This window comes from Microbacterium sp. BH-3-3-3 (genome assembly GCF_007679045.1).
Lineage (GTDB): Bacteria > Actinomycetota > Actinomycetes > Actinomycetales > Microbacteriaceae > Microbacterium > Microbacterium algihabitans.
On record NZ_VEFS01000007.1, the window covers coordinates 115,344 to 170,363 of the forward strand.

61 protein-coding genes and 1 tRNA gene (2 of these 62 running past the window's edge) are annotated in these 55,020 nt (G+C 70.7%); 24 read left to right on the forward strand and 38 right to left on the reverse strand.

Translation table 11 applies throughout. The features are described 5' to 3' along the window. A protein-coding gene (locus tag FS769_RS16160; RefSeq protein ID WP_144835215.1) for an MDR family MFS transporter crosses the window boundary here: on the forward strand, positions 1-453 show its final stretch. It extends 1,041 nt beyond the left edge of the window; the window shows 453 of its 1,494 coding nt (coding positions 1,042-1,494); the start codon falls outside the window, past its left edge; the stop codon is at positions 451-453. 277 nt (positions 454-730) lie between these two features. Here the strand turns inward: FS769_RS16160 and FS769_RS16920 are convergent, their stop codons facing one another. Continuing rightward, entirely contained in the window at positions 731-868 is a 138-nt protein-coding gene (locus FS769_RS16920) for a hypothetical protein (RefSeq protein ID WP_186325600.1), read from the reverse strand. A gap of 146 nt (positions 869-1,014) precedes the next feature. Between FS769_RS16920 and FS769_RS16165 the strand changes: the two genes are divergently transcribed. Next, positions 1,015-1,563 carry a type 1 glutamine amidotransferase domain-containing protein gene (locus FS769_RS16165; RefSeq protein WP_144835217.1) on the forward strand — a complete coding sequence of 183 codons (549 nt, stop codon included), beginning with the start codon at positions 1,015-1,017 and terminating at the stop codon, positions 1,561-1,563. Positions 1,564-1,794: 231 nt separating this feature from the next. Here FS769_RS16165 and FS769_RS16170 read toward each other — a convergent pair whose 3' ends face one another. Together FS769_RS16170 and FS769_RS16175 are read right to left on the reverse strand one after the other, a co-directional pair. Next, positions 1,795-2,610, reverse strand: coding sequence for a DNA-formamidopyrimidine glycosylase family protein (locus FS769_RS16170; RefSeq protein WP_144835220.1), 816 nt, complete (start codon positions 2,608-2,610; stop codon positions 1,795-1,797). 13 nt (positions 2,611-2,623) lie between these two features. Beyond that, complete coding sequence (locus FS769_RS16175; protein ID WP_144835222.1) at positions 2,624-4,039, reverse strand: flotillin family protein; 1,416 nt, start codon at positions 4,037-4,039, stop codon at positions 2,624-2,626. Between the two features lie 173 nt (positions 4,040-4,212). Here FS769_RS16175 and FS769_RS16180 point away from each other — a divergent pair, with 173 nt between their 5' ends. Continuing rightward, positions 4,213-4,623 (forward strand): glucose-6-phosphate dehydrogenase, encoded by a 411-nt coding sequence (locus FS769_RS16180; RefSeq protein WP_144835224.1) that lies wholly within the window; start codon positions 4,213-4,215, stop codon positions 4,621-4,623. 58 nt (positions 4,624-4,681) lie between these two features. On the opposite strand, the gene FS769_RS16185 is transcribed toward FS769_RS16180, so the two are convergent. Then, positions 4,682-5,650 carry an aldose 1-epimerase family protein gene (locus tag FS769_RS16185; RefSeq protein WP_144835226.1) on the reverse strand — a complete coding sequence of 323 codons (969 nt, stop codon included), beginning with the start codon at positions 5,648-5,650 and terminating at the stop codon, positions 4,682-4,684. A 141-nt stretch (positions 5,651-5,791) separates the two neighbouring features. Further along, positions 5,792-5,962, reverse strand: a complete 171-nt coding sequence (locus FS769_RS16190) for a CsbD family protein (protein ID WP_074697048.1) — start codon at positions 5,960-5,962, stop codon at positions 5,792-5,794. A gap of 172 nt (positions 5,963-6,134) precedes the next feature. On the opposite strand from FS769_RS16190, the gene FS769_RS16195 reads away from it, so the two are divergent. Next, complete coding sequence (locus FS769_RS16195) at positions 6,135-7,451, forward strand: D-alanyl-D-alanine carboxypeptidase (protein ID WP_144835228.1); 1,317 nt, start codon at positions 6,135-6,137, stop codon at positions 7,449-7,451. Positions 7,452-7,476: 25 nt separating this feature from the next. Here the strand turns inward: FS769_RS16195 and FS769_RS16200 are convergent, their stop codons facing one another. After that, positions 7,477-8,187, reverse strand: coding sequence for a hypothetical protein (locus FS769_RS16200; protein ID WP_144835229.1), 711 nt, complete (start codon positions 8,185-8,187; stop codon positions 7,477-7,479). Continuing rightward, positions 8,171-8,704 (reverse strand): RNA polymerase sigma factor, encoded by a 534-nt coding sequence (locus FS769_RS16205; RefSeq protein ID WP_144835231.1) that lies wholly within the window; start codon positions 8,702-8,704, stop codon positions 8,171-8,173. Before FS769_RS16205 ends, FS769_RS16200 begins: the two co-directional genes overlap by 17 nt. 212 nt (positions 8,705-8,916) lie before the next feature. On the opposite strand from FS769_RS16205, the gene FS769_RS16210 reads away from it, so the two are divergent. Together FS769_RS16210 and FS769_RS16215 are read left to right on the forward strand one after the other, a co-directional pair. Beyond that, positions 8,917-9,627 (forward strand): CHRD domain-containing protein, encoded by a 711-nt coding sequence (locus FS769_RS16210; RefSeq protein WP_144835233.1) that lies wholly within the window; start codon positions 8,917-8,919, stop codon positions 9,625-9,627. A 239-nt stretch (positions 9,628-9,866) separates the two neighbouring features. After that, positions 9,867-10,289 (forward strand): class F sortase, encoded by a 423-nt coding sequence (locus FS769_RS16215; protein WP_260979794.1) that lies wholly within the window; start codon positions 9,867-9,869, stop codon positions 10,287-10,289. A 7-nt stretch (positions 10,290-10,296) separates the two neighbouring features. Here FS769_RS16215 and FS769_RS16220 read toward each other — a convergent pair whose 3' ends face one another. Genes FS769_RS16220 through FS769_RS16230 form a run of 3 tightly spaced genes read right to left on the reverse strand, consistent with a single transcriptional unit; the run spans position 10,297 to position 12,785 of the window. After that, positions 10,297-10,911, reverse strand: a complete 615-nt coding sequence (locus FS769_RS16220; protein WP_144835236.1) for a response regulator transcription factor — start codon at positions 10,909-10,911, stop codon at positions 10,297-10,299. After that, complete coding sequence (locus FS769_RS16225; protein ID WP_144835238.1) at positions 10,908-12,296, reverse strand: sensor histidine kinase; 1,389 nt, start codon at positions 12,294-12,296, stop codon at positions 10,908-10,910. Before FS769_RS16225 ends, FS769_RS16220 begins: the two co-directional genes overlap by 4 nt. Continuing rightward, the gene (locus tag FS769_RS16230; RefSeq protein ID WP_144835240.1) at positions 12,297-12,785 is read right to left on the reverse strand and encodes a hypothetical protein; all 489 of its coding nucleotides are present in this window, start codon (positions 12,783-12,785) and stop codon (positions 12,297-12,299) included. A 171-nt stretch (positions 12,786-12,956) separates the two neighbouring features. On the opposite strand from FS769_RS16230, the gene FS769_RS16235 reads away from it, so the two are divergent. Next, positions 12,957-13,826 (forward strand): hypothetical protein, encoded by an 870-nt coding sequence (locus FS769_RS16235; protein ID WP_144835242.1) that lies wholly within the window; start codon positions 12,957-12,959, stop codon positions 13,824-13,826. 119 nt (positions 13,827-13,945) lie between these two features. Here the strand turns inward: FS769_RS16235 and FS769_RS16240 are convergent, their stop codons facing one another. Continuing rightward, positions 13,946-14,677, reverse strand: coding sequence for a hypothetical protein (locus tag FS769_RS16240; protein ID WP_144835244.1), 732 nt, complete (start codon positions 14,675-14,677; stop codon positions 13,946-13,948). A gap of 166 nt (positions 14,678-14,843) precedes the next feature. On the opposite strand from FS769_RS16240, the gene FS769_RS16245 reads away from it, so the two are divergent. Continuing rightward, positions 14,844-15,092, forward strand: a complete 249-nt coding sequence (locus FS769_RS16245; protein ID WP_144835245.1) for a type II toxin-antitoxin system Phd/YefM family antitoxin — start codon at positions 14,844-14,846, stop codon at positions 15,090-15,092. Beyond that, entirely contained in the window at positions 15,089-15,355 is a 267-nt protein-coding gene (locus FS769_RS16250; RefSeq protein ID WP_144835247.1) for a Txe/YoeB family addiction module toxin, read from the forward strand. Before FS769_RS16245 ends, FS769_RS16250 begins: the two co-directional genes overlap by 4 nt. On the opposite strand, the gene FS769_RS16255 is transcribed toward FS769_RS16250, so the two are convergent. Genes FS769_RS16255 through FS769_RS16270 form a run of 4 tightly spaced genes read right to left on the reverse strand, consistent with a single transcriptional unit; the run spans position 15,349 to position 17,813 of the window. Next, positions 15,349-15,561 (reverse strand): hypothetical protein, encoded by a 213-nt coding sequence (locus FS769_RS16255; RefSeq protein WP_144835249.1) that lies wholly within the window; start codon positions 15,559-15,561, stop codon positions 15,349-15,351. The two genes, FS769_RS16250 and FS769_RS16255, sit on opposite strands and share 7 nt — an antisense overlap. A gap of 4 nt (positions 15,562-15,565) precedes the next feature. Beyond that, positions 15,566-15,928: a hypothetical protein gene (locus tag FS769_RS16260; protein WP_144835251.1), complete on the reverse strand. Its 363-nt coding sequence runs from the start codon at positions 15,926-15,928 to the stop codon at positions 15,566-15,568. A 22-nt stretch (positions 15,929-15,950) separates the two neighbouring features. Then, positions 15,951-17,024 carry a redox-regulated ATPase YchF gene (gene ychF, locus FS769_RS16265; RefSeq protein ID WP_144835253.1) on the reverse strand — a complete coding sequence of 358 codons (1,074 nt, stop codon included), beginning with the start codon at positions 17,022-17,024 and terminating at the stop codon, positions 15,951-15,953. 39 nt (positions 17,025-17,063) lie between these two features. Continuing rightward, positions 17,064-17,813 carry a class I SAM-dependent methyltransferase gene (locus tag FS769_RS16270; RefSeq protein WP_144835255.1) on the reverse strand — a complete coding sequence of 250 codons (750 nt, stop codon included), beginning with the start codon at positions 17,811-17,813 and terminating at the stop codon, positions 17,064-17,066. A gap of 119 nt (positions 17,814-17,932) precedes the next feature. Here FS769_RS16270 and FS769_RS16275 point away from each other — a divergent pair, with 119 nt between their 5' ends. After that, complete coding sequence (locus tag FS769_RS16275) at positions 17,933-18,526, forward strand: 3'-5' exonuclease (protein ID WP_144835257.1); 594 nt, start codon at positions 17,933-17,935, stop codon at positions 18,524-18,526. Between the two features lie 54 nt (positions 18,527-18,580). Next, complete coding sequence (locus FS769_RS16280; RefSeq protein ID WP_144835259.1) at positions 18,581-19,909, forward strand: DNA recombination protein RmuC; 1,329 nt, start codon at positions 18,581-18,583, stop codon at positions 19,907-19,909. Positions 19,910-20,489: 580 nt separating this feature from the next. Here the strand turns inward: FS769_RS16280 and glpX are convergent. Continuing rightward, complete coding sequence (gene glpX, locus FS769_RS16290) at positions 20,490-21,479, reverse strand: class II fructose-bisphosphatase (RefSeq protein ID WP_144835263.1); 990 nt, start codon at positions 21,477-21,479, stop codon at positions 20,490-20,492. A 179-nt stretch (positions 21,480-21,658) separates the two neighbouring features. On the opposite strand from glpX, the gene fbaA reads away from it, so the two are divergent. Continuing rightward, positions 21,659-22,687 (forward strand): class II fructose-bisphosphate aldolase, encoded by a 1,029-nt coding sequence (gene fbaA / locus FS769_RS16295; protein WP_144835265.1) that lies wholly within the window; start codon positions 21,659-21,661, stop codon positions 22,685-22,687. Between the two features lie 290 nt (positions 22,688-22,977). On the opposite strand, the gene FS769_RS16300 is transcribed toward fbaA, so the two are convergent. From FS769_RS16300 to FS769_RS16320, 5 genes are all read right to left on the reverse strand, one after another. After that, positions 22,978-23,523, reverse strand: a complete 546-nt coding sequence (locus FS769_RS16300; protein WP_144835267.1) for an MOSC domain-containing protein — start codon at positions 23,521-23,523, stop codon at positions 22,978-22,980. A gap of 62 nt (positions 23,524-23,585) precedes the next feature. After that, the gene (locus FS769_RS16305) at positions 23,586-24,290 is read right to left on the reverse strand and encodes a zf-HC2 domain-containing protein (protein WP_144835269.1); all 705 of its coding nucleotides are present in this window, start codon (positions 24,288-24,290) and stop codon (positions 23,586-23,588) included. Next, the gene (locus FS769_RS16310; RefSeq protein ID WP_144835271.1) at positions 24,287-24,790 is read right to left on the reverse strand and encodes a sigma-70 family RNA polymerase sigma factor; all 504 of its coding nucleotides are present in this window, start codon (positions 24,788-24,790) and stop codon (positions 24,287-24,289) included. Before FS769_RS16310 ends, FS769_RS16305 begins: the two co-directional genes overlap by 4 nt. Positions 24,791-24,845: 55 nt before the next feature. After that, positions 24,846-25,448 carry a DUF6264 family protein gene (locus FS769_RS16315; protein ID WP_144835273.1) on the reverse strand — a complete coding sequence of 201 codons (603 nt, stop codon included), beginning with the start codon at positions 25,446-25,448 and terminating at the stop codon, positions 24,846-24,848. Beyond that, positions 25,445-26,506: a 4-hydroxy-3-methylbut-2-enyl diphosphate reductase gene (locus FS769_RS16320; RefSeq protein ID WP_186325601.1), complete on the reverse strand. Its 1,062-nt coding sequence runs from the start codon at positions 26,504-26,506 to the stop codon at positions 25,445-25,447. The genes FS769_RS16315 and FS769_RS16320 overlap by 4 nt, the downstream gene beginning before the upstream one ends. A gap of 140 nt (positions 26,507-26,646) precedes the next feature. Here FS769_RS16320 and xseA point away from each other — a divergent pair, with 140 nt between their 5' ends. From xseA to FS769_RS16355, 7 genes are read left to right on the forward strand one after another with little or no spacing between them, the layout of a single operon-like run. Beyond that, entirely contained in the window at positions 26,647-28,035 is a 1,389-nt protein-coding gene (gene xseA / locus FS769_RS16325; protein WP_144835275.1) for an exodeoxyribonuclease VII large subunit, read from the forward strand. A gap of 10 nt (positions 28,036-28,045) precedes the next feature. Then, a complete protein-coding gene (locus FS769_RS16330) occupies positions 28,046-28,273 on the forward strand; it encodes an exodeoxyribonuclease VII small subunit (protein WP_144835277.1) in 228 nt (75 codons plus the stop codon). After that, on the forward strand, positions 28,273-28,905 hold the full coding sequence (locus FS769_RS16335; protein ID WP_144835279.1) for a DUF4245 family protein: 633 nt from the start codon (positions 28,273-28,275) through the stop codon (positions 28,903-28,905). Before FS769_RS16330 ends, FS769_RS16335 begins: the two co-directional genes overlap by 1 nt. Then, positions 28,902-29,558, forward strand: a complete 657-nt coding sequence (locus tag FS769_RS16340; RefSeq protein WP_396652427.1) for a carbonic anhydrase — start codon at positions 28,902-28,904, stop codon at positions 29,556-29,558. Before FS769_RS16335 ends, FS769_RS16340 begins: the two co-directional genes overlap by 4 nt. Before the next feature lie 32 nt (positions 29,559-29,590). Continuing rightward, a complete protein-coding gene (locus tag FS769_RS16345) occupies positions 29,591-30,985 on the forward strand; it encodes an aspartate ammonia-lyase (RefSeq protein ID WP_144835281.1) in 1,395 nt (464 codons plus the stop codon). 46 nt (positions 30,986-31,031) lie between these two features. Next, complete coding sequence (locus FS769_RS16350) at positions 31,032-32,447, forward strand: HAMP domain-containing sensor histidine kinase (protein ID WP_144835283.1); 1,416 nt, start codon at positions 31,032-31,034, stop codon at positions 32,445-32,447. Then, a complete protein-coding gene (locus FS769_RS16355; RefSeq protein WP_144835285.1) occupies positions 32,444-33,100 on the forward strand; it encodes a response regulator transcription factor in 657 nt (218 codons plus the stop codon). The genes FS769_RS16350 and FS769_RS16355 overlap by 4 nt, the downstream gene beginning before the upstream one ends. Before the next feature lie 352 nt (positions 33,101-33,452). Here FS769_RS16355 and FS769_RS16360 read toward each other — a convergent pair whose 3' ends face one another. Together FS769_RS16360 and FS769_RS16365 are read right to left on the reverse strand one after the other, a co-directional pair. After that, the gene (locus FS769_RS16360) at positions 33,453-34,814 is read right to left on the reverse strand and encodes a PhoH family protein (protein WP_144835287.1); all 1,362 of its coding nucleotides are present in this window, start codon (positions 34,812-34,814) and stop codon (positions 33,453-33,455) included. 263 nt (positions 34,815-35,077) lie between these two features. After that, the gene (locus FS769_RS16365; protein WP_144835289.1) at positions 35,078-35,860 is read right to left on the reverse strand and encodes an isoprenyl transferase; all 783 of its coding nucleotides are present in this window, start codon (positions 35,858-35,860) and stop codon (positions 35,078-35,080) included. A gap of 153 nt (positions 35,861-36,013) precedes the next feature. Between FS769_RS16365 and FS769_RS16370 the strand changes: the two genes are divergently transcribed. After that, positions 36,014-36,706, forward strand: coding sequence for a hemolysin III family protein (locus tag FS769_RS16370; RefSeq protein WP_144835351.1), 693 nt, complete (start codon positions 36,014-36,016; stop codon positions 36,704-36,706). 110 nt (positions 36,707-36,816) lie between these two features. Here FS769_RS16370 and FS769_RS16375 read toward each other — a convergent pair whose 3' ends face one another. Next, on the reverse strand, positions 36,817-37,092 hold the full coding sequence (locus FS769_RS16375; protein ID WP_144835291.1) for a hypothetical protein: 276 nt from the start codon (positions 37,090-37,092) through the stop codon (positions 36,817-36,819). Positions 37,093-37,155: 63 nt separating this feature from the next. Here FS769_RS16375 and FS769_RS16380 point away from each other — a divergent pair, with 63 nt between their 5' ends. Together FS769_RS16380 and greA are read left to right on the forward strand one after the other, a co-directional pair. Continuing rightward, positions 37,156-37,551: a DUF4307 domain-containing protein gene (locus FS769_RS16380; protein ID WP_144835297.1), complete on the forward strand. Its 396-nt coding sequence runs from the start codon at positions 37,156-37,158 to the stop codon at positions 37,549-37,551. 106 nt (positions 37,552-37,657) lie between these two features. Next, the gene (gene greA, locus FS769_RS16385) at positions 37,658-38,149 is read left to right on the forward strand and encodes a transcription elongation factor GreA (RefSeq protein WP_144835299.1); all 492 of its coding nucleotides are present in this window, start codon (positions 37,658-37,660) and stop codon (positions 38,147-38,149) included. A 253-nt stretch (positions 38,150-38,402) separates the two neighbouring features. Here the strand turns inward: greA and ilvA are convergent, their stop codons facing one another. Both ilvA and FS769_RS16395 read right to left on the reverse strand, forming a co-directional pair. Beyond that, on the reverse strand, positions 38,403-39,632 hold the full coding sequence (gene ilvA, locus FS769_RS16390) for a threonine ammonia-lyase (RefSeq protein WP_144835301.1): 1,230 nt from the start codon (positions 39,630-39,632) through the stop codon (positions 38,403-38,405). Then, positions 39,629-40,819, reverse strand: coding sequence for an AI-2E family transporter (locus tag FS769_RS16395; RefSeq protein WP_144835302.1), 1,191 nt, complete (start codon positions 40,817-40,819; stop codon positions 39,629-39,631). The genes ilvA and FS769_RS16395 overlap by 4 nt, the downstream gene beginning before the upstream one ends. A 71-nt stretch (positions 40,820-40,890) precedes the next feature. Between FS769_RS16395 and FS769_RS16400 the strand changes: the two genes are divergently transcribed. Then, positions 40,891-42,132 (forward strand): winged helix-turn-helix domain-containing protein, encoded by a 1,242-nt coding sequence (locus FS769_RS16400; protein WP_144835304.1) that lies wholly within the window; start codon positions 40,891-40,893, stop codon positions 42,130-42,132. Between the two features lie 39 nt (positions 42,133-42,171). Here the strand turns inward: FS769_RS16400 and FS769_RS16405 are convergent, their stop codons facing one another. The 11 genes from FS769_RS16405 to FS769_RS16455 form a co-directional block, all read right to left on the reverse strand. Next, a complete protein-coding gene (locus FS769_RS16405) occupies positions 42,172-42,741 on the reverse strand; it encodes a LemA family protein (RefSeq protein ID WP_144835306.1) in 570 nt (189 codons plus the stop codon). A gap of 113 nt (positions 42,742-42,854) precedes the next feature. Next, positions 42,855-42,927 (reverse strand) — tRNA-Leu (locus FS769_RS16410). 412 nt (positions 42,928-43,339) lie between these two features. Continuing rightward, entirely contained in the window at positions 43,340-44,740 is a 1,401-nt protein-coding gene (locus FS769_RS16415; protein ID WP_144835307.1) for an NAD(P)/FAD-dependent oxidoreductase, read from the reverse strand. Positions 44,741-44,748: 8 nt separating this feature from the next. Then, positions 44,749-46,071, reverse strand: a complete 1,323-nt coding sequence (locus tag FS769_RS16420; protein WP_144835309.1) for a S8 family serine peptidase — start codon at positions 46,069-46,071, stop codon at positions 44,749-44,751. After that, complete coding sequence (locus FS769_RS16425) at positions 46,068-46,586, reverse strand: DUF501 domain-containing protein (protein ID WP_144835311.1); 519 nt, start codon at positions 46,584-46,586, stop codon at positions 46,068-46,070. Before FS769_RS16425 ends, FS769_RS16420 begins: the two co-directional genes overlap by 4 nt. Before the next feature lie 51 nt (positions 46,587-46,637). Further along, positions 46,638-47,288: a septum formation initiator family protein gene (locus FS769_RS16430; protein WP_260979795.1), complete on the reverse strand. Its 651-nt coding sequence runs from the start codon at positions 47,286-47,288 to the stop codon at positions 46,638-46,640. A gap of 165 nt (positions 47,289-47,453) precedes the next feature. Beyond that, positions 47,454-48,734 (reverse strand): phosphopyruvate hydratase, encoded by a 1,281-nt coding sequence (gene eno / locus FS769_RS16435; RefSeq protein ID WP_144835313.1) that lies wholly within the window; start codon positions 48,732-48,734, stop codon positions 47,454-47,456. A gap of 164 nt (positions 48,735-48,898) precedes the next feature. Next, positions 48,899-49,588: an O-methyltransferase gene (locus FS769_RS16440; protein WP_144835315.1), complete on the reverse strand. Its 690-nt coding sequence runs from the start codon at positions 49,586-49,588 to the stop codon at positions 48,899-48,901. Between the two features lie 31 nt (positions 49,589-49,619). Beyond that, positions 49,620-50,411, reverse strand: coding sequence for a cytochrome c oxidase assembly protein (locus tag FS769_RS16445; protein ID WP_260979796.1), 792 nt, complete (start codon positions 50,409-50,411; stop codon positions 49,620-49,622). A gap of 195 nt (positions 50,412-50,606) precedes the next feature. Further along, complete coding sequence (locus FS769_RS16450) at positions 50,607-51,449, reverse strand: SGNH/GDSL hydrolase family protein (protein WP_144835317.1); 843 nt, start codon at positions 51,447-51,449, stop codon at positions 50,607-50,609. Positions 51,450-51,577: 128 nt separating this feature from the next. Beyond that, the gene (locus tag FS769_RS16455) at positions 51,578-53,017 is read right to left on the reverse strand and encodes an MFS transporter (protein ID WP_144835319.1); all 1,440 of its coding nucleotides are present in this window, start codon (positions 53,015-53,017) and stop codon (positions 51,578-51,580) included. Positions 53,018-53,143: 126 nt separating this feature from the next. Between FS769_RS16455 and FS769_RS16460 the strand changes: the two genes are divergently transcribed. Next, positions 53,144-54,001, forward strand: a complete 858-nt coding sequence (locus FS769_RS16460; RefSeq protein ID WP_144835320.1) for a helix-turn-helix transcriptional regulator — start codon at positions 53,144-53,146, stop codon at positions 53,999-54,001. A gap of 267 nt (positions 54,002-54,268) precedes the next feature. On the opposite strand, the gene hisS is transcribed toward FS769_RS16460, so the two are convergent. Continuing rightward, positions 54,269-55,020, reverse strand: partial view of a histidine--tRNA ligase gene (hisS, locus tag FS769_RS16465; RefSeq protein WP_222123944.1) — the 3' portion only. The gene runs 496 nt beyond the window's last position; only the last 752 of its 1,248 coding nucleotides appear in the window; the start codon falls outside the window, past its right edge — the gene reads right to left on this strand; it ends in the stop codon at positions 54,269-54,271.

Below are 55,020 nucleotides of genomic sequence, written 5' to 3' on the forward strand. Positions count from 1 at the left end.
TTCGGGCCGACCCCCCTCGTCATCCCCGGAATGGTCATCGCGGCCGCGGTGTTGTGGACGATGGCACTCACCTTCGACCAGAGCACTCCCATCTGGTGGATCGTCACCGTGTACCTCGGGCTGAATCTCGGACTGGGCCTCGTCTTCACCCCGCTGATGACCTCGGCGCTGGGCTCACTCCCCCGCCGGCTCTACTCGCACGGCAGTGCCGTGGTGGGCACCGCTCAGCAGGTCGCAGGAGCCGCAGGCACCGCTGGCTTCGTCGCGATCATGACCGTGTTCTCGAGCACCGCCCTCGCCGGCGGCGCCGATCAGCCCGGCGCCGTCGCGTCGGGTGTGCACGTGTCGTTCCTCGTCGGCGCGGTCATCGCGACCGCAGCGGTCGTCCTCGCGTGCTTCGTCCGCAAGCCCGCGGAGGCGGAGGAAGCAGACGCTCCGGTCATCGCGCACTGAGGCGGAACCGTGGCCGAGGCGGAAGAGGCCGGTGAGCGGCTCAGCGCGCAGGGAAGCGGAGCCAGACCGGGCCAGCGCGCTGCTCACCTCGCACTGATGCGCATACGCGGCGGGCACAGACCCGTCTCGATGTCACCCCTGGGATGCGGAAGCGGCGCCGCCAGTACGACGAAAGTGACGCGGGTCGACTAAGGCGTCGCCGCGCGCACGCGAAAGCCGCACCGTCCGCACGAGGGAGCGCGACCCTCCGCGGCTCCGCCGGCGCGTCAGCGCCGGATCAGATCGAGCAGGAACCGCCGCCGCAGCACTGCGAAGCGGAGGGCTTGTCGTCGTCGGTCTCGACAGCGGGTGCACTCAGCAGCGTGATGAGCGGCTTGGATGCGAGGGCCGTGTCGGACGTAGGTTCACCGGACATGCGCTCGATCCTACGCCTGCGCGAGAGCGCAAGGGCCGCCGCGCGGGACTACCGCCGCCCCGCGGCATCCGCAACCCCCGTCTCGCCCACGGCGGCCGTTCCTAGCGTGGGATCACCCCCGATCGACAACAAGAGAGGCGTTCGACATGACCGATCTGAGCGGAAAGCGCATCGCGTTCCTGGCCACCGACGGATTCGAAGACAGCGAGCTCACCAGCCCGTGGGAGGCCGTGACCTCCGCCGGCGCGGAGGCCGTGCTCGTCTCGCCGAACGACGGCAGCATCAGCGGCGAGAAGGGTCACGAGCAGAAGGTCGACCTCTCGGTCTCCGGTGCCTCTGCGGGCGACTTCGATGCCCTCGTGCTCCCCGGCGGCGTGCAGAACGCCGACGACATCCGCATCGTGAAGGACGCCGTGTCGTTCACCCGCGGCTTCTTCGACCAGCACAAGCCGGTCGCCGTCATCTGCCACGGCGGATGGATCCTCACCGAGGCCGACGTGCTGAAGGGCCGCACGCTCACCAGCTACCCGACGCTGCAGACCGACCTGCGCAATGCCGGCGCCACGTGGGTCGACGAAGAGGTGCACGTCGACCAGGGCCTGGTCTCGAGCCGCAACCCCGACGACCTGCCCGCGTTCAACGCGAAGCTCGTCGAAGAGGTCGCCGAGGGGAAGCACTCCGGCCAGACGGCCTGAGCTCCCCCGTTGACGAGGGCCCCGGACTCCGGTCCGGGGCCCTCGCTCGCGTGAGGGGTCAAAAAGTGTCGCCGAGGAGTGCGCCAGGCGACACCTTTCGACCCCTCATGCGCGGGAAGACGGGCAGGCGGGGGGGGAGGCGTGCGCCAGGCGACAGTTGTCGACCCCGTCACGCGCGGGAAGACAGGCAGGCGGGGCCGAGGCACGCGCCAGGCGACAGTTCTCCACCCCTCACGCCGAGGAGGACTGGCACGCGGGGCACCACTGCCCGCCGCCCTTGGTGCCGGGGATGTCCTCGACCACGCCGGCGCACCCGGGGCACGGCTCGCCCGTGCGCCCGTGCACCTGCATCGCGGCAACCTTCGCGGCCTTCTGCTCGGCGATCGGCACTCCTCGTCGCGCGAGCACGGCCGCGGTCAGGGTGTCGTGAAGGGCTGCGTGCAGCCGGGTGATCTCGTCGGCGCTCAGGCTCGCCGCATGCGCCGTCGGGTCCAGCCGCGCCGCGAACATGATCTCGTCGGAGTACGCGTTGCCGATCCCGGCCAGCGTCTCCTGCTCCTGCAGCAGGGCCTTCAGCTGCTTGCGCCGACCGCCGAGCGCGGTCACGAGCATCTCGCGCGAGAACGCCGGGTCCGCGGCATCCGGACCCAGCTTCGCCACCGCGGGCACCTCATCGGCGGCGTCCGCCACGTGAAGCTGCACCGAGAGCCACTCGCCCGCGTCGGTGATGCCCAGGATGCCGTGATCGAACGCGACCCGCGCGATCACCGCGGCCGCGGACTCGACCTCTGCGACCCCCGCGTCCTGCCAGGTCGCCCATCCCGCCCGGCCGAAGCCGAGCGCGAGGTGCACCCCGTCGAGGTCGAGGTCGATGTGCTTGCCGAACCGCGTGACCGCGGTCACGCGCCGGCCGATCAGTTCGTCGAGGGGACGGGCACGCGTCTTGCGCGCCCGCCCTTCGACGAGGTCGACCCCGACGACCTCGTGACCGCGGAGGCGCTCGCGCAGGAACAGCGCGAGCGCCTCGACCTCGGGTGCCTCAGGCATGTCGGCGCTGCTCTCAGGCTCCGGGCTCGGATGCCGTGGGGGCGGTCGACGGCGCCGGAGACGCGGGCGTGGTGCCGGTGGCGGCGGGCCGCTGCGTCGACTCGGCGAAGGCGTCGGCCATCGCGCGGCCCTGGATGATCTGCGTCAGGTCGATGCCGGTGGCGGCCTTCACGGCCTCGAAGGACGAACGCAGGCCCGTCGCCGACTCGGTCGCGAGGTGACCGCTGGCCCCCTCGCCGCCGAGCACGGTGATGTTCCCGACGCGGTCGTAGCCCTTGGCGAACTCCGCCATCATCGGCACCAGCGACTCGAGGGCGCGCTGGGCCAGCAGGGCCTCCTGGTTGTGCGAGAGGGCCTCGGCCTCGGCGCGGATCGCCTCGGCACGGGCCTCACCGGCGAGGCGCACCGACTGCGCGTCGGCTTCGGCGCGCACGCGCACGGCGGCGGCTTCCTGCTCGGCGATCTGCGCGCGGGCCTGGGCGGCCTTGATCTGCGCGTACGAGTCGGCGTCGGCGTCCTTCTGGCGCTGGTACAGGTCGGCGTCGGCGACGCGGTTGACCTCGGACTCGAGGCGCGCCTGCGTGTTCTGGGCCTCCTGCTCGAGCACCGCCTGACGGCGCTCGGCGCGGGCGAGGGCTTCGGCCTGCTCGGCCTCGGCGTTGGCGCGGCCGACCTCGGCCTTGGCCGCGGCGCTGTTCTTGTCGAGCTTGGTCTGCTCGATCAGGTTGGCCTCGTCGGTGGCGATCTGGCGGGCGCGGATCTCGCGCACGGCGTTGATGCGGGCGACCTCGGCCTCGCGCTTCACGCGCTCGACCTCGGTGGCGCCGAGCGCCGAGATGTAGCCGTTGCTGTCGGTGACGCCCTGGATCTGGAACGAGTCGAGGATGAGGCCCTGCGACGACAGGTCGCCCTTGATGCCCTCGGCGATCTGGTCCGACAGGCGCTGACGATCGCGCATCAGCTCCTCGACGGTCAGCGTCGCGACGACGCCGCGCAGCGCACCCTCGAGCTGCTCGGTCGTGAACTGCTCGATCGCCTTGTCCTGCGAGGCGAAACGCTCGGCCGCGCGACGCACCTGTTCCGGGTCGGACCCGATCTTCACCAGGGCCACACCGCTGACGTTGACCGTGACGCCGTTCGACGACTGCGCGGTGGGCTCCATCTTGATCTGACGGGCCCGCAGCGAGATCATCTCGCCGCGCTGGGTGAGCGGGTTGACGATCGCTCCCCCGCCGGTGATCACCGTGATGCGCGACGACTCACCGTCGGCGCCCTTCTGCCGCTTTCCGACGATGACCAGGGCTTCGTCGGCCTTGGCGACGCGGTACCAGCCGCGGACGACGAGGGCCAGGACCAGGATCACGACGATCGCGACCACCACGACGACGACGGCGATCAGTCCGACTGCTCCGAGAGCGGCGAGTTCCATGCTTCTCCTTCGACGGGTGCCGCCGACGGCAGCACGGGGGAATTGCCTCCAACCTATCCGGGGGGCTCCGGCCGCTGTCCACCCCATCCGCGCACGATCGCGTCCCCCGACGGGCGGCCGGGAGCGTACCGTTGAAGGTGAGGCGGCCCGAACCGCCCGAAGAAGGGTCCCCCATGAAGATCGTCTCGTCGCAGGACTGGCGCGATGCCATCCGCTTCGATGTCCCCGTGCTGGTCGCCGACGTCGTTCCGGGCGAAGCCACCCGCTGCGTCGCGTGCGGTGCCGACGGCCCCCTGTACGACCGCACCGAGCTGTGGGCGGTGAAGCATCAGCACCCCAAGCACCACGGCGGCTTCGTCCGCTTCTACTGTGAGGCGCACAAGCCGGCCGCTCCCCCGCCGCCGCCCGCGCCGACCATCGAGGCCCGACGCGCGCGTGCCGCGTCCGCCCCGAAGGAGCGTCGCACCCCGAGCTCGAAGCCGATGCTGATCACCGACCGCCCGACGCGCACGATGTGCCCCGACTGCTTCGTCGAGGTCTCGGTCGGCGGCGACTGCGGCATGTGCGGCGCCCAGGTCGTCTGACCGCCTGAACGACAGAACCGCCTCGGATCACTCCGGGGCGGTTCTGTCGTTCGTGGGCTCAGCGGGCCGAGATGGTCCAGCCGGCCTCGTGCGAGGCACCGGGGTCGAGCGAGACGACGCCCGTGGCGAAGTCGTAGGCGTCGTCGTTGAACGCATCGGGCGCGCACGTCATCGGTTCCACGGCGAGACCGGCGCGGTGTCCGGGCGTGCCGGGACCGGCCGGGAGGTCGGCGGTGTGGATCTGCACCCACGGGCAGTCCGTGCCCCAGTTCATGGCCACGCCCGTGCCCGACGGGTCGGTGAGCGTGACGGTCGTGCGGGCGCCGGCATCCGGGATCAGGCCCGTGTAGGCGTGGTCGATCTCGACGGCGCCGAGCACTCGCGGTTCGCGGAAGTCGAATCGCTCGGCGTCGGAGGTGACGGATGCCAGGGCCACCGGCGCCAGACGGTCGGGCGTCACCTCGAGCACGGTGTCGGCCGGCAGACCGAGCGTCCACTCGTCGAGGGTCGCCGGTCCCGCGACGAGGTATGGGTGCGGTCCGGTGCCCCACGGGGCGGGGGTGTCCGACAGGTTCGTGGCTCGCACGGTCTGCGTCAGGCCGTCGGCATCCAGCGAGAACGTCGTCGACACGACGACCCACCACGGGTAGCCGGCCTGCGCGGTGATCGTGGCGACGAGGGTGACGGAGTCATCGGTCGCCTCACGCACGTTCCAGTCGACCCACGACAGCAGTCCGTGCAGGGCGTGGCCGCGGTTCGGCTCGGTGAGGGGCAGCTGGTGCTCGACGCCGTCGAAGTGGTGGATGCCGTCGACCACGCGGTTCGGCCACGGCGCGAGCGTCGTGCCGCGGTAGGCGGGACGCAGTTCGTCGGCGGCGAAGGGAACGACCAGGTCGCGCCCCTCGAAGGTGAGGGAGCGGAGGGAAGCGCCCACGCTCGCGATCGCGGCTTCGTAGCCGTGGGCGCGGAGGACGACGGGGGTGCCCGAGACGAGCGTGGGCGTCTCGATGGGAACGACAGCGGTCATATCGCCATTATCCCGGTCGGTCCCGCTGCGGCCCGCCACGCGGCCACGCCGTGGCGGGAGCCGACATCGTCGGCGCGATATCGTCCGAAAAGACGAAGTGCCCCCATCCGCGAGGGATGAGGGCACTTCGGGGAGGGCGACTTACTTGAAGGCGTCCTTGACGTTCTCACCGGCCTGCTTGGCGTGGGCCTTGGTCTGGTCAGCCTGACCTTCGGCCTCGAGGCGCTCGTTGTCCGTCGCCTTGCCAGTGGCTTCCTTCGCCTTGCCAGCGATGTTTTCCGCGGCGTTCTTGATCTTGTCGTCGAGTCCCATGTCGGCTCCTCCCTGTGGTCTTCGGGAATCTCCCGATGTGCGTACACAGTAAGTCGCCGACCTTCACCCGCGAGGGGGGCTTGATATTCATCTCGCCGTGAGGCACTGCGGCGGGTTAGGTTCAGAGAATGCACCGGGGGGAAGCAGCCATCACGATCGTCCGTGACCGCTCATGACCACGTCTCACACGCTCTCGGATTTCGCCGACCTCCTCGATGACGCTTCCCCGGAGCCGACGCCTCCCGGCCCCGCGGGCAAGATCGTCGCCCTGTCATTCCTCGGGGTGATCCTGCTGCTCCTCGCCGGCTCCGGCGGGTACGTGTGGTGGGCGTCGACGGCGGCGCTGCCCGCTCCCACCGTCACCTCGCAGGCTCCCGCGGTGACCCCCGGGGCAGCCGCGTCCGTGCCCATGCCCGCGGCCGGTGCCGCTCTGCTGCGGGTCGAGGGCGGCGACGCCTTCCTCGGGCCCGACGCCGCGAACGTCTTCGCCTCGACCGGTGGCGACGACTCCCGCTCCATCGCCAGCGTCGCGAAGCTGATCACGGCGCTGGTCGTGCTCGATGCGCACCCGCTCGCGAGCGCTGTCGACCCCGGTCCCACGATCTCGTTCACCAAGGCCGACACCGATCTGTACGACCGGTTCTACGTGCAAGACGCCGTCGTCGCCCGCATGCCCGACGGCACGCGCATGTCGCAGCACGACGCGCTGGCGACGATGCTGCTCCCCTCGGCCGCCAACTACGCCGTCGCCCTCGCGCGGTGGGGCTTCGGCTCGGAGGGCGCCTACGTGCAGGCCGCCCGCACGTGGTTGAGCGCGAACGGGTTGACCAACACCCGCATCGTGGATGCCACGGGGCTCGACTCCCGCAACACCAGCACGCCGAGCGATCTGCTCGCCCTCGCGCGTCTCGCCGCGGCGAATCCCGCCGTCGCCGCCATCGCCGCCACCGGCTCGATCGACGTGCCCGGTCCCGGATACGTCACCAACACCAACGACCTGCTGGGCACCCTCGGAATCACGGGGCTCAAGACCGGCAACCTCGGCGACGGCTCGTTCAATCTGCTCTTCACCTCCCGCCTCGACGTCGGCGTCGGCACGCCCCTGCAGATCACCGGCGTGCGCATGGGCGGCGAGACGCACGACAGCACCGACGACGACGTCCGACGCATGCTGCAGGGGGTCGCGGACGGGTTCCACGACGTCACCGTCGGCACGGTCGGCGACACCATCGGCTCGATCTCGACGCCGTGGGGAGCGAAGGCCTCGCTCGTGCTCGCCCAGACGAGCGAGGTGCGCACGTGGTCGGACACCCCGATCGCGGTCGACCTGAAGACCACGACACCGCAGAACTACGCCGACGGCGAGGTCGTGGGCAGCGTCTCGTGGACCGCCGGACCCCGATCGATCTCGTCGAGCGTGAAGATCTCGGGCGCGATCGAGGAGCCGACGCTGTGGTGGCGCCTCACCCACCCCGGAGAGCTGGGCTGAGGCGCACGACCCGCGACATCACGGGTCAGACGGCGGGAAGTTCCGCGTGCGCGATGACCGCGTCGCCCGTGTCGCGGAGTTCCATCCGCGCCGCGTCGCCGCGGAGCACCGCCGCATTCATGCGGCACACGATGGGCACGTCCGAACCGAGCACCTCTCCGGCGCTGAACTCCGTGCCGTCGACGCCCACGAACACCAGTTCGTAGGTCGCTCCGACGTCGAGTCCGGACGCCTCGAGGTACGCCTCGGTGCCCCACGTGTGCGCCACGACCTCCGCCGAGACGTCGACGCCGCCGACGTCGTCGCTCACCGCGATCTGCTCGACAGCCCCCAGGGTCCCGGGCGGACCGGACGGCACTGTCGAGGTGAACGCACCGGCTCCGCTGACCCCGATGACCACCCCGACGACGAGACACGCCGCGGCGGTCAGCGGCGTGACCCATCGCCGGCGTCGGCGTGCCGCCGCGGCATCCGGAACGAAGTCGACCTCGGGCGAGACCTCGCCGTCGACCGCACCCTGGATCCCCTCCCACAGGTCGTCGGCGTCGCGCGGAGCCGTCCAGGTGAGATCGCCCTGACGCAGGCGCCCGGCGAGCGCCTGCAGCGAGGCGTATTCCTCCGCGCGAGCAGGATCGGCTCGGCGGAGATCGTCGAACTCGGCGCTCTGCGCCGCGGTCAGCTCGCCAGCGAGCGCGGCCGCGGCCAGTTCGGCCCAGCGGTCATCGGGAGTGCGCATCGGGCTCCTCCATCTCTTCGAGGTGCGTCCTGAGGGCGCGGAGTGCGTGGAACGTACGGGTGCGCCAGGTCGCGACGGGCACGCCCGTGGCATCCGAGAGCTCCTGATAGGTGCGACCGTGCAGGTGGACGGCGACGACGGCGGTGCGGTGCGCCTCCGTGAGGACCGACAGCGCCTCCAGCATGCGCAGACGCTCGAGGGGATCGATCGCCTCCGCCGCGCGGCTCTCGAGCTCGGCGTGATCGCCGATCAGCGGGAGGCGGGCGCGAGCGCGGAGCGCATCGACGATGACGTTGCGCGCGATCGCGAACAACCAGGTGCGCTCGGAGGCGCCCTGGGCGTCGAACCGATCGCGCGCTCGCCACGCGCGGAGAAATGTCTCCTGCACGCAGTCCTCCGCAAGCGGACGGTCTCGGAGGGCGTTGACGGCGAAGCCGAGCAGGGCGTTGGCGTTGTCGTCGAAGGCCCGGCGCAGGTCGAATCCCGCTCCCGCCGGACGTGGCCGAGATGCGTGCATGCGCCTCTCCCTGCTTCGCCCGGTCGACCCCGTCATGCGCGCAGCCCCTTCGAGATTAACGGTCGCCGAAGCGGCGGCCCTGTGAGGTATACGTCGGCGCGGCGGCCCGCGTTCATCGCCGGACGAATTCTCGGCCCCGATGAACGCCGAAGCACTCGCGGTCGTACACCTCTGCCACCGGACGTTCCGCGTCCCGATCGAAAGGCACGACGATGACGAAGAAGACGTACGCCCGCCCACTGACGATCGGCGCCCTGGCCGGTGTCGCTCTGCTGGCCGTCGGTTCCCCCGCGTTCGCCGAGACGGAGGTGTCGGAACCGGCCGAATTCACGAGTGCGTTCACGGTCATGGCGACCCCCGATCAGGTGATCAACAACGACGGGGTCGCCGCACCGGGGCAGAGCGGCGCGACCGGCACCTTCACGTTCCGCATCAATTCGGACGAGGAGATCATCTGCTACGACATCCGCCTCGAGGGCGTCAGCGGCGACTACCAGAGCCCCGCCAAGACGGCGACGCACATCCACGAAGCCGCCGTCGGCAAGCCCGGCCCGCCGCGAATCGCCTTCCCGAATCCGGAGCCGGTCGGCGACGGACCGCGCACCTCGTCGGGATGCCTGCAGGGGCCCTTCACCACCGGTGTCGTCACGAACGGCGCCGACACCGGCACGGGCTTCTCGCTCAAGCAGATCGAAGCGAATCCCGCCGGGTTCACGGGCGATTCGCACACGGTCGACTTCGCAGCCGGAGTGGTCCGCGGCCAGCTGACGTCGATCCCCGTCGGCGGAGTCGACACCGGGGCCGGAGGCGCTGCGGCGACCGACGCCAGCGGTTGGGGCATCGCGGCCGCCGCCGGCGGACTCGGCCTCGTCGCCGCATCCGTCTTCGTCGTCCAGCGTCGACGCGCGGCCGACGCGAAGTGACCGACGCACGGCGCGGCGCGCGGCGGATCGCCCGGACAGGGCGGACGCTGCGTGCCGCGTGCGTGCTCGCTCTCGTCGGCGTGCTGGCCTGCGCGGGATGCACCGCCGCATCCCCGGCAGCCGCCCCGGCATCTCCCGCATCCATCGTCCCACCGGTGTCCCCCGCCCCACCGGCGTCCACGCCCGAAGCCGCAGCGGCCGCACCCGCGGCTCCGGCTCCCCCTGCGCCCTCCCGCGTCGTGATCCCAGCGCTCTCCCTCGACGAAGAGCTGATCGACCTCGGGATCGCCGCGGACGGGAGCATGGAGGTCCCGGCCGACTACGACGAGGTGGGATGGTTCACCAGCGGCGGACGTCCCGGCGGAACCGGCCCGACCGTCATCGCCGCCCACGTCGACTCGCCCACCGGTCCTGCGGTGTTCGTGGACCTCGAGAACGTGGTCGTGGGCGACGTCATCGAGGTATACGACGACGACGGCGGCACCGCCCACGCCTACCGCGTCACCGAAACGGCCGACTACCCCAAGTCGGCTTTCCCCACCGCCCGTGTCTTCGGCGCCACCGCGAAAGACGAGCTGAGGCTCATCACCTGCGGCGGGGTGTTCGATCGCGATGCGGGTTCGTACGTCGACAACCGGGTGGTCTACGCCGAGCGCGCGTGATCGTCGCTCACGACCTCAGGTGATCCCGCGCCCACAGAGCGGCGCTCGTGCGGTCGGCGACGCCGATGTGCCGGAAGACGTTGCCCAGATGCGCCTTCACGGTCCGCTCCGAGATGCCGAGCGCCGTGGCCACCTGCTTGTTCGCGAGGCCGTTCGCGACGAGCCGCAGCACCTCCTCCTCGCGCGCGCTGAGGCCGTTGCCCGGTGTTGCGGCATCCGGAAGCAGAGCGCCGGCGACGCGGGCGTCGAGCGGCGTGTGGCCCTCCGCGACGGATCGCACGGCGGAGCGCAGGTCGGCGGGTTCGGCGTCCTTGAGTTGGTAGCCCGTGGCCCCGGCGGTGATCGCCCGACGCACCTGGTCGCGGTCGCCGAACGAGGTCAGCACGAGCACGCGGATGCTGGGATGCTCCGCCCGCACGGCACGCGTCGCCGCGATCCCGTCCATGACCGGCATCGACACGTCCATGACGACGACGTCGACCTCGGTCGTGCCGACGAGCGCGACGGCCTCCGCGCCGTTCGCCGCGGTGGCGGACACCACGATGTCACCGTCCGCGGCGAGCACCGAGGCGAGTCCCTCCCGCACCATCGAGTGGTCGTCGACGACGAGGACGCGGATCATTCGGACTCCCGGGGGCGATCGTGCGGGGGAAGGGTCACGCGCCACGCCGTGCCGTGACCGGGAGCGGTGGCGAGGGCAAGCTCGGCGCCGGCATCGGTGGCGAGGTCGCGCAGAACGCGCGTGCCGAGGTGCCCCTCGACGGGTGAGCGGTGCAGGGTCGCCATGTCGAACCCCCGGCCGTCGTCGGCGACCGTCAGCACGGTGCCGGCGTCCTCCGCGGCCACGGTGATCACGACGCGGCAGGGAGCCGCGTGGGTCACGGCGTTGCGCAATGCCTCCTGCACGACCCGGTACAGCAGGCGCTCGTGCTCCTCCGGCAGTTCGTCCACGGGCATCCGCAGGTCGAGCACGACGTCGGCTCCTCGCGTGCGGGCCGTCGCCGCGAGGTCGTGCAGGGCGGAGGCGAGACCGGACGCGCCCAGGCTCTCGGGGTAGATGTCGACCAGCAGCGAGCGCAGCACGCGCACGTTCCCGCGGACCGCCGCCGCCACCTCGCGCAGGCGCGACGCCCCGGCCTCCTCGCCGCGGCGGTCGGCCTCGACGGCCGCGCTCTCGGCGCCGTAGCTGGTGGCGACGAGTTCCTGCACCGGGCCGTCGTGCAGGCTGCCCGCGATGCGTCGGCGTTCGGCATCCGACGCATCCACCGCCCGCTGCAGCAGTTCGCTGCGTCGCGTCTCGGCCCGGCGGAGTTGCCGCAGAAGCGTCCAGACGATCGGGGCGGTGAGCACCGCGAGCAGCAGCAGACTGCTCGTCGTCACGCCGGTGAATCCGCGCCACAGCTCCGCCGAGCGCGCCGCGACGGGCTCATAGGGGTAGTAGACCTCGAACAGCAGCTGCTGCCCGCTCGCCGACCACACCGGACGGTAGACCTCGAGCAGGCGCGACCCGCTCTCGAACTCGTTCTCATCCTCCGACAGGTCCGACACCGCCGCACGGGTCGAGGGGGTCGTGAGGGCCGCGCGCTGGGCCTCGTCGAGCTCGAAGGTGCGGCCGATCAACTGCGGCTCGTCGGCGTAGAGCACGCGCCCCTCGGGGCTCCAGATCTTCACCCGGATGACGTCGTCGCCGAGGATCTGCGACCGCACGGTCACGTCGAAGGCAGCGACGGCGGCCGGGTCTCCCGCGGCGAGCGCGTCACTGAGCGCGGGCCGCACGACGGCGTCCGCGAGCACGTTGGTCACCTGCGCGGCATCGTTGACCGCCTCGCGCTCCGCCAGCCACTGCGCGCCGAACCCGGCGAGCGCTGCGACGGCCACCAGCACGGCGGCCAGCCCCGCGGCGAGGCGCAGCAGCACGGCACGGGTCGACAGGGTGCGCGGGAGTGTCCGAGAGGGGCGCGCCGTGACGAGCACCTCCCACGACGGAGCGGAGGGGTCGGATGCCACTCAGTCGTCTCCCCCGTGGCGGTCGCCGCCGTGTCCGCTTGTGCCGCCATCGTCCGTGCCGCCGCTCCCAGCGCGGCCGCTGTCGTCGGTGCGGGATTGCGTCGAATCACCCGTGCCCTGCACGGCTCTGTCATCGCCGGGTTCGACGCGCGTGTCGCGCGGGGCGTCGCCACCGGCGTCTTCGGGAGTCGTCACCGCCGCACCGTCGTCGCTGCCGTGAGAGCCGTCGCCGCCGGGAGCGGAGTCATCGGTCGAGGTGGCGCCGCCATCGCGGTCGTCGCCGGGCTCGACCCGCTGGTCGCGCGGAACGTCTCCGCCATGATCGTCGACGGATGCCGAGGGCGAGGGCGTCGGCGCGAGCACCTGGGCGAGCGAGGGCACCGGCACGGGCACCGATTCGGCGAACGACGCATTGCCCCACAACCCGATCGCCGCGGGTGCGGCGGCTATCAGCAGAGCTCCCGCTCCGACAAGGATCCGCTTCTTCATGTCATCCGTCCTTTCGCCCATTTTCACCCGCAGTGCGGGGAACGCTGTCCACTGTTCGCGAAAGCGCACGGCCGGGCCATCGGACGATGGTCGTACTACCAAGGTCGCATTGCCCGGTCCGGGCGCCGGCCGCGACGGTGGGAGCAGCTCAACCGACGAAACGAGGCCCTCATGAGCAGCAGCACCTCCCCCCGTTCGACCCTGACCCGTACCACCGCGATCGTCGCGGCCGCCCTGGTCGCGGCATCCGGTCTCCTCTTCCCCGCCGCCGCGCAGGCGAAGACGACCTCGGTCGGCGGCGACTACGCCGTCACCGTGAACGGCACCACCTACAACCCCGCACCCGGCAAGGACGCGAAGCTCAAAGACGTCGCCGTCTCGGGCCGCATCACCGTCAGCGGCACGAACAACCGCTTCACGATCGACCCCGCCACGCTCGGCGTCTACGACTACACGCTCACGGGCGCTCCCGACACGCAGCGCATGGTCACGAGCCCCACCGTCGTGTTCGCCTCGAAGGTCCCGACCCTCACGGCCGCCCAGCGCAGCGGTGCCCGGCTGTCGAGCCTCGAGGTGCGCGACGACTCCCTGGTGGCGATCTTCACCACCGCCGGCGGCAAGCTGAAGATCCAGGCGAAGGACGGCGCGCAGGGCGGCATCTTCCAGATGGAGCCCGAGTTCGCCGCCCCGGTCGAGCTCGTGCACACACTCGGCCCCGGACTCTTCTACTTCGTCAACCAGTACACCGGCAAGATCAACTTCGGAAACGGAGTGGATGCCGTGACCTCCGGCCCCGGCGCGCACCAGATGCTGCTGGGCAAGGACAGCCCGCAGGTCGCCACGAAGACCTACCAGGATGCGACCGTCACGAAGTGGACCGTCGCCTCGGGTGGTCGCATGGGCGGCGTGCTGGGCGAGGACGCGATCGAGCTCTCCGCGGGTGCGACCAACTGCACCAGCCAGTGCCAGGCGCAGAACCGCATCAACGGGTCGCTCCCCGTCCCCCCGAACCCGACGAACCCCACCCCCATCGGGGGCTGATCCCCGACGCGAACGCCCCCGGCCGAAAGGTCGGGGGCGTTCGCGCGTGTCCGCCGGGCGCGGCTGAAAGGTCGGGGGCATTCGCTCGTGCCCGCCGAGCCCTCGGCTGACGGCGGGGTTCAGCCGACCGTCGTCGGTGCGAATCCCGCGAAACCGTCGATGCGCTGCTGCGCCACGGTCGTTCCCAGTTCGCCGCGGGCCGACGGATGCGTCCAGTAGTAGTGCAGAGCCGCGTAGGTGGCCCGGGGCGCGGCATCCAGGGCGAACGTCGCGATCTTCCACTCCCCGACGACGCCCCGCGTGCCGTCGCCGGTGTCGCGCTCGATGCGCAGGATCGGGATCTTGACCGGTCGCGCCTGCTGCACGCCCCTGTCGTTGGTCGTCGTGGCGCGGATCGCCGTCACCTCAGCCCAAGGAATGTCGACCGAAGCGCCCTGGAAACGCACGGCCACTCCGCTGCGGCCCACGGCGACGCACTGACGGTTGCCCCACGACGAGCGGCTACGCGCGGCGAAGACGAGGTTGACGAACGACAGCAGGAAGAACAGACCCAGGATGCCGAAGACCACCGCGATCACGTACGGAATCGGTCCCTGCATCGAGGGGGTCGTGCCCGCCTGCGCGAGCACGGCCCAGGTCACCCAGCCCGCCCCGGCGGCGATCAGCCCGCACACGACGGTCAGGACGAGCGGTGGGCGCTTGAGCGGGGCGACGTGCAGCCACTCGTCGGGTGCGCGGTCGAAGGTGCGGTTGAACATCTCTGCCGGCAGGAGTTGCAGCCGCTTCTTCGAGGCGAGCGGAAGCACCCACCCGGACGGGACGTTCGCGACTCGGGCGTCGATCTGGGCCATGCCAGCAGTGTAGGCAGGGGCACCGACATCGCGGCCGGACCCGTGTCGGACGGTCGGGCGGAGTGGCATGGCTCCGACATCGCCGTCGGACCCTTGCTCGATGGGCGCGCGGCGTGGCATGACCGAGAGCCAAGTGGTACCATATCCTGTACCACTTGGAGGACTGATGGCGATCACCACGAGCGAGGCGCGACGCGACCTCTTCGGCCTCATCGAGCGGGTGAACCTCGACCACTCGGAAATCGAGATCACCTCGAAGCGAGGCTCGGCGGTGCTGATGTCGAAAGACGAGTACGACTCTCTCATCGAGACGAGCTACCTTCTCCGATCCCCCGAGAACGCTCGTCGACTTCTGAGCGCGCTCCAGGACGCGCGCGCCGGAGACGTCGAGTCGCACGAGCTCGTCGAACCGTGAGCGAACGTCTCCTCGCGTGGACCAGCGGCGCGTGGGAGGACTACCTCTACTGGCAGACCCAGGACCGCAAAACCCTTCGCCGGATCAACCTGCTCATCGCCGACGTTCTGCGTGACGATCCCTTCGACGGGATCGGCAAGCCCGAGCCGTTGAAGCACGCGCTGGCGGGAGCGTGGTCACGACGCATCGATGAGGCGAACCGGCTCGTCTACGTCGCTGACGACGCTCGAGCGACGATCCTGCAGGCTCGCTACCACTACTGATCGCCGCGGCGCCGGCCGCGCAGGGGATCAGCGGCGAGCCACATGGCGCGCCAGAACGCGACGAAGAACACGATCGCCGCGATGATCCACAGAACGAGCCAGATCAACCGCCCCTCAGCGGGTGCGGCGAACACGGCGAACATTGCGCCAATCCACACGGGAAGGCACACGAACTGCGCGATCTTCAACGTGCGAATATCGTTCACGAATTCACCGGATCTCCGCGCCGCCGCGGCCTGCCGCAGGGCTCATAGACGGCGCCGTGTCCATATTCGAGTTGGCCTCCCGCCACCATCGGACGAGCGAAGAAGCGAACGGCGACGCCGCATCCTTGTGCGGAATGTCGAGACCATAATCGTCGCGCAAGAGAGTCACGATGCGCGCACTGAGGAGAGGGGCATCGTCACCAGCCCCGAGCCAACGCATAATCGGCGCGATCAGATCGTCGTACTCGTTCTCATCACCCGGTCCGTCGTCGTCGGCATAGACCCCGAGAACGTCCCACTCGATGAGCCGAGCCCGAAGCTCTGCGACGCGTCGCTCCGCGTCCCGTCGGATCCCGTCGCAACTCACCCGACCGTTCCTCTCGACCCGCTCAGTTGTTGAAGCGGAACTCCACCACGTCGCCGTCCTGCATGACGTAGTCCTTGCCTTCGAGGCGGGCCTTACCCTTCGCACGGGCCTCGGCGACCGAGCCGAGCTCGACGAGGTCGTCGAACGAGATGACCTCGGCCTTGATGAAGCCCTTCTCGAAGTCGGTGTGGATGACACCGGCCGCTTGCGGCGCCTTCGCGCCCTGCGGGATCGTCCAGGCGCGTGCTTCCTTAGGGCCGGCGGTGAGGTAGGTCTGCAGGCCCAGCGTGGCGAACCCGATGCGGGCGAGCTGGTCGAGGCCCGACTCGTCCTGGCCGGTCGACGCGAGCAGTTCGGCGGCGTCCTCGGGGTCGAGGTCGATGAGCTCCGACTCGATCTTGGCGTCGAGGAACACGGCCTTCGCGGGAGCGACCAGCGCTGCCAACTCGTCCTTGCGCGACTGGTCGGTGAGCACGGCCTCGTCGACGTTGAAGACGAAGATGAACGGCTTGGCGGTGAGCAGTCCGAGCTCGCGGATCGGCGAGAGGTCGATTCCGGATGCCGACAGCAGCACGCCACGCTGGAGGGCGTCCTGCGCGGCCTTGGCGGCCTCGAGCACCGAGGGGTCGAGCTTCTTGCCCTTGACCTCCTTCTCGTACCGGGTGATCGCCTTCTCGAGCGTCTGGAGGTCGGCGAGCTGCAGCTCGGCGTTGATGGTCTCCATGTCGTTCGCCGGGTTGACCGAACCGTCGACGTGCACGACGTCGTCGTCGGCGAATCCGCGCACGACCTGCGCGATGGCATCCGCTTCACGAATGTTCGCGAGGAACTGGTTGCCGAGGCCCTCGCCCTCGCTCGCGCCGCGGACAATGCCGGCGATGTCGACGAACGACACCGCAGCGGGCGCGAGCCGCTCGCTACCGAACACGTCGGCGAGCTTCTGCAGGCGCACATCGGGAAGGTTCACGACCCCGACGTTGGGCTCGATGGTGGCGAACGGGTAGTTCGCCGCGAGCACCGAGTTCTTGGTCAGAGCGTTGAAGAGGGTCGACTTTCCGACGTTGGGAAGGCCGACGATTCCGATGGTAAGAGCCACGGGAGTCCAGGTTACCCGGCTCAGAGACTCCTCATCGCGTCAGGGTCGCCGCGTGCGGAACGCGTGGGTGACGTACGGCAGCGCGACCGCCCCGCCGTCGGCGAGTCCCGGCACGGATGCCACGACCCCGTCGACCGCGGCGTCGATGCCCGCCCGCTTCTCGGGGCTGGCCGTGATGACGTCGCTGCGCGAGCCGACGAGGTCGCGCAACTGCGGCAGGGTGATCTGCCGGTCCCAGCGCCACTCGCGGTGCTCCAGCCCCTCGAAGGGCTCGGCCGCGCGCGGTCCAGTCGTCGCCAGGAGCGCCTCGGCGTTCGAACCGCCCATCGCCGCCGTCAGCCGTTTCACCCAGTCGACGCTGTCGTCGCGGATGTTCCAGATGAGCCCCAGCTCTCCCCCGCTGCGCAGCACACGCGCGACCTCGCGGGAGGCCGGCTCGACGTCGACCCAGTGCCACGCCTGCCCCATGACGACGGCGTCGAGGGCGGAATCGGGCAGCGGCAGGCTCTCGGCCGTTCCGACGAAGGTGGGCACTCCTCGTGCGTTCTCCCGCAGGATCGCGAGCATGTCGGCATCCGGATCGACGGCCACGACGTCGGCACCGAGCTCGACGACGGAGCGCGTCAGCTTGCCCGTTCCGGCACCGACGTCGGCCACGCGCAGACCGCGCCCCGGTTCGCGCACCCGTTCCAGCAGCCACGCGACCGCCTCGGCGGGGTAGCCCGGGCGCCCCGACTCATAGGCGGAGGCCGCCTGTCCGAACGAGGTCGATTTCGCCTGATCGCTCATGGCCCCGACCCTACGCCGACCCTCCGACATGGCATCCGGAGTCTTTTCGAGCGATCCCGGATGCCGCCGACCCCGGCGCGCCTCCTCGGCTCGATGCCGGGCCGGGTGAGGGTGGAGGCGTGGCTCTGGACTTCACCGCGATCGACTTCGAAACGGCGAACTCCAGTGGTGCGTCCGCGTGTGCCGTGGGTCTCGCCCGGGTCCGGGGCGGCCGCGTCGTCGCCACCGCCGCCTGGCTGATCAAGCCTCCCGCCGGTCACGACCACTTCGCGCCGATCAACATCGGCATCCACGGCATCCAGCCCGCCGACGTGATGCACGCGCCGGGGTGGTCGGAGCAGCTGGAGCGCCTCACCGCGTTCGCCGGTTCGGACGTGCTCGTGGCACACAATGCCGGCTTCGACATGTCGGTGCTGCGTCGTGCGTGCGCGGCGACCGGCGACGAGTGCCCGCCCTACCGCTACCTGTGCAGCGTGCAGATGTCGCGGAAGACCTACGCGCTCGCGTCGTACCGCCTCCCGCTCGTGGCCGCCGAGGCCGGCTGCTCGCCGTTCGCCCACCACGACGCCCTCGCCGATGCGGTCGCGTGCGCCGAGATCACGATCGACTGCGCCCGGCGCGCGGGTGCGGACGACGTCTTCGCCCTCGCCGCGCACCTCGGCGTGCGGGTGTCGCAGATCGCCGTCGAGCCGGCCGAGCGCGCGGTCGCCTGAGCCGTTTCGGCCCGTCTTTCCGGCGATGTCGGAGGTCTGGTGCATGCTGACCCCATGGACGCCATCGCCCTCATCCTCGTGATCATCGCCCTCGCCGTCGGCGCCGCGGGCGGCTGGTTCGTCGCGACCTCGCGCGCGGCGGCTCGCGACGCGACCGCGCAGCAGGCGCTGTCGGCGCGGGTGGCCGCCGCAGAGGCCGAGGGTGCCGGCCTGAGGGCGCAGCTCGATCACCAAATGACGCTGTACCGCGAGCTGGCGGGGCAATCCCGGGCCGACCAGGCCGCGCGAGAAGAGCGCGAACGGCGCGAGCAGACGGTACTGCGCGCCCTCGACCCCGTGCGCGAGACCCTCGACGCGATGCAGCGCAAGGTCGACGGTCTCGAGCGCGACCGCGTCGAGCAGTACACCGCGCTCGGCGAGCAGCTGCGCCTCTCGCGCGAGGCCGACGAGGCCCTGCGCGCGACGACGGAGTCCCTCGCCTCCGCCATGCGCTCGGGAACGACCCGCGGAGTGTGGGGCGAGACGCAGCTGCGCCGCGTCGTCGAGGCCGCCGGTCTCACCCGCTACGTCGATTTCGACCTGCAGTCCTCGATCTCGAGCGACGCGGGCGCCGGTCGACCCGACATGGTCGTGCGACTGCCCGGCGGCAAGGCGCTGGCGGTGGATGCCAAGGTGCCCCTCGACGCGTACCTGCAGGCGAGCGCGATCCCGGTCACGGCGAACGGCGACGAGGGCATCCGCCGTTCCGGTCTGCTCGCGAAGCACGCGAAGGCCGTGCGCGCGCACGTCGACGCCCTCGCGAAGAAGGCGTACTGGTCGGGGCTGACGACGAGCCCCGAGTTCGTGGTCTGCTTCCTGCCGAGCGAGTCGCTGCTCGCCTCCGCGCTCGACGAAGACCCGACGCTGCTCGACTACGCCTTCACGCGGCGCGTCGCCCTCGCCTCCCCGGTGAACCTGTGGGCGGTGCTCAAGACGGTGGCGTTCACGTGGACGCAGCAAGACGTCTCCGACGAGGCCCGCACGCTCTTCGCCCTCGGCACCGAACTGTACGAGCGGGTGGGGGTGCTGGCCGGACACGCGAACGATCTCCGTCGCGCGATCGAGAAGACGGTCGACAGCTACAACCGTTTCGCCGGCTCCCTGGAGTCGCGCGTACTCGTCACGGCGCGCAAGTTCCCCGGCATCGACGAGACCAAACTCGACGCGGTGGCCGCCCCGGCCGCGCTTGATGCGACGCCGCGGCGATGGACGGCCCCCGAGATGATCGATCTCGACGACGAGCAGCCATCAGCGCGGTTCGCGGATGACCGAGACCGTCGCGCCGGTGTCCGCGCAGACCTCGGGTCGGTGCGGGAGCGCGCCGGACTGGAAGGAGACCAGTGAGGGTCGCGGTGACTCAGAGGGGCGAGCTGCAGTGCTCACCCACGGTGAGGCTCAAGACCCGCCGGGAACCCAGCTCAGCAGGCTGACCACGGCCGCGGACACACCGACGAAGGCGCCGACCATCCACCACGCGCTGACCTCGTGGCCCTCGTCGCGGCGAACGCGGAGAAGCACATCGGGGCGACGCGCAGGGTCGACTGCGCTGGCGATGACCGCCTGTGCACCTGTCTGAGGTGCGGCCTGATTCGTCGGAGCTGCTGCCATGGACGATCCCCCTTCGGGTCTCGGAAGAACACAGCGTCGCCGTTGACACTCCTTGAGATTCTGCCAGACGAGCCCTTTGACGCCGGTCACGCTTGCGTCACGACACGCCCGGCTGTATCTGCACGTCAAGGCGACGACCGCGCGCCTCGCCCGGCTTCGTGTCGAGGCTCGCCCCCGCACCCCCTGAAACCACGAGACTGCATCTCGCTGACGAGACAGGTGCAGCGTGCAACCGACTTGTCAGCGAGATGCAGTCTCGCGAGGGAACGCCGCCACCCTGAGCGGCGCACGTGCGCCCGCATTCAGCCGCGCGGCGTCACAGCCACTTCGAGGTCAGGTGCTCCGACGAGATGCGGCGGAGGGTTCCCGAGGCACCGCGCAGCACGACGCTCTCGGTGTAGATGAAGTCGCCATCACGACGCACTCCCTGCACGAGTTGACCGTCGGTCACGCCCGTGGCGACGAAGATCGTGTTCTTGCCCTTCACCAGGCCATCGGCCTCATACACCTGGCCGTCGACGTCGAGGCCGGCATCCCGACCCTTCTCCTTCTCGTCGTCGGTCCGCGGGGCGAGCACACCCTGGATGTGGCCACCCAGCGCCTTGATCGCGCACGCGGTGACGATGCCCTCGGGGCTTCCGCCGATGCCGACACACATGTCGGTGCGGGCGTTGTGGCGGGCGGCGTTGATGCCACCGGCGACGTCGCCGTCGCTCATCAGGCGCGTACCGGCCCCGGCTTCGCGGATGTCGGCGATCAGCTTCTCGTGACGCGGGCGGTTCAGCACCGAGACGACGAGCTCGTCGACAGGCTTACCGAGGGCCTTCGCGAGCAGGCGGATGTTCTCCCCGATCGGGAGGCGGATGTCGACGACGCCCACACCGGCGGGACCGGTGACGAGCTTGTCCATGTAGAAGACGCTCGAGGCGTCGAGCATCGTGCCCTGGTCCGACACCGCGATGACCGAGAGGGCGTTCTGGCGGCCCGCGGCCGTGAGCGAGGTGCCGTCGATCGGGTCGACGGCCACGTCGCACTGGGGTCCGCGACCGCTGCCGACGCGCTCCCCGTTGTAGAGCATCGGGGCGTTGTCCTTCTCGCCCTCTCCAATGACGATCGTGCCGTCGAAGTTGACGGTGCTGAAGAACGCGCGCATCGCGTCGACGGCCGCACCGTCGGCGGCCTCCTTGTCGCCTCGACCGATGAAGGGGACGGCGCGGATGGATGCAGCCTCCGTCGCCCTCACCAACTCCAGAGCCAGGTTGCGGTCGGGGTGCAAAGGGCTCATGTCGGCAGTCAGGCTCACCATGGGGTCACTGTATCCAGCCGAGGGAAGACAATCCCCGGTTTTGAGCGCATGTGCAACGAAGGAATCGCGGTTCTTAACGAAATAGCAGAAGTGCCGCGTTCCTGCCGCGCCCGCACCGTCACGATCGGGCGGCTTCGCTAGAGTGACCGTTGTCCCGACAACGACCAAGGAGCACCTCCATGCCCGTCGCTTCCCCTGAGCAGTACGCCGACATGCTGGACCGCGCGAAGGCCGGCGGCTTCGCGTATCCCGCGATCAACGTCTCGAGCTCGCAGACCATCAACTCGGTGCTCCAGGGCCTGGCCGAGGCCGGCTCCGACGGCATCCTGCAGGTCACCACCGGTGGCGCCGACTACTTCGCCGGCCACACCGTCAAGGCCCGCGCCACCGGCGCCCTCGCCTTCGCGAAGTACGTGACCGAGGTCGCGAAGAACTACCCCATCACCGTCGCCCTGCACACCGACCACTGCCCCAAGGACGCCCTGCCCGGCTTCGTCCTGCCGCTGCTCGAGGCCTCCGAAGAAGAGGTCAAGGCGGGCCGCAACCCGATCTTCCAGTCGCACATGTGGGACGGCTCGGCCGTTCCCCTCGACGAGAACATCGACATCGCCGCAGAGCTCCTCCCCCGCATGAAGAACATCAACGCCATCCTCGAAATCGAGGTCGGCGTGGTCGGCGGCGAAGAAGACGGCGTGCAGCACGAGGGCTCGAACGAGGCCCTGTACACCACGGTCGCCGACGTGACCAAGGCCGTCGAGCGCCTCGGCCTCGGCGAGAACGGCCGCTACATCTCGGCCCTCACCTTCGGCAACGTGCACGGCGTGTACAAGCCCGGTGGCGTCAAGCTCCGCCCCGAGCTGCTCGGCGAGATCCAGGAGGGCATCGCCGCCAAGTTCGGCACCGGCCCCAAGCCCCTCGACCTCGTCTTCCACGGCGGCAGCGGCTCGACCGACGAAGAGATCGCCCTCGCGGTCGCCAACGGCGTCGTGAAGATGAACATCGACACCGACACCCAGTACGCCTTCACGCGCTCGATCGCGGGCTACATGTTCTCGAACTACGAGGGCGTGCTCAAGCTCGACGGCGAGGTCGGCAACAAGAAGCAGTACGACCCGCGCGCGTGGGGCAAGGTCGCCGAGTCGGCTATGGCCGTCCGCGTCGTCGAGGCCACGAAGCAGCTCGGCTCGTACGGCCAGTCCAAGAGCTGACACCTCGTCATCCCGCGAACGCCCCGGCTCTCACGCCGGGGCGTTCGTCGTTTCCGGATGCCGCGCCCCGGTCCCCCGCCGCACGCGTCGGCGTCCGCCGTACGCGCGCCCCTCGAGCATCGAGACTGCATCTCGCTGACAATCCGGCGTCAGCCTGCAGCGGACTCGTCAGCGAGTTGCAGTCTCGCGCCACCGGCGAGGCGGAACGGCCCGCGATCACACAGCCAGCCCAGGGTGTGCCGGCAAAAAGCCCCGCCGTCGCGAACAGCGCACGATCGGCAGGGCAGCCCTCAGCTGCGGTAGACCTCGAGCACCGTCGGCGCATCCGCGGGAGATGACAGCACCTCGATGGCATCCCCCGCCCGCACCTCGCCGGCGCGGCGCACGCGCAGGTAGGCGCCGAGGCGTCCCTCGTCGGAGAAGCGTTTGACCCATCCCCGCGAGGCGGATCCGCCCACCCAGCGCGCGAAGGTCGCGCACGGAGTGCGGGGCATCGTCACCTCGACCTCGACGGTGTCGCCGATGCGCCAGATCTCCCCGATACGGGCGCCGTTGACGTCGAGCCCCTCGACCCGCAGGTTCTCGCCGAACCACCCGGGGTGCAGTTCGCGGCCGAGCTCGCCCTCCCAGAACGACGCGTCGTCCTGCGCGTAGGCGTACACGGCCTTGTCGGGTCCGCCGTGGTGCTTACGGCTGGCCTGCACGTCTGCGCGGACGCCGAGCTTGCCGACGCGTACGGCTCCGTCGACTGGACGCTTGTCGATCGCGGTGACGCCGATCGATCCGGCATCCGGATGCAATTCATGGACGGCGCAGACGGCGACGAGACGGGGCATGCGTCGATGCTAAACCGTCCGCTCAAGGCCGCCGTCACGCCCCCGCCACGCCGCGGCACGTGTCAGGGCGTGGCGAACTCGTGCCGCATGACCACGCGGTCGCCGTCGAGGGTGCGGATCTCGACGGCGCCGATGTCGGTGGTCGCCAGATCGGTGCCCGCGCTCAGCTCGGTCGTCGAGCCGGGGTCGGCCCTCCAGGTCGAGAGCACGCTGGTCGCGCCCGACCCGTCGGTGATCGCCAAGGCGTAGGGCCATCCTCCGGGCGGGGCGTCGAGCACCTCACCGGTGTACTCGCACACGAGGTCGATCCGCGTGCCCCAGGGCGCCGAGGTCAGCCGCACCGATGCCTCGAGCGGCGCTCCCGCGATGTCGTCCAGCGCGTAGACGGTGCCCGCCGACTGCTGCGCCGAGCTCGTGATCGCCACCACGCTCGGCACGGCCACGCCGATGAGGGCGACGGATGCCGCGAGCACCCACACCGTCCTCCGCCGCGCCCTGCGTCGCTTGGCCGTCTCGACGATGCGTCCGCGCAGCGCGGGGTTGGGGGTCGCGAGAGGCACCGGACCGGTCGAGGCGTCGAGGGCGCGGGCGCGGTCGGCCGACAGGCGCGACAGCAGTCCTGCCGTCGGTGCCAGCTCTCCGACGGCGGCGCGGCACTCCGCGCACTCGGCGAGATGGGCTTCGTACTCGGCCCGGTCGCTCGCCGACAGCGCGCCCAGAACGTAGGCGCCGTCCCACGACGACAGTCGATCGTGTTCGTGGCTCATCGGGTCACCCCTCTCTCCTGCAGGGCGAGCCTCAGTGCTCGCACCGCGTAATGCAATCGCGACTTGACGGTGCCGGCCGGGATGCCGAGTTCTTCCGCCGCTTGCGCGACGCTGCGCCCGCCGTAGTAGGCGCTGACGATGACCGCGCGGTGATCCGGGGTCAGGGTCGCGAGGGCCTCCTCGACCAGGAGCGCATCGAACATGGCATCCGTGTCGTCGTCACGCACCCTTTCGGGCAGCTCGTCGACCGAGTGCTCGTGGCGCCGACGGGCACTGCGGGCCTCGTCGATGACGATGTTGCGCGCGACGGTGTACATCCACGACCGCAGCGACGCGGGGTCGTCCGCCATCACCTTGGGCGTGCGCCATGCGCGCAGCAGGGTCTCCTGCACCACGTCGTCGGCTCCGGCGTGGTCACCGGTCAGGCTGACGACGTAGCGCCAGACGGGCGTCGCGTGCGCGTCGTAGAGCGCTGTCAACTGCGCGTGTTCGTCTCGCATCGCGGCATCCCCTCTCCCTCGTTCACAGGGGACACGGAATGCCGGGCCCGACGGTTCAGCTCGGGACGGTGTTCACGATCGCCGACATGAACTGCGGGTCGCCGACGAGGGCGATGGTGACGCAGATGCCGGCGATGAGTGCGGTCACGACGAATCCGACCAGCGGGATCCAGAAGGCGAGGCGGCCGCGCTTCATGCGGCGCCAGGTGAGCACCGCGGTGGCGAGCCACCCGAAGCCGTACACGGCCGCTGCCGCGGCGCCCCAGACGTAACCGGCCGACAGGTTGGTGAAGGTCGCCTCGACGCCCAGCATGCGCGCGCCGGTCTCGGCGTACTCGGGGAAGTTCAGCAATTGGATGATCGTGGTGACCACCGAGAACAGGCCGTAGAAGAGCAGACCGAACGTGACGATGCGATCGACGCGGGCCCCGCGCGTGGTCGGCACGGGGAAGCCCGCGGCGGCCGGTTGCGCCGCGCGCGCGGGCTCGGGGGTGGGGGCGGGCTGCGGGGCGACGCCGGCGTCGAGCGCCTCGGTCACCTCGGGTCGCTGGATGCGGGCGCGCTGTTCCTCGGGTGTGGCGTACTCACCGAACTGCGGACGCGGGCGCGATCCGACCTCGGCCGGGCGTGCATCGCCGCGCGAGGAATCGTCGCTCACGCGTGCCCCCGACCGCCGAGCGCGCGGCTGTCGCGCTTGCCCGAGGCATCCTGACGCAGCTCCTTGGGCAGCGAGAAGATCAAGTCCTCCTCGGCCGTGCGCACCTCTTCGACGTCGCGGTAACCGGCGCCGGCGAGCTCTTCGAGCACCTCGGTCACGAGCACCTCGGGCACCGACGCGCCGCTGGTGACGCCGACGGTCTCGACGCCCTCGAGCCACTCTTGCTTGACCTCGTCGACGTAGTCGACGCGGTAGGCGGCCTTCGCGCCGTGCTCGAGGGCGACCTCGACCAGGCGCACGCTGTTGGAGCTGTTCGCCGAACCCACCACGATCACGAGGTCGGCGCCGACGGCCACCTTCTTGATCGCGACCTGGCGGTTCTGGGTGGCGTAGCAGATGTCGTCGGAGGGCGGATCCTGCAGCTCGGGGAAGCGCTCGCGCAGGCGCCGCACGGTCTCCATCGTCTCGTCGACCGACAGCGTGGTCTGAGAGAGCCACACGACCTTCGACGGGTCGCGCACCTCGATGGTGTCGGCGTGGGCGGGCGAGTTGACGACGGTGACGTGCTCGGGAGCCTCGCCAGCGGTGCCCTCGACTTCTTCGTGGCCCTCGTGGCCGATCAGCAGGATCTCGAAGTCGTCGCGGGCGAAGCGCACGGCCTCGCGGTGCACCTTGGTCACGAGGGGGCACGTGGCATCGATCGCCTGCAGGCCGCGGTCGGAGGCGGCCGAGACGACGGCCGGCGACACCCCGTGGGCGCTGAAGACGACGTGGGCGCCCGAGGGAACTTCGTCGACCTCCTCGACGAAGATCGCGCCCTTCTTCTCGAGCTCGGTCACGACGTGGATGTTGTGCACGATCTGCTTGCGCACGTAGACCGGGGCGCCGTAGCGTTCGAGCGCCTTTTCGACGGCGATGACGGCACGGTCGACGCCGGCGCAGTAGCCGCGGGGTGCTGCGAGCAGCACCTTCTTCTTGCCCTGGACGGGGACGTCCTGAAGCCGCCCGCGTCGACCCGGGATGCGGGGAACGGGCAGGTGCACGGCAGGTGAGCTCACCCCTCGATTCTACGGGGGTGCCCCTGGACACCGGCCGAACCCGCCCGGCGCGACCGGTCCGGATAGCATGGGACCTTCCCCTCCCGAGAGACGTCCGGCTCTCGCGGCCCCCGCCGACGGCGTGCATCCCAGCGAGTGACATGACCTCTTTCCAGCCCGAGACCGTTCCGGGTCAGGCGCCGCCCGCCGACAGCGTGCACCCGCGCGACTCCTCCACCGACGCCCCCACCTCGGTGTCGCGGCTGAACGACACGATCCGCGGTTTCATCGAGCGCTGGGGATCGGTCTGGGTCGAGGGCGAGATCACCTCGTTCAACCGCCGCGGCGGCAACGTGTTCGGGCGATTGAAAGACCTCGGCACCGAGTCGACGGTGGCGTTCCGCATCTGGTCGAGCACCCTCAACCGGCTGCCGAGAGACCTCAAGGTCGGCGACCACGTCGTCGCGTGCGTGAAGGCCGACTACTTCCCGCGCACCGGCGACTTCTCGTTCGCGATCTCGGCGATGCGGCACGTGGGCCTCGGCGAACAGCTCGAGCGCCTCGAGCGCCTGCGCGTGCAGCTGCGTTCGGAAGGCCTGTTCGACCCCGTGCGCAAGAAGAAGCTGCCGTTCCTCCCCCACTGCATCGGTCTCATCACGGGCGAGAACTCGGATGCCGAGAAAGACGTGCACCGCAATGCAGAGCTACGGTGGCCCCGGGTGAGCTTCCGCACGCGGCACGCCGCCGTGCAGGGCGATCGCTGCGTCCCCGAGACGATCGCGGCATTGAAGGCGCTGGATGCCGACCCCGAGGTCGACGTCATCATCATCGCCCGCGGCGGCGGCGACCCGCAGACCCTGCTCGGCTTCAGCGACGAGCGACTGCTGCGAGCGGTGGCCGCGGCATCCACCCCGATCGTCAGCGCCATCGGCCACGAGAACGACCGCCCCCTGCTCGACGAGGTCGCCGACGTGCGCGCGTCCACCCCCACCGACGCGGCCAAGCGCGTGGTCCCCGACGTCAGCGAGCAGCGCGCTCACGTGTCGCAGCTGCGCGCGCGCCTGACCGGCCGCCTCACTCAGCGGGTGCTGCACGACATCGCCCAACTCGAGCAGGTCCGCTCCCGCCCGGCGCTGCGCACCCCGCACACCATGCTCACCTCGCGCGCGCAGGAGCTGTGGATGCTCTCGAACCGCGGTCGCGACATCGTCGACCGTCGCATCGAGACCGGGCAGCGCCGCACGAGCGAGCTCGGCGCGGCCCTGCGCGCGCTCTCCCCCGTGGCCACGCTGGCCCGCGGCTACGCGATCGCGCAGCTCGACGACGGCTCGGTCGTGCGCGACGCCGCCCAGGCTCCCGCCGGTGCGGCCCTGCGCCTCACGGTCGAGAACGGCACGCTCGCCGCCCGGTCCGAGGGAGCGGTGCCCGACGTGGTGCCGCACGGGACGACGGATGCCGCACCCCGGTCGAACGCCGAGGGCACGGCATCCGGAAACACTCCCCTCGACGCCGAGTCAATCGGCGACGGCCCGTCGGAGGGTCGCGCCTAGAATGGACGACATGACCGCGACGACCCCCGGCTCCGCCGCCGACGTCGCCACCCTCTCGTTCGAGCAGGCCCGCGACGAACTCGTGCGCGTCGTCGCCGAGCTCGAACAGGGCGCACCCACGCTCGAGGAGTCCCTGGCTCTGTGGGAGCGCGGCGAGAAGCTCTACGCCCGCTGCGAAGAGTGGCTGCTCGGCGCCAAGCGGCGGCTCGACGCCGCGCGCGGCGAGGGAGACGACTGATGGCCCGCATCGTCGCACACCTCGGCCGCCCCGAGACCCCGCAAGAGACCGCCGACCGCAAGGCGGAGTTCTCGGCGCGCTACCGCAACAGCAAGACGTTCAAGAATCTCATCGCCGCGATCCTCGTGACCGTCGCGGTGGTCTTCGTCGTGGTGGCCGGCGTGCCCCGCGGCGAGCCGGTGGCCCAGTCCCAGCCCGACGTGCCCGCTCTCGCGGCCGGCATCGAGAGCGACCTCGGTCGTCCCGTCCTGACGCCGTCGCTCGGCGACGGCTGGCGCGTCAACCAGGCGAGCACCGAGGGCGTCGGAGGCACCGAGGCGTGGACCATGGTCTACGTGCGCGAGGGCGAGTCGGGCTTCCTCCGCGTCGCCCAGGGCTTCGACGCCGACGAGGCATGGGTCGGCCAGGTGCTCGACGGTACCCGCAGCACCGAGACCACCGAAGTCGGCGGCATCACCTGGAACGTCTACCGCCCGTCCAACCCCTCGGGCACGGGCAACATCGACTACGCGCTCGCCACCCCCGCCGGGCCCGACTACGTGCTCGTCTACGGCGACGCCGCACCCGAAACGGCCGCCCTCGCGGCGGCATCCGTCACATCCCAGATCGAGCAGTTGAGAGAGGTCCCGTGAGCGAGCGCATGACCCCCCGTCAGGTGTGGCAGCAGATGGTGGAGGGCAACAAGCGCTTCATCGCGGGCGAACCCGCCCACCCCCGCCAAGACGTCGAGCGCCGCGCCGAGCTGGCCTCCTCGCAGCACCCGAGCGCCGCCCTCTTCGGCTGCGCCGACTCGCGCCTGGCCGCGGAGATCATCTTCGACGAGGGTCTGGGCGACCTCTTCGTCGTGCGCAACGCCGGCCAGGTCATCTCCGACTCGGTGATCGGCAGCCTCGAGTACGCCGTCGGCGTGCTCGAAGTCCCGCTCATCGTCGTGCTCGCGCACGACGCGTGCGGAGCGGTCGGCGCGGCGATCGAGAGCACCGGCGCCGACGCCCCCACGCTCCCCCCGTACATCTGGCGGCAGATCGCCCCCATCGTGCCCGCCGTGCGCCGCGTGCAGCGCGAGAACGTCGTCGACGGCCACCTGCCCGAGCACGTCGACCCCGAGCTCGTCGGCCGTGAGCACCTGCGCCACACCGTGGCCGACCTGCTGCGCGCCTCCGAACTGATCAGCGAAGCCGTGGCCGAGGGCCGCACCGCCGTGGTCGGAGCGAACTACCGCCTCGACGAGGGTGAAGCCGTCCCCGTCGTCATCGTGGGCGACGTAGAAGACCCCCGCATCTGAGAACCGAACGAACGACCTGGAGGAACGACGACGTGACCGACATCGAGTACCGCATCGAACACGACACCATGGGTGAGGTGCGGGTGCCCAAAGACGCGCTCTACGCCGCGCAGACCCAGCGCGCGGTGGAGAACTTCCCGATCTCGGGGAAGGGGCTCGAGTCGACGCAGATCGCCGCCCTCGCGCGCATCAAGAAGGCCGCGGCCCTCGCCAACAAGGAGCTCGGCACGCTCGACGGTGCGATCGCGGATGCCATCGCCCAAGCCGCCGACGAGGTCGTCGCCGGAACGCACGACGCGCACTTCCCGGTCGACACCTACCAGACCGGTAGCGGCACCTCGTCGAACATGAACATGAACGAGGTGCTCGCGACCCTCGCCACCCGCATCCTCGGCGACACCGTTCACCCCAACGACCACGTCAACGCCTCGCAGTCGTCGAACGACGTCTTCCCGACCTCGGTGCACATCGCCGTCACCCAGGCGCTGATCACCGACCTCATCCCGGCGCTGCAGCACCTCTCGACCGCCCTCGAGACCAAGGCCGACGCCTGGAAGGGCATCGTGAAGTCGGGTCGCACCCACCTCATGGACGCCACCCCCGTCACCCTCGGCCAGGAGTTCGGCGGCTACGCCCGCCAGATGCGCCTCGGCATCGAGCGCGTCGAGGCCGTCCTCCCCCGCGTCGGAGAGGTCCCCCTCGGCGGCACGGCCGTGGGTACCGGCATCAACACCCCGCTCGGCTTCCCGCAGAAGGTCATCGAGCTGCTCGCGGCCGAGACCCAGCTGCCGATCACCGAGGCGAAGGACCACTTCGAGGCCCAGGCCAACCGCGACGGCCTCGTCGAGGCATCCGGAGCCCTCCGCACCATCGCGGTGTCGCTGACCAAGATCAACAACGACATCCGTTGGATGGGCTCGGGGCCCAACACCGGTCTCGGCGAGCTGCACATCCCCGACCTGCAGCCCGGCTCCTCGATCATGCCCGGCAAGGTCAACCCGGTCGTTCCCGAGGCCACGCTCATGGTGTGCGCCCGCGTGATCGGCAACGACGCCACCGTCGCCTGGGCCGGCGCCTCGGGGTCGTTCGAGCTCAACGTCGCAATCCCCGTCATGGGCACCGCGCTGCTCGAGTCGATCCGCCTGCTCTCCAACGCCATGCGCGTGCTCGCCGACAAGACCATCGACGGCCTTGAAGCCAACGTGGCGCGCGCCGAGGCGTTCGCCGGCATGTCGCCCTCGATCGTCACCCCGCTCAACAAGGTCATCGGTTACGAGGCCGCGGCGAAGATCGCGAAGCACTCCGTCGCCAAGGGCATCACGGTGCGCGAGGCCGTCATCGACCTCGGCTACGTCGAGCGCGGCGAGATCACCGAAGAGGTGCTCGACGCCAAGCTCGACCTGCTGTCGATGACGCACCCGGGCTGAGCCGCCCCCGCACGATCACGACGCCGAGGCGCGCCATAATCGAAGGATGAGCCCCGCGACGAGACCTCTCTCGACGCGGGTGCGACTCCTCGGCGCGATCCTCGGCGTCGTGCTGCTCGGGCTGATCCTGGCGGGCGGGGCGACCTTCCTCGTGCAGAGCGAACGCGTCGTCCAGAACGCCCAACGCCAGCTCGACGGGTTCGTCGCGACGGTGTCGTCGAGCGGAGGCAGCGCGGTCGCGCTCGCCTCGGCGGCGATCCCCGGTCGCAGCGACGGCACGGTCGCCCTCGTCGGCGGACGGGTGCTGGCCTCGACGCCCTCACCTCCCGGTCTCGACGTCGCGGGCGACGCCGCCCTGGTCTCGTCGCTGTCCGCGGCCATCGCCGACGGAGAGCTCTCGGGGCGGGTCGACAGCAGCCACGGTCCGATGATGTACGCCGCGGTGCCCGTGACCGACGGCGTGGTCGTGCAGCTGATCTCGGTCGACCAGCGCATGGAGCTCGTGACCCTCTCCACCGCCAGCTACGCCGTGACGGGCGCCGTCGTCCTCGTGCTCGTGGCCGTCGCCGGGTGGTTCGTCATCGGGCGGTTGTTCTCGCCCTTGAAGCGCCTGCGCGACACCGCCGACGCCATCACGATCGACCGCATGGGCGACCGCCTGCGCGCCCACGGCAACGACGAGATCTCCGACCTCGCCACCTCCGTCAACTCGATGCTCGACCGCCTCGCGATGTCGGTCGATGCGCAACGCCAGCTGCTCGACGACGTGCGGCACGAGCTGAAGACCCCCATCACCATCGTGCGCGGTCACCTCGAGATGATGGATCCCGCCGATCCGCACGACGCGGCCGAGACGCGAGAGCTCGGCATCGCCGAGCTCGACCGGCTGACGCGCCTCGTCGACGACATCGACGCGCTGGCCGACGTCGAGACCGACGCTCTGGCGGCCGAGGTCATCGACGTCTCCGCGCTGACCGACCGCGTCGCCGAGCTCGCGGGCGCGATCCCCCATCACCCCTGGTCCGTCGCGCACCGTGCGCGCGTGCGCATCCTCGGCGACACCGACCGCATCGTGCAGGCGTGGCTGCAGCTCGCCGACAACGCGGCCAAGTACACCCCCGCCGGCTCCCCCGTCGAGATCGGCAGCACCGCCGACGACACCACGGCCTATCTCTGGGTGCGCGACCACGGCCCCGGCATCCCTCCCGCCGCCCGCCACCGCGTGTTCCGCCGGTTCGACCGGTTGTCGACGCGCCGCGGTGTCGACGGCTCGGGCCTCGGCCTGTCGATCGTGGACGCCATCGCGAAAGCTCACGACGGCCGCTGCTCCGTCTCCGACACCCCCGGCGGCGGCGCGACGGTCACACTTCACATCCCCGTCACCGGCGTCCGCGCCTCGGCCGCCCTGCCGACCCCGGTGCGCGCGGGCGACGTCGTGCTGCAGAGAGAGGCCACCGGATGACCCGCATTCTCATCGCCGAAGACGAAGAGCGCATCTCGGCCTTCGTCGCGAAGGGACTCGAGGCGGCCGGCTATCAGACCCTGATCGTCGACGACGGCGCCGAAGCCCTCGACACCGCCCTGTCGGGATCGTGCGACCTCGTGCTCCTCGACGTGGGACTGCCGACGATGGACGGCTTCGAGGTCTTGCGGAGCCTGCGCGGGCAGGGGGCGACGATCCCCGTCATCATGCTGACCGCGCGTACGAGTACCCGTGACACCGTGGACGGGCTCGATGCGGGGGCCAACGACTACGTGGCGAAGCCCTTCAAGTTCGACGAGCTGCTGGCGCGCGTGCGCCTGCGGTTGCGCGAGCCGGTGACGGTCGGGGTCGCGACCCTCGCCCACGGCGAGGTCACGCTCGACGTGCTCGGTCGGCGCGCGACCGTCGGCTCGCGCGAGGTCGATCTGAGTGCCCGCGAGTTCGCCCTCGCCGAGGAGTTCGTGCGTCACGCGGGGCAGGTGCTCAGCCGGGAGCAGTTGCTGAGTCGCGTGTGGAGCATGGACTTCGACCCCAACTCCAACGTCGTCGACGTCTACGTGCGCTACCTGCGGGCGAAGATCGGCGCGGCCCACATCGTCACCGTCCGCGGGGCCGGCTATCGCTGGGAGTGACGGCGGAAGCCCGAAAACCCCCGGTGGGGGAACCGGGGGCTCAGGGAGATGCGTCCGGTGGTCTTCCGACTCACCCGAAGAGCGGTGACCTGCGCGTGACGCTCTCGTTCCAGGGGATCCGCCGAGGCGGCGGCGGGGTGTTCCCCGCCTGTGCTTCCACCCTGACGGGCGTTCGTGAGATCGCGGGGAGTCGCAGATGAGAACCCTCTCATCTACGGACATCGGCACCGGCCGGCGGACCGCGGGTGACGAGGGAGTTTTCGGATGCCGCGGCGCCCGACATCAGCTCCCCGTCGGCCCCCGCACGACAAAGGGCCGGGACACCGCGGCATCCCGGCCCTCCTCGATCTCGTCAGGACAGCTCGCCGGCCTCCAGCAGCTCGGTCACGAGCGCGGCGATGGCCGAGCGCTCCGAGCGCGTGAGGGTGACGTGCCCGAACAGGCCGTGGCCCTTCAGCGTCTCGATCACCGAGGCGACGCCGTCGTGCCGACCGACCCGCAGGTTGTCGCGCTGGCCCACGTCGTGCGTCAGCACCACGCGGGAGTTCTGGCCGATGCGGCTCAGCACGGTCAGCAGCACGTTGCGCTCCAGGGACTGCGCCTCGTCGACGATCACGAACGCGTCGTGCAGCGACCGACCGCGGATGTGGGTCAGGGGCAGCACCTCGAGCAGGCCGCGAGCCAGCACCTCCTCGAGGACGTTGCCCGAGACCACCGACCCGAGCGTGTCGAAGACGGCCTGACCCCAGGGCCCCATCTTCTCGGCCTGGTCGCCGGGGAGGTAGCCGAGCTCCTGACCGCCCACGGCGAACAGGGGGCGGAACACGATGATCTTCTTCTGCTGCTGGCGCTCCAGCACGGCCTCGAGCGCCGCGCAGAGGGCGAGGGCCGACTTGCCGGTTCCGGCGCGACCGCCGAGCGACACGATGCCGACCTCGGGATCGAGAAGCAGGTCGAGCGCGATGCGCTGCTCGGCGGAGCGGCCGTGCAGTCCGAAGGCGTCGCGGTCGCCGCGCACGAGGCGGTACTCCCCCTTGCCGGTCACGCGACCCAGGGCCGATCCGCGCTCGGAATGGATGACGAGGCCGGTGTTCACGGGCAGACCCGCCACGGCGGGGCTCACCCCGACCTCGGTCTCGTACAGGTCCGAGATCTCGTCGCCCGAGAGGTCGATCGTGGTGATGCCGGTCCAGCCCGAATCCATCGCCTGCTCGGCGAGGTATTCCTCGGTGCTGAGACCGAGCGACGCCGCCTTGACGCGCATCGGCAGGTCTTTCGACACGACGGTGACCTCGGCGCCGTCCTTGGCGATGTTCATCGCGACCGCGAGGATGCGGCTGTCGTTGCCGCCGGTGCGCATGCCCGAGGGCAGCACGGAGGGGTCGGTGTTGTTCAGCTCGACGCGCAGCGTGCCGTCGTCTCCGACCGGCACGGGGAAGTCGAGGCGGCCGTGCTCGATGCGGAGTTCGTCGAGGTGGCGCAGGGCCTGTCGCGCGAAATAGCCGATCTCGGGGTCGTGACGTTTGCCCTCGAGTTCCATGATCACCACGACGGGGATCACCACGGAGTTCTCCGCGAAGCGGAAGAACGCCCGGGGGTCGCTCAGCAGGACGGAGGTGTCCAGGACGTACGTACGCAGGGCCTGATCGGCTCCGGCTTCGGACTCGGTGCTCTCGACGACGTGACGCTGGTCGTACGGTGCTCGTGCAGTCACAACCCACTCCCGACCCGGGTGTTTCACCCGGTTTTCACGAGTCGACCTGTGGGTCACGAGTCGCGATCCGAAGGTCGACTCGACCGGACTCCGTGTCCGATGTGATCACCGTACGACTCCGCGACACCCTCGAGGGTCGTTAACACGCCGCGAATGTGACGAGTTCGTGAACAGCGCGTTCACGCGTCTCGCAGCCGTGAAGTAGTTCACCGGATGCCGCTCGGGCACCCGTGCGCGCGACCGGGCGGCCGGCCGGGTGGGTGCTACTGACCGAACCGGCGGTCGCGCGCCGCGAAGTCGCGGATGGCGCGGAGGAAGTCCACCTCGCGCAGGTCGGGGCCGAGAGCCTCGACGAAATAGAACTCCGAGTGGGCCGACTGCCACAGCAGGAAGTCGCTGAGCCGCTGCTCCCCCGACGTGCGGATCACGAGGTCGGGGTCCGCCTGGCCACCGGTGTAGAGGTGCTCGCCGATCTGCTCGGGGGTGAGACTCACGGCGAGCTCTTCGAGCGACCCGCCCGACTCGTCGTGCTTGACGATGATCGAGCGCACGGCATCCACGATCTCGCTCCGCCCGCCGTAGCCGACGGCGAGGTTGACGTGCAGACCCTTGTGGCCGCGGGTGCGCTCCGTCGCCTCGTGCAGCACTTCGGCGAGCTCGGGCGGCAGGCCCTCGGCGCGACCGACGTGCTGGACCCGCCAGTTCGGCTCGCGCGAAAGCTCTCCCGCGAGCTGCGCGATGATCTCGAGCAGCTCCTGCAGTTCTTTGCTGTCGCGCTTGACGAGGTTGTCGTTGGAGAGCAGGTAGAGCGACACGACCTCGATGCCGAGGTCGTCGCACCAGCGCAGGAACTCGTGCATCTTCGCGGCACCCGCGCGGTGACCGTGCGCGGCGCTGTCGTAGCCGAGCTGGCGCGCCCAACGACGATTGCCGTCGATCATCATCGCGACGTGGTGCGGCACGGTGGTCGGCATGCGCCGGCGCAGGCGCGAGATGTAGAGACGGTAGAGGGGACCCCGCCCCTCGTTCTTCCGCTCGCGCGCCACCCGCCTACGCTACCGCGTCGAGGCCTTCCCCTCGTATCCCGGGTGGTCGATTCCTGGGGGAAGGGTGAGCATCGGTTCATGTTCCCTGCGGCGCATGGGAGCAGACGTAATCTCGGAAGGGTGACGAGTTCCACCCCGGCCGACGGCCCCGACATGCCCCAGCTCCCCCTCCTCGAAGCGGGGGCCCTCGGCGCGCAGAAGGACATGAAGCCGACCTGGCGCGGATGGATCCACGCCGGCACGTTCCCCGTCGCGATCGTCGCCGGCATCGTCCTGATCGCCCTCGCCCAGGGCACTCCCGCCAAGTGGGCCGCAGCAGTGTTCATGGTGACGTCGATGCTGCTGTTCGGCAACTCGGCGCTCTACCACCGCTTCACCTGGAAGCCGAAGATGCTGGCCGTGCTCAAGCGCATCGACCACGCCAACATCTTCCTGCTGATCGCCGGCACGTACACCCCGCTGGCGGTCCTGGCCCTACCGACCCCCAAGACCACGCTGCTGCTGTCGATCGTGTGGGGTGGGGCGATCCTCGGCATCCTGTTCCGCGTCTTCTGGATCAACGCGCCGCGCTGGCTCTACGTCGCGCTGTACCTCGCGCTCGGCTGGGCCGCTGTGATGTACCTCGGCGACCTGCTCGCGGCGAACGTGGCGATGATGGTGCTGGTCGTCGTCGGCGGCCTGCTCTACACGGCCGGGGCGATCGTCTACGCCCTCAAGAAGCCCAACCCATGGCCGGGGCACTTCGGGTTCCACGAGATCTTCCACGTGTGCACCGTGCTGGCGTTCCTCTGCCACTGGACGGCGTGCCTGCTCATCTCGCTCGCCCCCGCGTACCACGGGGGCTGATCCCGCCCCGCGTCGCGCGTGAGTTCGTCGCGTGCGGGCCACCCGAGCGGCGCGCCGCGGCGACTCGTACGGCGACAGCGGTTCCGGATGCCGGGGACCCCGGCAACGACTCAGCTGCGAGGAGCGGCCGGGTCGATGTCCTGGTCGTCGACCGTGCTGGCATTCTCGGCGGCGCGGGCCTGCTCTTCCGCATCCAGCTCGGCGTTCACTTCCTCGCGGTAACGGCCGCGGCGGATGCGGCGCAGCATGTCCCACACGAGCAGGAAGACCGCGACGCCGATGAAGGCGATCGCGGCGAAGCCGAGCGGCCCGGGCGTGACGATCGACTCGTCGGGGGTGACGACCGGGGAGGGTGTGGTCGCGAGAGCGACGATCACGGGAAGCATGGAGTCCTTCGGTCCGGGCGGAAGCGCGTAGCCTGGAACTCCAGCCTAAAGCCCGGAGAGACCATGACGACGCAAGCCCTGCTCGATGACCGCTACGGGCGCACGCGCTCCCCGCGGCGCCGCATCCTGGGCTGGACGATCGTCGCGGTCCTGGCACTGAGCGCGATCGGCTACCTCGGGTGGACGACCTTCGCCAGCAGCGCCGCTTCGGTCACCGCGACCGACACCGGGTTCACCGTCGAGAACGACAAGTCCGTGTCGGCCACGTTCCAGATCACCGGCCCCACCGGACAACCTGTCGCCTGCGCCCTCGAAGCCCGCGACGAAGACCACGGCACCGTGGGCTGGCGGGTCGTGGAGTACCCGGCATCCGAGGATCACACCCGCGCCTTCACCGAGACGATTCCCACGCTTTCCCTGGCGACGACAGGTTTTGTCAACGCTTGCTGGGTACCGTAAACTCGTAGGTCAGGAAGCGCCCCGGCTCGATGCCGGGGCGTTCGACATATCCCCCGCCGACGGCCCGAAAACGCATCGCCGTCTGCGCCTCGACGAAGGAGTACCCGTGTCCAACGACGCTCAGGTGACGTTCCTCACGCAAGACGCCTACGACCGCCTCCACAACGAGCTCGAGCACCTCTCTACGACGGGTCGCGAAGAGATCGCCAAGCGCATCGAGGTCGCACGCGAAGAGGGAGACCTCAAGGAGAACGGCGGCTACCACGCCGCCAAAGACGAGCAGGGCAAGCAGGAAGCCCGCATCCGCACCCTCCAGCAGCTGCTCAAAGACGCCAAGGTCGGCGAGGCCCCCGAGAGCCACGGCGTGGTCGAGTCGGGCACCGTCGTGACGGCGATCGTCGCCGGCGGCGAAGAGAAGTTCCTTCTCGGCAACCGCGAGATCGCCGCGAATTCCGAGCTCGACGTCTACAGCGAGGCGTCCCCCCTCGGTGCCGCCATCATGGGGCTCAAAGAGGGCGACAAGGGTTCGTACACCGCGCCCAACGGCAAAGAGATCTCGGTCGAGGTCGTGAAGGTCGAGACCTACTCGGGTCAGTGACCCGCTGACTCCTCGCGAGCCGCTCCCCCGTCGTCGGGTGGGCGGCTCGCGACGTTTCCGCGGACTCTACGGTTTGGGGCGGATTCCGCCGCTCGGGGCGGATGATGCTCGCCCCGAACGGAGAAATGCGCCCCAAACCTCGCGCAACGCGCGACAACGACCGCGCCCTCCAGCGCACGCCCGCCACGTGCCCGCACAGCCCGCGAAGCGCGCCCGCGTCAGAACCGGACCCGACCGGCCCGGCGCCGGACACTCAGTTCGGAACGACGGTCGCGATGAACCCGGCGTCTTCGAGCGTCTGGATCACGAGGGCGCGGTGCTCCTCGCCGCGCGTCTCGACGCTCAGCTGCAGGATGACCTCGCTGATCTGCAGGCCCTGCCCGTGGCGCGTGTGCAGCACCTCGATGACGTTCGCGCCGACGCCGGCGAGCAGCTCCGACACGCGGGCCAGCTGCCCGGGGCGGTCGGGAAGCGGGATGCGCAGCGACATGTAGCGACCAGATGCCGAGAGCCCGTGCGCCACGACGCGCTGCAGCAGCAGCGGGTCGATGTTGCCGCCCGAGAGGATCGTGACCGTGGGGCCACTGGCGTTCACCTTGCCCGCGAGGATCGCGGCCACACCGACGGCTCCCGCGGGTTCGACGACCTGCTTGGCGCGCTCGAGCAGAACGAGCAGCGCTCGCGCGATGTCGTCCTCGGTCACGGTGACGACCTCGTCGACGTACTGGCGGATGAGTTCGAACGGCAGGTCGCCCGGGCGGGCGACGGCGATGCCGTCGGCGATCGTCGGCGTCGTCTCGACCTGCATCGGATACCCCGCGGCGAGCGATGACGGGTAGGCCGCGGAATTGTGCGCCTGCACGCCGATCACGCGCACCGTCCGCCCCTCGGCGGCTGCGCGGGCCTTGACCGCCGCAGCGACGCCCGCGGCGAGGCCTCCCCCGCCGATCCCGACGATCACGGTCTCGAGGTCGGGCATGTCTTCGACGAGCTCGAGTCCGAGCGTCCCCTGGCCCACGATGATGTCGCGGTGGTCGAACGGGTGGATCAGTACGGCGCCCGTGCGCTCGGCGAACTCCGCCGCGAGGCGCAGGGGCGTCTCGACGGTCGCGCCCTCGAGGATGACCTCGGCGCCGTACCCCCGCGTCGCCAGCAGCTTGGGCACGGGAACGCCCAACGGCATGAAGATCGTCGCCGAGATGCCCAGCTGCTGCGCGGCCAGGGCGACCCCCTGCGCGTGATTGCCGGCGGATGCCGCGACCACGCCGCGCGCGCGCTCCTCGGTGGACAGCCGCGAAAGGCGGTAGCTCGCCCCGCGGATCTTGAACGACCCCGTACGCTGCAGGTTCTCGAGCTTGAGGTTGACCGGCACGCCGAGGAGCTCGGTCAGGTGCAGGGACTCGTCGAGCGGCGTGCGCGTGATGATGCCGCGCAGGTTCTGCGCGGCATCTTCGAACTCGGCCAGAGTGGGAGTGTCGTTCATGATCTCCTTCCGCGCTCGCGCGGGACGGTCCGCCAGATGAGATCCGGGGAAGCGAGGGGGTCGCCGGTGCGCTGCCAGGCCTTGGTGCTGAGGTACACGGCCACGACGTTGACGAACGCCGCCAGGGGCACCGCGAACAGGGCGCCGGCGATCCCACCGACCATCGCCCCACCGGCGACGACGAGCACGACGGCGAGGGGGTGCACCTTCACGGCGGAGCCCATGAGGATCGGCTGCAGGATGTGGCTCTCGATCTGCTGCACGGCCAGCACGACGATGAGCATGAACAGGGCGATCAGCGGGCCGTTGTAGACCAGGGCGATGAAGACGGCGAGGGCCCCGGTGGCGACGGCACCTACGAACGGGATGAACGCGCCGAGGAACACCAGGACGGCGATGGGGATCGACAGCGGCACGCCGAGCAGGAAGGCGCCGAGGCCGATGCCGATCGCGTCGATCGTGGCGACGAGAAGCTGCGTGCGCGCGTAGCTCTTCACGGTGCGCCAGCCCGCGCGACCGGCGCCGTCGACGGCGGGACGCGCGACACGGGGGAACAACCGGGTCGTCCAGCGCCAGATGCCGCCGCCGTCGGCGAGAAGGCAGAGCAGGATGAACAGCGTCAGCAGCACGCCCGTGCCGACGTGGCCGATCGTCGTGCCGATGGCCAGCGCGCCGGTCCAGAGCACTTCGGCCTGTTGCTGCAGGAACGTGCCCGCCTGTCGCAGGCCGTCGTCGATCTGCTGGGCGCTCAAGTGCAGCGGGCCGTCGATGAGGTACTGGCGGAACTGCGTGACGGCCTCGACGGTGCGCTGACGGACCGAGCCGAACTCGCGGGTGATCTGCCAGACGGCCAGCCACACGAGGCCCGAGATCACGGCGATCGTGCCCAGGACCGTGACGACGATGGCCAGCCACTTCGGCCACCGATGGCGCAGCAGGAACGAGAAGGCCGGCCACACCAGCGCGGTGATGAGCACCGCGATGAGAAGCGGCACGACCAGCAGCTTCAGCTGGATGACCACGAACACCACGACGGCGAGAGCGGCGGCGATGACGAGCAGGCGCCACGCGTAAGCGGTCGCTTGGCGCAGTGCCGGCGGCACCGGAGGTTGCAGGTCGCTCGAGACGGTGCGCCGCTTGAGGGCGTCGAGGAACGATCCGCGAGGTTCGGGATCGGTGCCGCTCATCCCGTCAGCCTACCGCCGCCCTCCGAGGTGGATCGCCGAGCATGTCGGAGCTCGCCGATACGGTGACAGACATGACCACGACGCTCCGCCGCGCCGATGCGCGCCGCATCGCTCTGGCCGCTCAGGGCTTCGCCCGCCCCCGGCCCGACGCCGTCGGCACGCGTCAGATCACCGGCGCCCTGCACCGCATGCGCATCCTGCAGATCGACTCGGTCAACGTCTTCTCGCGCTCGCACTACATGCCGTTGTTCGCACGCCTCGGGGCGTACGACACCGCTCTGCTCGACAAGCTCGCCTTCGCCCGTCGTCCGTCCTGGGTGGAGTCGTGGGCGCACGTCGCCTCGCTGGTGTCGGTCGACGACTGGCCGCTGCTGCAATTCCGGCGCGACGACCTGCGAGCCAAGTACGGGCACGACGCCTGGGCCGAGGCCAACCAGCCCCTGCTGCAGTGGCTGCGCGACGAACTGGCCGATCGCGGGCCCCTGCGTCCGGCCGAGATCGATCACGACGCGCGCAGCGGATCACGTGGCTCCTGGTGGGGCTGGGACGACGTCAAGAACGGCTTGGAACGCCTGTGGCTGTTCGGCGAGGTCGCCATCGCGGGGCGCCGCGGCTTCGAGCGGCGCTACGCCCTGGCATCCCACGTCCTCCCCGCCTCCGTCCTCGATACGGCGGTCCCCCGCGGCGAGGCCATCCGCGAGCTCGTCCGGCGCGCCGCCATGGCGTACGGCGTGGCCACGGCATCCGACCTCGCCGACTACTGGCGCATCCGAGACCGTCCCGCCGTTCTCGCCGGCATCCGCGATCTCGTCGCCAGCGGCGAGCTCCTGCCTGTCGAGGTCGACGGGTGGCGCATCGCCGGGCGTCCGGCGAAGGCGTGGCTGCACCGCGATGCCGCCCGCCCGCGACGCATCGATGCGGCGGCGATCCTCACCCCCTTCGACCCGGTGGTGTGGTTCCGCGATCGCGCCGAGAGGCTGTTCGACTTCGACTACCGCATCGAGATCTACACGCCCGCGCCCCAGCGCCGGTTCGGCTATTACTCGCTGCCCGTGCTCGTCGGCGACGACGTCGTGGGCCGTATCGATCTGAAGGCCGATCGCGCCGACAGCGCCTTGCGCGTCCAGTCGGCGTGGTGGGAGCCCGGAGCACCACCCGAGGCCGCGGAGCGCGTCGCGGCCGAACTGCGCACGGCCGCCCGCTGGCAGGGCCTCGAACGCGTCACCGTGTCGCGCTGGGGCGACGCGGCCGACCAGATCGCCGGGGCACTGATGGCCGACCGGCACGATCACCCCGACGGGCGCACCAACTGAAACGCGCCCCCTCTGCCGAAGCGGAGGGGGCGCGTGAGATCAGAACTGCACGCGTGGCGGTTCCGAGATGGCGGCGCCGTCGACCACCTCGAAGAACTCGCGCTCGTGGAAGCCGAGCTGGCGCGCGAAGAGGTTGTTGGGGAACACCTTGATCTTGGTGTTCAGCTCGCGGACACCGCCGTTGTAGAACCGGCGCGACGCCTGGATCTTGTCTTCGGTGTCGACGATCGAGTGCTGCAGCTGCAGGAAGTTCTGGCTGGCCTGCAGCTGCGGGTACGCCTCGGCGACCGCGAACAGCGACTTCAGCGCCTGCTGCATGTGCCCCTCGGCGACACCGGCCTCAGCGGGGCTCTGCGCCGAGAGCGTCTCGGCGCGCGCTCGCGTGACGTTCTCGAAGACGGCCTTCTCGTGGGCGGCGTAGCCCTTCACCGTCTCGATGAGGTTGGGCAGCAGGTCGGCGCGCCGCTTCAGCTGGACGGTGATGTCGCTCCACGCTTCGTCCACGCGCACGTTGAGCGCGACGAGGGCGTTGTAGGTGGCCCACAGGTAGATGCCGGCGATCACCAGAATGCCGACGATCACGATGACCGGTACGAGCCACTCCCACATAAGTCCCCACACTCCGTTCGAGAGATTGCCCTTCAGTGTAACCGCGGGGTGACGACGGTTACGGAGCAGGGTGAGGACTCCCAGGCGATGCGGAGAGCGCTGTATCGTTCGCGTACCCCCGGTGGGACTCGAACCCACACTGAAGCGATTTTAAGTCGCCTGCCTCTGCCATTGGGCTACGGGGGCCCGTGCTCCACCGTATCGCGGGCGGCCATGCGCCCGCCGTCCTGCGGACCGCACCCCCGACACGCCGCTCCCGGACGCGACCGCTCGGCGTGTCCCCCACGGCATCCGCACGACGGCCCCTCCACCCCGCACCCCGCGCCACCCGCCGTCCTGCGGACCGCACCCCCGACACGCCGAAGCAGGATGCCACCACCCGGCGTGTCCCCCACGGCATCCGCACGACGGCCCCGCCACCCCGCACCCCGCGCCACCCGCCGTCCCGCGGACCGCACCCCCGACACGTCGAAGCAGGATGCAACCGCCCGGCGTGTCCCCCAGGGCATCCGCACGACGGCCCCGCCACCCCGCGGCATCCGGAAACGACGAGACCCCCGCACCCACAGGGGCACGGGGGTCTCGAGCGTGCGAGAGATTACTTCGCGGCGACGGGCTCGGCCTTCTTGTCGGCCGGGGCTGCGGCCGGCGCGGGAGCGTCGGCGGCGGGAGCGGCCGGACGCGGGCGCGCGGCGAACTCCTCGAACGCGGCGCGCGGCTTCTGCACGGCCTCGAGGTTGACGACCTCGCGGCCGTGGAAGAAGTTCTGAATCCAGTCGCCGATCACGCGGAACTTGCGCTCCCACGTGGGCATGGCCAGGCCGTGGTAACCGCGGTGGGCGAACCAGGCGATCAGACCCGTGAGGGCGATGTTGCCCGACTGGAACGCACCGTTGTAGAGACCCAGGCCCGCGACGGCGCCGAGGTTCTTGTGGTTGTACTCCTTGGGCTGCTCGCCGCGCAGCACCGCCACGATGTTCTTCGCCATGAGCTTGCCCTGACGCACGGCGTGCTGGGCGTTGGGGACGCAGAAGCCGCCCACGCCACCACCCGAGAGGTCGGGGACGGCCGAGACGTCACCGGCGGCCCAGGCACCCTCGACGATCTCGTCTTCGGTGCCGACGCGCAGGTCGGGGCGGGTGCGGATGCGACCGCGCTCCTCGACGGGCAGGTCGCTCCCGCGCACGACGGTCGGGTTGGCCATGACGCCTGCCGTCCAGATGATGAGGTCGGTGGGCAGCTGCTCACCGGTCGACAGCTCGATGACACCGTCGACGGCGCCCTTGACCTGCGTGTCGAGGTGCACGAACGCACCCTTCTTCGCGAGGTCGGCGAGTACCCACTCGCTCGTCTTCTGCGACACCTCGGGCATGATGCGGCCCATGGCCTCGATGAGGTGGAAGTGCGTGTCTTCGAACGCCAGCGTCGGGTAGAACTTCAGCAGCGACGAGGCGTACGCGCGCAGCTCGGCGAAGACCTCGATGCCGGCGAAGCCACCGCCGACGACGACGACGGTCAGCAGACGGTCGCGCTCAGGACCGGCGGGCAGCACCGACGCCTTGTCGAAGTTCGAGGTGAGGCGGTCGCGGATGGCCACGGCCTCTTCGATCGTCTTGAGGCCGATCGCGTTGTCGGCGATGCCCGGGATCGGGAAGGTGCGCGAGACGGCGCCGGCGGTCACGACGATCTGGTCGTAGCTCTGCGTGAAGGTCTCGTCGCCCTCGATCGGGGTGATGGTCGCGGTCTTCGAGGCGTGCTCGATGCCGGTGACCTTGCCCGCGATGACCGTGGTGCGCTTGAGGTGGCGGCGCAGACCCACGACGACGTGGCGCGGCTCGATCTCGCCGGCTGCGACCTCGGGGAGGAACGGCTGGTACGTCATGTACGGCAGCGGGTCGACGAGGGTGACCTCGGCCTCGCCGCGGCCGAGGAGCTTCTCGAGCTTCCAGGCGGTGTAGAAACCTGCGTAGCCCCCACCGACGATGAGGATTCTGGGCACGGTAGTTGTCACGATGGGAGGGACTCCTCGTTTGTGGTGCGGCTCGGCTCGCGGGAGATGCGCGCCTGTCGAATTCGCCGGGCAGCAGCAGTGACGCCGAGCGCAATCATTATAGCCGCGACGGTGGCACCCGCGAGCGGCAACGATCCGTAGAGAACGCTATCGCGCGAGGGCAGCAGAGGCGAACCGGCGGCGGGCCCCGCCTCCACGGGAGGCAGGGGCGGGATGACGACGGGCGACGACGTCGGCTCGGGCGCGGGCTCGCTGTCGGCCCGACGGTAGAGGCGGATCCACTCCTTGAGGCTGCCGAGGGGGTTCTCGGTGACGCTCGGCACGCGCGCCGAGACCGCCGCGGCGGCATCCACGAGCCCGTACCCGTACAGCTTGTCGGGCACCGACGAGGCGCCGTTGGCGGGCTTCGCGGTCTCGATCAGCCGGGCGAGCACGTTGTTCGCGTCGAGGTCGGGATGCGCCGACCGCACGAGCGCGGCGATGCCGGCCACGATCGGGGCCGCGCCGCTCGTGCCGTTCCACCCGACGAGCGTCCCGTCTGCCGAGACGCCCACGAGTCGCTCGCTGGGGGCCGACAGTCCGATCGTGATGCCCTGGGTCGATGCGTCGTTGCTCGCGACGCCGTTGGGGTCGACGCCTCCCACGGCGAGCACGCCCGGGATCGTGGCGGGGGCACCGACCCGGTCGGTGCCGCTCCCCCGGTTGCCGGCGGCGACCACGACGACGACGTCGTGATCGAAGGCGTACTCGAACGCGGTGTCCCAACTGGTGTCCCAGTCGAGGGTGTTGGTGGTGAGCGAGAGGTTGATGATCGTCGCGCCGTTGTCGACCGCCCAGCGCATGGCGTCGGCGATCTGCTCGGTGAAGGGCTTGGGGGTCGAGTTGCCGAAGCCGACCGAGATCGACAGCAGTTCGGCCTCCGGCGCGACGCCGATCATGCCGCGGCCGTTGCCCGTGCCGCGCGAGGCGGCGAGCGAGGCGACCCAACTGCCGTGGTTGGAGTCCACCGCGCCGACCGGGGTGCGCCCGTCGGCGGCGCCGACCCCCGACACATCGGTGCCGCCGACGACGGCCCCGCTGAACTCGGCGGGTCCCCGCCCAATTCCGGTGTCGATGATCGCGATCTTCTGGCCCGCGCCGCGCGTGGTCTTCCACGCCTCGCGCACGCCGTACTGGTCGAGCCAGTACTCCGAGGCGCGCACCGAGTCGGTCGGGTCTTCGGGCACCGGGTTGGCCGGTGCCGGTGCGGGCGTCGCCGTCGCACCCGTCAGCACCGCCACGAGGATGACGGATGCCAGGGCTGCGGCGACCCGCTTCATCCGCCCGCCCCGGGGCTCTCGCAGGCGCAGCGCTCGGGCGACCAGGTACCGCGGGCGAGCGCGCGGTCGCCGATCGGGTTGACCCCCGGGCCGGCCGCGAGCGCGTGCCCCGCGAGGGCGTGCAGGCACTTCACGCGGGTGGGCATTCCGCCGGCGGAGATGCCCGCGATCTCTTCGGGCTCGCCGTAGGCGGCGCGATCACGCAGGTACGCCTCGTGCGCGCGCACGTACGCCGCCTGAAGCTCTTCGTCTTTAGCGAGCTCGTCGGAGAACTCCTTCATGACATGGCCCGCTTCGAGCACCGACATCGCAGCCGTCGCGGCCGGGTGCGTCAGGTAGTAGAAGGTGGGGAACGGGCTACCGTCGTCGAGCCGCGGCGAGGTCGCGACCACCGTCGGGTTGCCGCACACGCACCGCGCGGCGATGCCCACCACTCCGCGCGGGACGCGCCCCAGCTGCGCCTGCAGCACGGCGAGGTCGGCGTCGGAAGCGGGGGGAAGCGTTGCGGTACTCATCGCTCTCAGGGTACCCGGGGTCGGCGACACTCCGCCGAGCGTGCGCCGGGCTCAGCCCGCGGGCGGGGCGTCGGTGGGCGCGGGGTCGGGCACGCCGATCGTCGGGGTCGTGGGCACCGCGACCTGGGCTGCGCCCGAGGCGGTCACCGAGCGGACCATCTGCGCCATCCAGTCGGTGTGCGTCTGGCCGACGTCCTGGCTCACGTCGTCCTGCTCCTGCGGCGTCGCCGAGGCGGGGAGGTCGTTGTCGATGAGGTAGACCACCTCGCCGGGGAACGTGTAGCCGAGCCGCTCCCGCGCCTGCGTGCGGATGTAGGCGGGGTCCGACCACCGGTCGCGCTGGGTCTGCAGGTCGGCGACCTCCGACTGGCTGAGCTCGACCGCGCTGCGCAGGGCCTGGATCTGCTGGCGCTGGTCCATGTAGGTGCCGACGGTCGGAACGAGCACGAACGTGCCGAGCACCACCAGGCCGAGCATGATGACGACGAAGCCCGAGACGCGCACCTTGCCCAGCCACTCGCGCACGTCGACACGACGGCCGGTCGCCTGCGGAGCCGAGGGACGCGACGAGGTCGGTCGCGTCGAAGCGGGGCGTGAGGCGGACGAACGGGCGGACGATCCGGCGCGCGGCGCAGCAGTCTTCTTCGCCTTCGGGGCGTCGGATGCCGCGGGGCGGCGGGGAGGCAATGTCGGTCGATCCACGGCATGCTCCCTTCCTCGTCCCGGCGCGCACGTCATCGGAACCCGAGCGAGTCTACGTCGCGGGGCCTCGGCGGCTCGCGGACGCGCCGCGTCTCGGCATCCGTTCAGCCGGAAACGACGAAGGAGGGGGAACCTCTCGGCTCCCCCTCCTCGATGGTCGGTCGATCAGCCCTTGAAGCGGGGGAACGCCGAGCGGCCCGCGAAGACCGCGGCGTCGCCGAGGTCCTCTTCGATGCGGAGCAGCTGGTTGTACTTCGCGACGCGCTCGCTGCGCGCGGGGGCACCGGTCTTGATCTGGCCCGCGTTCACGGCGACGGCGAGGTCGGCGATCGTGGTGTCCTCGGTCTCACCGGAGCGGTGCGACAGCATCGAGGTGTAGCCCGAGCGCGTGGCCAGCGAGATCGCGTCGAGCGTCTCGGACAGCGTGCCGATCTGGTTCACCTTGACCAGCAGCGAGTTGGCGACGCCGAGGTCGATGCCCTGCTGCAGGCGCTTGGGGTTGGTGACGAACAGGTCGTCGCCGACGAGCTGCACCTTGGTGCCGATGGCATCCGTCAGCTTCTTCCAGCCGTCCCAGTCGTCTTCGGCGAGGGCGTCCTCGATCGTGACGATCGGGAAGTTCGCGACGAGGTCGGCGAAGTAGTCGACGAGCGTGTCGACGCTCCACTCCTTGCCCTCGACCGTGTAGACGCCGTCCTTGTAGAACTCGGTGGCGGCGACGTCGAGGCCGACGGCGATGTCCGTGCCGGGGGTGAAGCCGGCCTTCTCGATCGCGCGGATGAGGAAGTCGAGGCCCTCGCGGTTGCTGGGCAGGTCGGGGGCGAAGCCGCCCTCGTCGCCGAGGCCGGTGTTGTAGCCGGCCGACTTCAGCTCGCCCTTGAGGACGTGGTACACCTCGGTGCCCCACCGCAGCGACTCGCCGTAGGTCTCGGCGCCGATCGGCGCGAGGAAGAACTCCTGGAAGTCGATGCCGTTGTCGGCGTGCTCGCCACCGTTGATGACGTTGAACAGCGGGACGGGCAGCAGGTGCGCGTTGGGTCCGCCGAGGTAGCGGAACAGGGGGAGGTCGGCGCTGTCGGCGGCGGCCTTGGCCACGGCGAGCGAGACGCCGAGGATGGCGTTGGCGCCCGTGCGCGACTTGTTCTCCGTGCCGTCGGTCTCGATGAGGATCTCGTCGATGATGCGCTGCTCGCTGGCCTCGACGCCCTCGATGGCGGGGCCGAGCTCGTCGACGACCGCGGCGACGGCCTTCAGCACGCCCTTGCCGCTGTAGCGGCTCTTGTCGCCGTCGCGCAGCTCGTAGGCCTCGAACGCGCCGGTGGACGCGCCGGAGGGGACGGCGGCCCGCTGGACGATTCCGTCGTCGAGGAGCACCTCCACCTCGACGGTCGGGTTACCGCGCGAATCCAGGATCTCGCGCGCGTTGACAGCCTCGATAAGTGCCACGAAGGACTCCTCGTTGGTTCTTGGGTGGAGAGGGGGCGGAGCGTCGTCGGTCCGTGGTCGAGTCTAGTGATGTCGCCCGTCGGGCGTGGGGCCGGGTCGGGAGCGAGGTGGCCGAGCCCGCCGAAGCCACCGGTGCGCGCGTGGGTCCGGTCCCTTCGACAGGCTCAGGGACCTCTGTGCCCGCCGAGGCCCGCCACCGGATCCATCACGATCGCCACGGCCACCCCGTCCCAGCCCTTGCGGTCGAGGGTCTGCAGGGCCGTGGCGTCGAAGCGGGGGTCGGAGCCGAGCATCAGGATGCCGCGGCGAGCGCCCTGCACCTTGCTGTCGGGCGTGTCGGCGTCGGCGACCCCTCCCCCGCGCACGACGTTGTCGAGCACGACGACCGTGCCGGGTCGGCCGAGGCGCGCGGCCCAGTCGAGGTAGGTCTCGTTCGATTCCTTGTCGGCGTCGATGAAGACGAGGTCGAACGGCTCTTCGTCGACGAGGGTCGGCAGCACGTCCGCTCCGCGACCGATGCGCACGTCGACGCGGTCCGCGACGCCCGCGTTCACCAGATTCGCGCGGGCGATCTCCGCATTGGCCGGTTCCGCCTCGATCGTCACGACTTGCCCGTCCGAGCCGACGGCGCGGGCGAACCAAATCGTCGAGTACCCGCCGAGGGTGCCGATCTCGAGCACGCGGCGCGCCCCGGCGATTCGCGTGAGCAGGTGCAGGAACTTCGCGTTCACCGGGGCGACCTCGATCGCGGGCAGTCCGGCGTCGTGCTGGGCGGCGAGCGCGGCCTCGCCCGCGGGGTCGGACCCGACGAGGGTCTCGGTCAGGAACGCGTCGACGTCTTCGTGGGTGCGCACTCCCCCAGCCTGTCGGCGGGCGGGCGGGCGGTCAACGCTCTCCGCGAAGGTGGGCGCGGGTCATCTCGTCGTACTCCTCGTCGGAGAGGTCGTCGAACCCCTTCGCCTCGACGCGGTCCGAGCGCATCCAACGGATCATGAGGATGACGAGGATCGGCACGTCGGCGAACTCGGCGATGAACCAGATCATGTCGCCGGCGAGGTGCTGGTCGTGCAGCAGCGAGGGCCACCAGGGCGCCGTCTGCGCGGCATCCGGGATCAGATCCAGGATGCCGTCGTTGAGGCGCAGCAACAGACCGGGCACGGAGTCGATCAGCAGCTCGACGAACGCGAGCAGGAACTCGATCGCGATGAAGGTGCCGGTGTGCACGGCGCCCAGCGCCATCATCGGCAGCACCATCGCGAGCCCCACGAGGGGCACGACGATCCCGAGCGAGGCCTCGACCACCGGATTCACGCGCAGGATGCCGGCGATCGGGGTGAGGAAGAGGCAGAAGACCGCGGCGATGACGACGGTGGCGATCATCGCGTTGCCGAAGATGCGCGTGACCCTCGACGCGAGGAACCGCTCCCGGATGCCCGAGGGCACGAGGTCGAGCGGGCGTCCGGCCGCAATCCCCGCCGGCACGGCGAAGATCAGCAGGGCGACGCGCGTCGAGAAGGCCCACCGCAGCTCCGCCGAGTACACCCCGAGGAAGCCGAGCTCGATCACCGCGTACGGCAGCAGTCCGAGAGCGAAGAACCCGATCGTGCGCAGCACCGGCCAGGTCTCACCACGACGGCGCACCCGCCGGACGCCGAACAGATACGCGACGGATGCCACGAAGAGCACGCCGAGCGTGAGCGGATCGGCGCGCCAGGTGCTGAGGAAGACATCGATGGGAGGCGTGAGGGAAACGTAGATCCACGAGTTATGCGTCCGCCGGGGATCGGGGCGTGCCGAACTCCGGAGAAGTCGACGCGTCCCGCACCTCGAGCCCGGAGATCCGCGGCGGCGCGCGCCCGCCCGACCCGAATTTCAGGAGTTCGGCACGCCCGCCCGGTCGGGCACATCGCCAGCGCGCACTCCGGGTGACGGCTCGAGCGCCTCGATTACGGCCGGCAGCAGGGCCTCGGCGGTGCGGCGGTAGCCGAGCGCGCTGGGGTGGAACCGATCCTCGCTGAACATCTCGTCGGGCCGCTCGGCGAACACCGGCCCCACGGCGCGCGCGAGAGCCACGACGCGACCCCCGACCCGGTGCACGGCGGCGGCCTGCGCGGCCGCGAGCTGTCGCGACGAACGGGCGGCGAGTGCGCGCAGCGGCTGCGGGATCGCACGGAGGGTCCCGAGGTCGGGGCACGTGCCGACGACCACCGGCACTCCGCGTCCGCTTAGGTCGCGCACGACCCGCTCGAGCTGCTCCGCCGCGCGCGACGCCGGGATGCGGTGCGTGACGTCGTTTCCGCCCACGACGATCACCGCGGCATCCGGTCGGTACCCCGCGGGGAGAGAGGCGACCTGCGCGGCGAGGGCCGAGGTCTCCGATCCGACCACAGCAGCGGTGCGCAGCCGCACCGGGCGTCCGGCCGATCGCGCGACGCCCTTCGCCAGTCGCGCGCCGAGCGTGTCGCGTCGGTGCGTCGCGCCCAGGCCCGCCGCGATCGAGTCGCCGAGCAGCAGCAGCTCCACCGGGCGGCCGGGATGCTTCTTGCGGCGCCACACGCGATCGGCGTCGAGCGCCTGTTCGCCGAGCGGCTTGCCGATGCGGCGCCGGGCGATCGCCGCCTGGCGCACGATGAGGGTGCGGGCTCCGACCGCCCCCGCCCCGAGGATCGCGACCGCGGAGGCGGCCGTCACGGCGAGGGGCCGATGAGAGGACATGCGTCGATGACACCCCTCGCCGGTGAACGCGGGGTGGACGCGGCGTGACGCCCGGCAGACGACCGGCTCCCGGCATCCGGTGCATCTCCTTCGAGAGGCGGATGCCGAGAGCTCCCGGTCGCGCGTGATCAGACCCCGCGCCGGGCCCGGGCCCGCAGCACCATCGCGAGCACGAGCACCGCGACGGCGAGTCCGATGTCGAGCACGAGGCCGGCGACCAGCTCGTCGCGGCCGGTCACCCCGGTCACAGTGACGACGCTGCCGATCACGATCACCCCGAACGACAGCGCGAGCTGCTGGGCGGTGCTGAACATGCCGCCCGACAGGCCCGCCGCCTCCACCGGCACCTCCCGCACGACCAGCTGGGTCAGCGGGGAGAAGATCAGCGCCTGCCCCGCGCCGAGCAGCACGAGGGCCGGCTGCAGCCACAGGCCGATGTCGCTCCCCCAGGCGAACGCGAGGGTTGCCGTCATCGCCACGAGGGCGACGATCTGCAGGCTCACCCCCAGCACGAGCGTCGCATCGCCGAGCCGGCTCTGGATGCGGGCGACCGCGAGCGACATCCCCGCGAAGACGACGGCGAACGGCAGCAACGCCATTCCGGCCTGCAGAGAGGTCAGTCCGCCGCCCTCGACGGCGCGGGGGAAGACGTACAGCAGCGCCGAGTATCCCGCGAAGAACAGCGCCGCGGCCACCAGACCGAGCTGCAGGGGGCGCAGGCGCAGCACGCTCGGAGGTAGAAGGGGCACGCGTCCCGATCGCTCGATCGCGTTCTGGTGACGCCACATCGCCACGAGGGCCACGGCGGCGAGCGCGAGCACCGCCCACACCGGCCACGACCAGCCCCACGCGGGGCCGAAGGTGAGGGCGACGGATGCCGCGAGGATGCCGACAGCGAGCACCGCCGATCCCACGAGGTCGATCGCGACCACCTCGTGGGCGCGGGAACGCGGTGCCAGCGGAGCGCAGACGATCGCCGCGACCGCGATGAGCGCCACGACGACGAACACCGCGCGCCAGCCCTCGACCGGGCCGAACGAGGTCGCCGCGAGAGCGCCGCCCGCTACCTGACCGACGGCCGCGCCGATGCCGCCGCTCGCACCGAAGGCGGCGATCGCCCTCGTGCGTGCGGGGCCCTGCGAGGTCGCCTGGATCGTCGCGAGCACCTGCGGCGTGCACAGCGCCGCCCCGAGTCCCTGCGCCACGCGCGCCGCGATGAGCGTCTCGATCGAGGGGGCGACCGCGCACGCGATGGCCGAGGCGAGGAAGAGCCCCATGCCGATGACGAACAGGCGGTGACGACCGAAGCGGTCGCCGAGTCGGCCGCCCAGGATGAGGAAGACCGCGAACGGGATGCCGTATCCCGCCACGACCAGTTCGAGCGCCACGTCGCCCGCGCCGAAGCGGTCGCGCAGTGCCGGCAGGGTGACCGTGACGGCGTTGAACGCGAACGTGCCGGCGAAGGGTCCGAGGAGGAACCCGACATAGCGCCACGTCGGAACATCGAACGCTCCGGGACGGAGAGGTATCGGGGCCGACCCGGTTTGAGGGTGCGCGGTACTGGTCATGGTGCCAGGATGAACCGGATGCCATCCTGGTACCAGGAGTCTGCTCATCCTGGTACTGAGAGCACTCCCCACCGTGCGAGCGTCCGCCGCGCACGGCTCTAGGCTCGCCGGAGGACAGGAGAGTTCATGCCCCGCTCGGACGAGACCCGCGCCGCCTTCGCGGCCTTCCTGCGCAGTCGCCGCGCGCGCCTGAGTCCCGCCGACGTCGGGCTCCCCGAGGGCGTGCGCCGACGAGTCGTCGGACTCCGCCGCGAAGAGGTCGCCCAGCTCGCCGGGGTCGGACTCACCTGGTACACCTGGCTCGAGCAGGGCCGCCCCATCGCGGCATCCGCCCAGGTCGTCTCGGCGATCGCCCGCGCCCTGCGCCTCAGCGACGACGAGCGTGATCACCTGTTCGCCCTCGCCGACCTCCCCGTGCCCGATCGCGACAGCCGCCCCTGCGTCGGCGCCGCACACCTCGACCTGCTCGAGAAGCTGCTGCCCTACCCCGCCGCGGTGCAGACCGCGCGCTTCGACATCCGCGCCTACAACCGGTCGTACCGCCACCTCTTCGGCGACCTCGACCAGATGCCCGCCGAGCGTCGCAACTGCGCCGTGCTCCTGTTCACCGACACCGAGTGGCAGCGCGCACACGTCGACCTCGACCACGCGCAGCGCCGCATCGCCGCCCGGCTCCGCGCCGCCTTCGGGCGTCACCACGACGAGCCCGCGTGGCAGCGGTTCATCGCCGAGCTCGAGGAGCTGTCCCCGCGATTCGCCGAGCTCTGGCGCCTGGGCGATGTCGGGGGCGAGCGCGCCGCGACGAAGCACCTGGTGCACGCCCGGGTCGGAGAGCTCAACCTCGAGATGTCGAGTCTCTGGCTCGACGACGCGCTCGGCTCCCGGGTGGTGTGGTTCTCGCCGCGCGATGCCGCCACCGCCGACCGTCTCGAACGCCTCGCGGCCGAGCGCCCCGACGAGGCGCTGATCAGCGCCGTCGCCTGAGGCGCTCTCCGCCACCTCGGTTCGGAGGTCCCTGAGCCTGTCGAAGGGAGGTCCCTGAGCCTGTCGAAGGGAGGTCCCTGAGCCTGTCGAAGGGAGGTCCCTGAGCCTGTCGAAGGGCCCGGGACCCACGCCCCGCCCGTCGGCTTCGACAAGCTCAGCCACCTCGGTACGGAGGTCCCTGAGCCTGTCGAAGGGCCCGGGACCCACGCGCGGCCGGTGGCTCCGACAAGCTCAGCCACCTCGTCATCCGAGGGCCCGGGGCCGGCCTCAGGCGAGGGGCTTGAGCTCCAGGTCGTCGACGGTGCTGCCGGTGGTCACCGTCGCGAACGAGGTGTAGCCGTCGGCGGCGGAGCGCTCGAGCAGCGCTTTCATGTTCTTCGCGCGCTGCTCCACGCGCACGCGCGCGCCCTGCGCGACCAGCGCGGTCTTGATGAACAGCAGCTGGGCGAACGGCACGTCGCGATCGTGCACGAGAACGACCGAACGCTCGCCGTCGGCGTCGGTGACCGGCAGCAGGTCGACGATCCGCTCGAAGCCGATCGAGAAGCCGACGGCCGGAACCTGCTGTCCGAGGAAGCGGCCGATCATGCCGTCGTAACGTCCCCCGCCGCCGAGCGAGTAGTCGACGCTCGGGTGGGCGAGCTCGAAGATCGTGCCCGTGTAGTACCCCATGCCGCGCACGAGGAACGGGTCGAAGACCAGGGGCACCGCTCCCCCGCGGGCGGCGGCCACCGTGTCGCCGAGGTCGACGAGGTGCGCGACGACCTCGCCGGGGACGCCGTCGGGCAGCGCCGCGCGAATGCCGGCCTCATCGAACGACGACCCGGCCACGGGGCGCTCGACGTACGCGGCGAAGGCATCCACCGCCGCGGCGTCCACTCCGCGTCCGCGCAGCTCTTCCACGACCCCCGAGGGGCCGACCTTGTCGAGCTTGTCGATCGTGATGAGCACGCCCGGGCGCTCCTCGGGGGCGAAGCCGAAGACGTCGAGCATCGCATCGAGGGCGCGCCGGTCGTTGA

Excerpts from the sequence above, each read along its gene's own strand:
- FS769_RS16920 (WP_186325600.1), bottom strand. The coding sequence starts at position 868 with ATGTCCGGTGAACCTACGTCCGACACGGCCCTCGCATCCAAGCCGCTC.
- FS769_RS16165 (WP_144835217.1), top strand. The coding sequence starts at position 1,015 with ATGACCGATCTGAGCGGAAAGCGCATCGCGTTCCTGGCCACCGACGGA.
- FS769_RS16170 (WP_144835220.1), bottom strand. The coding sequence starts at position 2,610 with ATGCCTGAGGCACCCGAGGTCGAGGCGCTCGCGCTGTTCCTGCGCGAG.
- FS769_RS16175 (WP_144835222.1), bottom strand. The coding sequence starts at position 4,039 with ATGGAACTCGCCGCTCTCGGAGCAGTCGGACTGATCGCCGTCGTCGTC.
- FS769_RS16180 (WP_144835224.1), top strand. The coding sequence starts at position 4,213 with ATGAAGATCGTCTCGTCGCAGGACTGGCGCGATGCCATCCGCTTCGAT.
- FS769_RS16185 (WP_144835226.1), bottom strand. The coding sequence starts at position 5,650 with ATGACCGCTGTCGTTCCCATCGAGACGCCCACGCTCGTCTCGGGCACC.
- FS769_RS16190 (WP_074697048.1), bottom strand. The coding sequence starts at position 5,962 with ATGGGACTCGACGACAAGATCAAGAACGCCGCGGAAAACATCGCTGGC.
- FS769_RS16195 (WP_144835228.1), top strand. The coding sequence starts at position 6,135 with ATGACCACGTCTCACACGCTCTCGGATTTCGCCGACCTCCTCGATGAC.
- FS769_RS16200 (WP_144835229.1), bottom strand. The coding sequence starts at position 8,187 with ATGCGCACTCCCGATGACCGCTGGGCCGAACTGGCCGCGGCCGCGCTC.
- FS769_RS16205 (WP_144835231.1), bottom strand. The coding sequence starts at position 8,704 with ATGCACGCATCTCGGCCACGTCCGGCGGGAGCGGGATTCGACCTGCGC.
- FS769_RS16210 (WP_144835233.1), top strand. The coding sequence starts at position 8,917 with ATGACGAAGAAGACGTACGCCCGCCCACTGACGATCGGCGCCCTGGCC.
- FS769_RS16220 (WP_144835236.1), bottom strand. The coding sequence starts at position 10,911 with ATGATCCGCGTCCTCGTCGTCGACGACCACTCGATGGTGCGGGAGGGA.
- FS769_RS16230 (WP_144835240.1), bottom strand. The coding sequence starts at position 12,785 with ATGAAGAAGCGGATCCTTGTCGGAGCGGGAGCTCTGCTGATAGCCGCC.
- FS769_RS16235 (WP_144835242.1), top strand. The coding sequence starts at position 12,957 with ATGAGCAGCAGCACCTCCCCCCGTTCGACCCTGACCCGTACCACCGCG.
- FS769_RS16240 (WP_144835244.1), bottom strand. The coding sequence starts at position 14,677 with ATGGCCCAGATCGACGCCCGAGTCGCGAACGTCCCGTCCGGGTGGGTG.
- FS769_RS16245 (WP_144835245.1), top strand. The coding sequence starts at position 14,844 with ATGGCGATCACCACGAGCGAGGCGCGACGCGACCTCTTCGGCCTCATC.
- FS769_RS16270 (WP_144835255.1), bottom strand. The coding sequence starts at position 17,813 with ATGAGCGATCAGGCGAAATCGACCTCGTTCGGACAGGCGGCCTCCGCC.
- FS769_RS16280 (WP_144835259.1), top strand. The coding sequence starts at position 18,581 with ATGGACGCCATCGCCCTCATCCTCGTGATCATCGCCCTCGCCGTCGGC.
- glpX (WP_144835263.1), bottom strand. The coding sequence starts at position 21,479 with ATGGTGAGCCTGACTGCCGACATGAGCCCTTTGCACCCCGACCGCAAC.
- fbaA (WP_144835265.1), top strand. The coding sequence starts at position 21,659 with ATGCCCGTCGCTTCCCCTGAGCAGTACGCCGACATGCTGGACCGCGCG.
- FS769_RS16300 (WP_144835267.1), bottom strand. The coding sequence starts at position 23,523 with ATGCCCCGTCTCGTCGCCGTCTGCGCCGTCCATGAATTGCATCCGGAT.
- FS769_RS16305 (WP_144835269.1), bottom strand. The coding sequence starts at position 24,290 with ATGAGCCACGAACACGATCGACTGTCGTCGTGGGACGGCGCCTACGTT.
- FS769_RS16310 (WP_144835271.1), bottom strand. The coding sequence starts at position 24,790 with ATGCGAGACGAACACGCGCAGTTGACAGCGCTCTACGACGCGCACGCG.
- xseA (WP_144835275.1), top strand. The coding sequence starts at position 26,647 with ATGACCTCTTTCCAGCCCGAGACCGTTCCGGGTCAGGCGCCGCCCGCC.
- FS769_RS16330 (WP_144835277.1), top strand. The coding sequence starts at position 28,046 with ATGACCGCGACGACCCCCGGCTCCGCCGCCGACGTCGCCACCCTCTCG.
- FS769_RS16335 (WP_144835279.1), top strand. The coding sequence starts at position 28,273 with ATGGCCCGCATCGTCGCACACCTCGGCCGCCCCGAGACCCCGCAAGAG.
- FS769_RS16350 (WP_144835283.1), top strand. The coding sequence starts at position 31,032 with ATGAGCCCCGCGACGAGACCTCTCTCGACGCGGGTGCGACTCCTCGGC.
- FS769_RS16355 (WP_144835285.1), top strand. The coding sequence starts at position 32,444 with ATGACCCGCATTCTCATCGCCGAAGACGAAGAGCGCATCTCGGCCTTC.
- FS769_RS16370 (WP_144835351.1), top strand. The coding sequence starts at position 36,014 with ATGCCCCAGCTCCCCCTCCTCGAAGCGGGGGCCCTCGGCGCGCAGAAG.
- FS769_RS16375 (WP_144835291.1), bottom strand. The coding sequence starts at position 37,092 with ATGCTTCCCGTGATCGTCGCTCTCGCGACCACACCCTCCCCGGTCGTC.
- FS769_RS16380 (WP_144835297.1), top strand. The coding sequence starts at position 37,156 with ATGACGACGCAAGCCCTGCTCGATGACCGCTACGGGCGCACGCGCTCC.
- ilvA (WP_144835301.1), bottom strand. The coding sequence starts at position 39,632 with ATGAACGACACTCCCACTCTGGCCGAGTTCGAAGATGCCGCGCAGAAC.
- FS769_RS16395 (WP_144835302.1), bottom strand. The coding sequence starts at position 40,819 with ATGAGCGGCACCGATCCCGAACCTCGCGGATCGTTCCTCGACGCCCTC.
- FS769_RS16400 (WP_144835304.1), top strand. The coding sequence starts at position 40,891 with ATGACCACGACGCTCCGCCGCGCCGATGCGCGCCGCATCGCTCTGGCC.
- FS769_RS16405 (WP_144835306.1), bottom strand. The coding sequence starts at position 42,741 with ATGTGGGAGTGGCTCGTACCGGTCATCGTGATCGTCGGCATTCTGGTG.
- FS769_RS16420 (WP_144835309.1), bottom strand. The coding sequence starts at position 46,071 with ATGAAGCGGGTCGCCGCAGCCCTGGCATCCGTCATCCTCGTGGCGGTG.
- FS769_RS16425 (WP_144835311.1), bottom strand. The coding sequence starts at position 46,586 with ATGAGTACCGCAACGCTTCCCCCCGCTTCCGACGCCGACCTCGCCGTG.
- FS769_RS16450 (WP_144835317.1), bottom strand. The coding sequence starts at position 51,449 with ATGTCCTCTCATCGGCCCCTCGCCGTGACGGCCGCCTCCGCGGTCGCG.
- FS769_RS16455 (WP_144835319.1), bottom strand. The coding sequence starts at position 53,017 with ATGACCAGTACCGCGCACCCTCAAACCGGGTCGGCCCCGATACCTCTC.
- FS769_RS16460 (WP_144835320.1), top strand. The coding sequence starts at position 53,144 with ATGCCCCGCTCGGACGAGACCCGCGCCGCCTTCGCGGCCTTCCTGCGC.